The organism is Mycobacterium sp. NPDC050441, from assembly GCF_040655355.1.
Taxonomy (GTDB): Bacteria; Actinomycetota; Actinomycetes; order Mycobacteriales; family Mycobacteriaceae; genus Mycobacterium.
Map to the genome: position 1 here is coordinate 1 of NZ_JBFAJS010000009.1, position 55,432 is coordinate 55,432.

The 55,432-nt window shown below is 66.9% G+C and carries 56 protein-coding genes (1 of these 56 cut by a window edge); 25 read left to right on the plus strand and 31 right to left on the minus strand.

Features of this window, described 5'->3' with window-relative positions; all coding sequences use genetic code 11:
* The 3 genes from AB0I14_RS24875 to AB0I14_RS24885 all read right to left on the minus strand — a co-directional run.
* Nucleotides 1-297, minus strand: a 297-nt coding sequence (locus tag AB0I14_RS24875; protein WP_358027329.1) for a DUF732 domain-containing protein, incomplete at its 3' end; no start/stop codon positions are given.
* Nucleotides 297-3,215 (minus strand): MMPL family transporter, encoded by a 2,919-nt coding sequence (locus AB0I14_RS24880; protein WP_358027333.1) that lies wholly within the window; start codon nucleotides 3,213-3,215, stop codon nucleotides 297-299. The genes AB0I14_RS24880 and AB0I14_RS24875, both read right to left, overlap by 1 nt.
* A complete protein-coding gene (locus AB0I14_RS24885) occupies nucleotides 3,212-3,637 on the minus strand; it encodes an MmpS family transport accessory protein (protein ID WP_358027336.1) in 426 nt (141 codons plus the stop codon). The genes AB0I14_RS24880 and AB0I14_RS24885 overlap by 4 nt, the downstream gene beginning before the upstream one ends.
* 185 nt (nucleotides 3,638-3,822) lie before the next feature.
* On the opposite strand from AB0I14_RS24885, the gene AB0I14_RS24890 reads away from it, so the two are divergent.
* Together AB0I14_RS24890 and AB0I14_RS24895 are read left to right on the plus strand one after the other, a co-directional pair.
* Nucleotides 3,823-4,485 carry a helix-turn-helix domain-containing protein gene (locus AB0I14_RS24890; RefSeq protein WP_358027338.1) on the plus strand — a complete coding sequence of 221 codons (663 nt, stop codon included), beginning with the start codon at nucleotides 3,823-3,825 and terminating at the stop codon, nucleotides 4,483-4,485.
* A 79-nt stretch (nucleotides 4,486-4,564) separates the two neighbouring features.
* Nucleotides 4,565-5,395: a GNAT family N-acetyltransferase gene (locus tag AB0I14_RS24895; RefSeq protein WP_358027341.1), complete on the plus strand. Its 831-nt coding sequence runs from the start codon at nucleotides 4,565-4,567 to the stop codon at nucleotides 5,393-5,395.
* On the opposite strand, the gene AB0I14_RS24900 is transcribed toward AB0I14_RS24895, so the two are convergent.
* Genes AB0I14_RS24900 through AB0I14_RS24910 form a run of 3 tightly spaced genes read right to left on the minus strand, consistent with a single transcriptional unit; the run spans nucleotide 5,392 to nucleotide 7,568 of the window.
* Nucleotides 5,392-6,006 (minus strand): pyridoxamine 5'-phosphate oxidase family protein, encoded by a 615-nt coding sequence (locus tag AB0I14_RS24900; protein WP_358027343.1) that lies wholly within the window; start codon nucleotides 6,004-6,006, stop codon nucleotides 5,392-5,394. The two genes, AB0I14_RS24895 and AB0I14_RS24900, sit on opposite strands and share 4 nt — an antisense overlap.
* 30 nt (nucleotides 6,007-6,036) lie before the next feature.
* Nucleotides 6,037-7,164: an o-succinylbenzoate--CoA ligase gene (menE, locus tag AB0I14_RS24905; RefSeq protein ID WP_358027345.1), complete on the minus strand. Its 1,128-nt coding sequence runs from the start codon at nucleotides 7,162-7,164 to the stop codon at nucleotides 6,037-6,039.
* Nucleotides 7,165-7,205: 41 nt separating this feature from the next.
* Nucleotides 7,206-7,568: a DUF3349 domain-containing protein gene (locus tag AB0I14_RS24910; protein ID WP_358027348.1), complete on the minus strand. Its 363-nt coding sequence runs from the start codon at nucleotides 7,566-7,568 to the stop codon at nucleotides 7,206-7,208.
* A gap of 266 nt (nucleotides 7,569-7,834) precedes the next feature.
* Between AB0I14_RS24910 and AB0I14_RS24915 the strand changes: the two genes are divergently transcribed.
* From AB0I14_RS24915 to AB0I14_RS24925, 3 genes are read left to right on the plus strand one after another with little or no spacing between them, the layout of a single operon-like run.
* Nucleotides 7,835-9,082: an inorganic phosphate transporter gene (locus AB0I14_RS24915; protein ID WP_358027350.1), complete on the plus strand. Its 1,248-nt coding sequence runs from the start codon at nucleotides 7,835-7,837 to the stop codon at nucleotides 9,080-9,082.
* Between the two features lie 25 nt (nucleotides 9,083-9,107).
* Nucleotides 9,108-9,392, plus strand: a complete 285-nt coding sequence (locus AB0I14_RS24920; RefSeq protein WP_358027352.1) for a hypothetical protein — start codon at nucleotides 9,108-9,110, stop codon at nucleotides 9,390-9,392.
* 9 nt (nucleotides 9,393-9,401) lie between these two features.
* Nucleotides 9,402-9,710 carry a DUF3349 domain-containing protein gene (locus AB0I14_RS24925; RefSeq protein ID WP_358027355.1) on the plus strand — a complete coding sequence of 103 codons (309 nt, stop codon included), beginning with the start codon at nucleotides 9,402-9,404 and terminating at the stop codon, nucleotides 9,708-9,710.
* Nucleotides 9,711-9,756: 46 nt separating this feature from the next.
* Here the strand turns inward: AB0I14_RS24925 and AB0I14_RS24930 are convergent, their stop codons facing one another.
* Nucleotides 9,757-10,140 (minus strand): VOC family protein, encoded by a 384-nt coding sequence (locus AB0I14_RS24930; RefSeq protein ID WP_358027357.1) that lies wholly within the window; start codon nucleotides 10,138-10,140, stop codon nucleotides 9,757-9,759.
* A gap of 48 nt (nucleotides 10,141-10,188) precedes the next feature.
* Nucleotides 10,189-11,565, minus strand: a complete 1,377-nt coding sequence (locus tag AB0I14_RS24935) for a PucR family transcriptional regulator (RefSeq protein WP_358027359.1) — start codon at nucleotides 11,563-11,565, stop codon at nucleotides 10,189-10,191.
* 165 nt (nucleotides 11,566-11,730) lie between these two features.
* On the opposite strand from AB0I14_RS24935, the gene AB0I14_RS24940 reads away from it, so the two are divergent.
* The 5 genes from AB0I14_RS24940 to AB0I14_RS24960 are packed head-to-tail and all read left to right on the plus strand — an operon-like array spanning nucleotide 11,731 to nucleotide 16,505.
* A complete protein-coding gene (locus AB0I14_RS24940) occupies nucleotides 11,731-13,227 on the plus strand; it encodes an amino acid permease (protein ID WP_358027361.1) in 1,497 nt (498 codons plus the stop codon).
* Nucleotides 13,190-13,918 (plus strand): SDR family NAD(P)-dependent oxidoreductase, encoded by a 729-nt coding sequence (locus AB0I14_RS24945; RefSeq protein ID WP_358027364.1) that lies wholly within the window; start codon nucleotides 13,190-13,192, stop codon nucleotides 13,916-13,918. The genes AB0I14_RS24940 and AB0I14_RS24945 overlap by 38 nt, the downstream gene beginning before the upstream one ends.
* Entirely contained in the window at nucleotides 13,915-14,676 is a 762-nt protein-coding gene (locus AB0I14_RS24950) for an SDR family oxidoreductase (RefSeq protein ID WP_358027367.1), read from the plus strand. The genes AB0I14_RS24945 and AB0I14_RS24950 overlap by 4 nt, the downstream gene beginning before the upstream one ends.
* Nucleotides 14,677-14,698: 22 nt before the next feature.
* Complete coding sequence (gene speB, locus AB0I14_RS24955) at nucleotides 14,699-15,670, plus strand: agmatinase (protein ID WP_358027370.1); 972 nt, start codon at nucleotides 14,699-14,701, stop codon at nucleotides 15,668-15,670.
* The gene (locus AB0I14_RS24960; protein WP_358027373.1) at nucleotides 15,663-16,505 is read left to right on the plus strand and encodes a polysaccharide deacetylase; all 843 of its coding nucleotides are present in this window, start codon (nucleotides 15,663-15,665) and stop codon (nucleotides 16,503-16,505) included. The genes speB and AB0I14_RS24960 overlap by 8 nt, the downstream gene beginning before the upstream one ends.
* Here AB0I14_RS24960 and AB0I14_RS24965 read toward each other — a convergent pair whose 3' ends face one another.
* Nucleotides 16,506-17,375, minus strand: a complete 870-nt coding sequence (locus AB0I14_RS24965; RefSeq protein ID WP_358027375.1) for an SDR family oxidoreductase — start codon at nucleotides 17,373-17,375, stop codon at nucleotides 16,506-16,508.
* 65 nt (nucleotides 17,376-17,440) lie between these two features.
* Here AB0I14_RS24965 and AB0I14_RS24970 point away from each other — a divergent pair, with 65 nt between their 5' ends.
* Complete coding sequence (locus AB0I14_RS24970) at nucleotides 17,441-17,935, plus strand: pyridoxamine 5'-phosphate oxidase family protein (protein WP_358027378.1); 495 nt, start codon at nucleotides 17,441-17,443, stop codon at nucleotides 17,933-17,935.
* A gap of 57 nt (nucleotides 17,936-17,992) precedes the next feature.
* Here the strand turns inward: AB0I14_RS24970 and AB0I14_RS24975 are convergent, their stop codons facing one another.
* Entirely contained in the window at nucleotides 17,993-18,910 is a 918-nt protein-coding gene (locus AB0I14_RS24975; RefSeq protein ID WP_358027381.1) for a 1,4-dihydroxy-2-naphthoyl-CoA synthase, read from the minus strand.
* 120 nt (nucleotides 18,911-19,030) lie between these two features.
* Between AB0I14_RS24975 and AB0I14_RS24980 the strand changes: the two genes are divergently transcribed.
* Nucleotides 19,031-19,309, plus strand: coding sequence for a hypothetical protein (locus tag AB0I14_RS24980; RefSeq protein ID WP_358027884.1), 279 nt, complete (start codon nucleotides 19,031-19,033; stop codon nucleotides 19,307-19,309).
* A 17-nt stretch (nucleotides 19,310-19,326) separates the two neighbouring features.
* Here the strand turns inward: AB0I14_RS24980 and AB0I14_RS24985 are convergent, their stop codons facing one another.
* From AB0I14_RS24985 to AB0I14_RS25005, 5 genes are all read right to left on the minus strand, one after another.
* On the minus strand, nucleotides 19,327-19,776 hold the full coding sequence (locus AB0I14_RS24985) for a nitroreductase family deazaflavin-dependent oxidoreductase (RefSeq protein WP_358027383.1): 450 nt from the start codon (nucleotides 19,774-19,776) through the stop codon (nucleotides 19,327-19,329).
* A 9-nt stretch (nucleotides 19,777-19,785) separates the two neighbouring features.
* Entirely contained in the window at nucleotides 19,786-20,475 is a 690-nt protein-coding gene (locus AB0I14_RS24990) for an HAD-IA family hydrolase (RefSeq protein ID WP_358027386.1), read from the minus strand.
* A gap of 22 nt (nucleotides 20,476-20,497) precedes the next feature.
* Entirely contained in the window at nucleotides 20,498-21,754 is a 1,257-nt protein-coding gene (locus AB0I14_RS24995; protein WP_358027389.1) for an RNA polymerase sigma factor, read from the minus strand.
* A gap of 62 nt (nucleotides 21,755-21,816) precedes the next feature.
* The gene (fadD8, locus tag AB0I14_RS25000) at nucleotides 21,817-23,427 is read right to left on the minus strand and encodes a fatty-acid--CoA ligase FadD8 (RefSeq protein ID WP_358027391.1); all 1,611 of its coding nucleotides are present in this window, start codon (nucleotides 23,425-23,427) and stop codon (nucleotides 21,817-21,819) included.
* A gap of 195 nt (nucleotides 23,428-23,622) precedes the next feature.
* A complete protein-coding gene (locus AB0I14_RS25005; protein ID WP_358027394.1) occupies nucleotides 23,623-24,081 on the minus strand; it encodes a YciI family protein in 459 nt (152 codons plus the stop codon).
* 211 nt (nucleotides 24,082-24,292) lie between these two features.
* Between AB0I14_RS25005 and AB0I14_RS25010 the strand changes: the two genes are divergently transcribed.
* From AB0I14_RS25010 to AB0I14_RS25025, 4 genes are all read left to right on the plus strand, one after another.
* A complete protein-coding gene (locus tag AB0I14_RS25010) occupies nucleotides 24,293-25,900 on the plus strand; it encodes an amidohydrolase (protein WP_358027887.1) in 1,608 nt (535 codons plus the stop codon).
* Nucleotides 25,901-25,929: 29 nt separating this feature from the next.
* Entirely contained in the window at nucleotides 25,930-27,495 is a 1,566-nt protein-coding gene (locus AB0I14_RS25015; RefSeq protein ID WP_358027397.1) for a long-chain-fatty-acid--CoA ligase, read from the plus strand.
* A gap of 87 nt (nucleotides 27,496-27,582) precedes the next feature.
* Nucleotides 27,583-28,545 (plus strand): alpha/beta hydrolase family protein, encoded by a 963-nt coding sequence (locus AB0I14_RS25020; RefSeq protein ID WP_358027400.1) that lies wholly within the window; start codon nucleotides 27,583-27,585, stop codon nucleotides 28,543-28,545.
* A gap of 34 nt (nucleotides 28,546-28,579) precedes the next feature.
* On the plus strand, nucleotides 28,580-29,539 hold the full coding sequence (locus AB0I14_RS25025) for an o-succinylbenzoate synthase (RefSeq protein WP_358027888.1): 960 nt from the start codon (nucleotides 28,580-28,582) through the stop codon (nucleotides 29,537-29,539).
* Nucleotides 29,540-29,564: 25 nt separating this feature from the next.
* Here AB0I14_RS25025 and AB0I14_RS25030 read toward each other — a convergent pair whose 3' ends face one another.
* Entirely contained in the window at nucleotides 29,565-29,927 is a 363-nt protein-coding gene (locus AB0I14_RS25030) for a type II toxin-antitoxin system HicB family antitoxin (RefSeq protein WP_358027403.1), read from the minus strand.
* A 188-nt stretch (nucleotides 29,928-30,115) separates the two neighbouring features.
* On the opposite strand from AB0I14_RS25030, the gene AB0I14_RS25035 reads away from it, so the two are divergent.
* The 5 genes from AB0I14_RS25035 to AB0I14_RS25055 are packed head-to-tail and all read left to right on the plus strand — an operon-like array spanning nucleotide 30,116 to nucleotide 34,848.
* Complete coding sequence (locus AB0I14_RS25035) at nucleotides 30,116-31,084, plus strand: helix-turn-helix domain-containing protein (protein WP_358027405.1); 969 nt, start codon at nucleotides 30,116-30,118, stop codon at nucleotides 31,082-31,084.
* 11 nt (nucleotides 31,085-31,095) lie between these two features.
* Nucleotides 31,096-31,815: a DJ-1/PfpI family protein gene (locus AB0I14_RS25040; RefSeq protein ID WP_358027408.1), complete on the plus strand. Its 720-nt coding sequence runs from the start codon at nucleotides 31,096-31,098 to the stop codon at nucleotides 31,813-31,815.
* Nucleotides 31,816-31,848: 33 nt separating this feature from the next.
* The gene (locus AB0I14_RS25045; protein WP_358027411.1) at nucleotides 31,849-32,649 is read left to right on the plus strand and encodes an alpha/beta hydrolase; all 801 of its coding nucleotides are present in this window, start codon (nucleotides 31,849-31,851) and stop codon (nucleotides 32,647-32,649) included.
* A 16-nt stretch (nucleotides 32,650-32,665) separates the two neighbouring features.
* Complete coding sequence (menD, locus tag AB0I14_RS25050) at nucleotides 32,666-34,315, plus strand: 2-succinyl-5-enolpyruvyl-6-hydroxy-3-cyclohexene-1-carboxylic-acid synthase (protein WP_358027414.1); 1,650 nt, start codon at nucleotides 32,666-32,668, stop codon at nucleotides 34,313-34,315.
* A 32-nt stretch (nucleotides 34,316-34,347) separates the two neighbouring features.
* Nucleotides 34,348-34,848 (plus strand): DUF3592 domain-containing protein, encoded by a 501-nt coding sequence (locus tag AB0I14_RS25055; protein ID WP_358027889.1) that lies wholly within the window; start codon nucleotides 34,348-34,350, stop codon nucleotides 34,846-34,848.
* Here AB0I14_RS25055 and AB0I14_RS25060 read toward each other — a convergent pair.
* Entirely contained in the window at nucleotides 34,832-35,524 is a 693-nt protein-coding gene (locus tag AB0I14_RS25060) for a thioredoxin domain-containing protein (RefSeq protein WP_358027417.1), read from the minus strand. The genes AB0I14_RS25055 and AB0I14_RS25060 overlap by 17 nt on opposite strands.
* Before the next feature lie 89 nt (nucleotides 35,525-35,613).
* Between AB0I14_RS25060 and AB0I14_RS25065 the strand changes: the two genes are divergently transcribed.
* Nucleotides 35,614-36,741, plus strand: a complete 1,128-nt coding sequence (locus AB0I14_RS25065) for a glycosyltransferase family 1 protein (RefSeq protein WP_358027420.1) — start codon at nucleotides 35,614-35,616, stop codon at nucleotides 36,739-36,741.
* A 21-nt stretch (nucleotides 36,742-36,762) separates the two neighbouring features.
* Here the strand turns inward: AB0I14_RS25065 and AB0I14_RS25070 are convergent, their stop codons facing one another.
* The 3 genes from AB0I14_RS25070 to AB0I14_RS25080 are packed head-to-tail and all read right to left on the minus strand — an operon-like array spanning nucleotide 36,763 to nucleotide 40,466.
* Entirely contained in the window at nucleotides 36,763-37,599 is an 837-nt protein-coding gene (locus AB0I14_RS25070) for an alpha/beta hydrolase (RefSeq protein ID WP_358027423.1), read from the minus strand.
* Between the two features lie 47 nt (nucleotides 37,600-37,646).
* Nucleotides 37,647-39,602: an aconitate hydratase gene (locus tag AB0I14_RS25075; protein WP_358027426.1), complete on the minus strand. Its 1,956-nt coding sequence runs from the start codon at nucleotides 39,600-39,602 to the stop codon at nucleotides 37,647-37,649.
* Nucleotides 39,603-39,641: 39 nt separating this feature from the next.
* The gene (locus AB0I14_RS25080; protein ID WP_358027429.1) at nucleotides 39,642-40,466 is read right to left on the minus strand and encodes an SDR family oxidoreductase; all 825 of its coding nucleotides are present in this window, start codon (nucleotides 40,464-40,466) and stop codon (nucleotides 39,642-39,644) included.
* A 162-nt stretch (nucleotides 40,467-40,628) separates the two neighbouring features.
* On the opposite strand from AB0I14_RS25080, the gene AB0I14_RS25085 reads away from it, so the two are divergent.
* Nucleotides 40,629-41,321 carry a demethylmenaquinone methyltransferase gene (locus AB0I14_RS25085; protein ID WP_358027432.1) on the plus strand — a complete coding sequence of 231 codons (693 nt, stop codon included), beginning with the start codon at nucleotides 40,629-40,631 and terminating at the stop codon, nucleotides 41,319-41,321.
* Nucleotides 41,322-41,423: 102 nt separating this feature from the next.
* On the opposite strand, the gene AB0I14_RS25090 is transcribed toward AB0I14_RS25085, so the two are convergent.
* The 11 genes from AB0I14_RS25090 to AB0I14_RS25140 are packed head-to-tail and all read right to left on the minus strand — an operon-like array spanning nucleotide 41,424 to nucleotide 52,369.
* Nucleotides 41,424-42,131, minus strand: coding sequence for an oxygenase MpaB family protein (locus AB0I14_RS25090; RefSeq protein WP_358027891.1), 708 nt, complete (start codon nucleotides 42,129-42,131; stop codon nucleotides 41,424-41,426).
* Entirely contained in the window at nucleotides 42,128-43,033 is a 906-nt protein-coding gene (locus AB0I14_RS25095; RefSeq protein ID WP_358027435.1) for an oxygenase MpaB family protein, read from the minus strand. The genes AB0I14_RS25090 and AB0I14_RS25095 overlap by 4 nt, the downstream gene beginning before the upstream one ends.
* 39 nt (nucleotides 43,034-43,072) lie before the next feature.
* Nucleotides 43,073-43,690 carry a mce associated protein mas1a gene (locus AB0I14_RS25100; RefSeq protein WP_358027438.1) on the minus strand — a complete coding sequence of 206 codons (618 nt, stop codon included), beginning with the start codon at nucleotides 43,688-43,690 and terminating at the stop codon, nucleotides 43,073-43,075.
* On the minus strand, nucleotides 43,687-44,910 hold the full coding sequence (locus tag AB0I14_RS25105; protein ID WP_358027441.1) for an MlaD family protein: 1,224 nt from the start codon (nucleotides 44,908-44,910) through the stop codon (nucleotides 43,687-43,689). Before AB0I14_RS25105 ends, AB0I14_RS25100 begins: the two co-directional genes overlap by 4 nt.
* A complete protein-coding gene (locus tag AB0I14_RS25110) occupies nucleotides 44,907-45,977 on the minus strand; it encodes an MlaD family protein (protein ID WP_358027443.1) in 1,071 nt (356 codons plus the stop codon). The genes AB0I14_RS25105 and AB0I14_RS25110 overlap by 4 nt, the downstream gene beginning before the upstream one ends.
* A 6-nt stretch (nucleotides 45,978-45,983) precedes the next feature.
* The gene (locus AB0I14_RS25115) at nucleotides 45,984-47,087 is read right to left on the minus strand and encodes an MCE family protein (RefSeq protein WP_358027446.1); all 1,104 of its coding nucleotides are present in this window, start codon (nucleotides 47,085-47,087) and stop codon (nucleotides 45,984-45,986) included.
* Complete coding sequence (locus tag AB0I14_RS25120) at nucleotides 47,084-48,139, minus strand: MlaD family protein (protein WP_358027448.1); 1,056 nt, start codon at nucleotides 48,137-48,139, stop codon at nucleotides 47,084-47,086. The genes AB0I14_RS25115 and AB0I14_RS25120 overlap by 4 nt, the downstream gene beginning before the upstream one ends.
* On the minus strand, nucleotides 48,140-49,192 hold the full coding sequence (locus AB0I14_RS25125) for an MlaD family protein (RefSeq protein WP_358027451.1): 1,053 nt from the start codon (nucleotides 49,190-49,192) through the stop codon (nucleotides 48,140-48,142). It abuts the gene before it with no gap.
* On the minus strand, nucleotides 49,189-50,706 hold the full coding sequence (locus AB0I14_RS25130; RefSeq protein WP_358027453.1) for an MCE family protein: 1,518 nt from the start codon (nucleotides 50,704-50,706) through the stop codon (nucleotides 49,189-49,191). Before AB0I14_RS25130 ends, AB0I14_RS25125 begins: the two co-directional genes overlap by 4 nt.
* Nucleotides 50,703-51,560, minus strand: a complete 858-nt coding sequence (locus AB0I14_RS25135) for an ABC transporter permease (protein ID WP_358027456.1) — start codon at nucleotides 51,558-51,560, stop codon at nucleotides 50,703-50,705. Before AB0I14_RS25135 ends, AB0I14_RS25130 begins: the two co-directional genes overlap by 4 nt.
* Nucleotides 51,557-52,369 (minus strand): ABC transporter permease, encoded by an 813-nt coding sequence (locus AB0I14_RS25140; RefSeq protein WP_358027459.1) that lies wholly within the window; start codon nucleotides 52,367-52,369, stop codon nucleotides 51,557-51,559. Before AB0I14_RS25140 ends, AB0I14_RS25135 begins: the two co-directional genes overlap by 4 nt.
* A 315-nt stretch (nucleotides 52,370-52,684) precedes the next feature.
* Between AB0I14_RS25140 and AB0I14_RS25145 the strand changes: the two genes are divergently transcribed.
* Together AB0I14_RS25145 and AB0I14_RS25150 are read left to right on the plus strand one after the other, a co-directional pair.
* Nucleotides 52,685-54,469, plus strand: coding sequence for an FAD-dependent oxidoreductase (locus tag AB0I14_RS25145; protein ID WP_358027461.1), 1,785 nt, complete (start codon nucleotides 52,685-52,687; stop codon nucleotides 54,467-54,469).
* 43 nt (nucleotides 54,470-54,512) lie between these two features.
* Nucleotides 54,513-55,432 carry the 5' portion of a GTP-binding protein gene (locus AB0I14_RS25150; RefSeq protein ID WP_358027463.1) on the plus strand. 25 nt of this gene lie beyond the right edge of the window, so the window shows 920 of its 945 coding nt (coding positions 1-920); it begins with the start codon at nucleotides 54,513-54,515; the stop codon falls past the right edge of the window.

Consider the following 55,432-nt stretch of genomic DNA (forward strand, 5'->3'; position numbering starts at 1 on the left):
ATCGGGGCAGTAGTAGTTGATGGCGGTGCCGGTGAACTGCCAGGCCTGGGCGTCGGTGCTGTCCTTGGCCAGTTGCTTCTTCACGAAACCGACCGTGTCCTGGGCGGTGTGGTCGACGCCGTTGTGTAGGCGCTTGCACATGATCTTGGCGATCCAGGCGTTGTAGTCACGCTGCCCGTAGATACCGAATGTGTGCAGCTCATTGGCAAAATCGGTGTCTGGATCGGCATAGGCCGGTGCCGAGACGGCGAGACCGGTTGCCGCGCAGATCGACAGGGCAATGATCAGGCGTTTCATCAGGCCAGGGCCTCCTCGGGCTCGCGTTGGACGGGCTTCGGCCACGGTTGTGGCAGCGGACGCTGACGGACCCGCTGAGGCCACCAGAACCAGCGCCCGAGCAGCGTGGCAATGGACGGCGTCATCAGCGACCGGACCACAAGGGTGTCGAACAACAAGCCTAAGCCGATTGTCGTTCCGACCTGACCGATAACGATCAAACTGCTGACCGCCATCGACCCCATGGTGAAGGCGAAGACCAAGCCTGCGGAGGTGACCACGGCACCGGTGCCGACCATGGCCCGGATGATTCCGGTCTTCAGCCCGGCGTGGATCTCCTCCTTTATTCGTGAGACGAGTAGCAGGTTGTAGTCCGCGCCGACGGCCAACAGGACGATCACCGACATCGGCATCACCATCCAATGCAACGGGATTCCCACGATGTGTTGCCAGAGCAGTACCGACAGTCCGAAGGCTGAGGCAAGACTCAGCACCACCGTGCCGACGATGACCGCAGAGGCCACCACGGCACGGGTGAGCACCAACATGATGATGAAGATCAGGATCAGTGCCGCCGCCGCGACGATGATCAGGTCGTAGTCGGCACCCTTCTGCATGTCGTAGTACGTCGCCGAGCTGCCGCCGAGGTAGATCTTGGACCCCTCGAACGGTGTGCCCTTGATGGCGTCGGCCGCCGCGACCTTCAGAGGTTCGATGCGTGCGGTGCCTTCCGGGGTCAGCGGATCACCCTGGTGAATGATGGTGAACCGCACGGCATGTCCGTCAGGTGACATGAACAGCTTGATGCCCCGCTGGAAGTCGTCGGTCTCGAAGGCCTCCGGCGGCAGGTAGAACGAATCGTCGTTCTTGGCCGTATCGAACGCTTCGCTCATGGCGGTGGCGGTGTTCTGCATCGCCATCGTCTGATCCTGTTGGGCCTTCTGCACCTGGTACTGGTTCAGCAGCATCTGCTTCTGATGCTTCATCGACTGGATCTGCCGCGGCATGGTGGCGACCATCTTGGGCATCAGGTCGGCCATGCGCTGCATCTCGGGAACCAGGTCCTGGAAGTCGTCGGACATCGTGTTGATGCCGTCGAGCGCGTCGAAGATCGACCGGATCGACCAGCACATCGGGATGTCGAAGCAGTGCGGTTCCCAGTACAGGTAGTTGCGGAGCGGCCGGAACTGGTCGTCGAAGTCCGCCAGGTGATCCCGGACGTCGTTCATGTCGCCCGACGTCGTCTTCATCTTGTCGGCCATGCGCTGCGACACCGCTGCCAGATCCGTCTGGATGCTCATCATTTCGGTCATGGCATCGATGCTGGTCTGCAGATCTTCCGACTGGTCGAGCAGATTCTGCAGATTGGTCTGCGCGTAGTCGTTGTTCATCAGCTGGGTCGTGCCGCTCTGACCCAGCGTGTACGGGATCGTCGAGTGCTTGATCGGATCGCCATCGGGACGAGTGATGGTCTGCACCTGGGCGATGCCGTGAACGCTCTTGAGAGCCTTGGCGATCTTGTCGATGACCAGGAAGTCCGCGGGGTTCCGCAGATCGCGGTCGGACTCGATCATCATCAGGTCCGGGTTCATCTTGGCTTGCGAGAAGTGTCGGAACGCGGCGTCGTATCCGACATTCGTCCCGACGTCCTTGGGCAGGAAGATGCGGTCGTTGTAGGTGGTGTGGTAGCCGGGCAGGGCGAGCAGGCCGACCAACGCCGCGACGATGGCGCACACCAGGATTGCGCCCGGCCAACGGACGGTGGCGGTGCCGACCCGGTGCCATCCACGGGACTTCGAATGCCGCTTGGGCTCGAGGATCTTGCCGAATCGGGTGAACACCGAGATGACGGCCGGCCCGAGGGTCAGTGCCATGGCGACCACCATCGTCATGCCGACCGCCAGTGGGATTCCCATGGTCTGGAAGTACGGCAGGCGGGTGAAGTGAAGGCAGAACGTCGCGCCGGCGATGGTCAGACCCGACGCGAGCACGACATGGGCCGTGCCGTGGAACATGTCGTAGTAGGCCGCTTCTTTGTCCTCGCCGGCTCTTCGTGCTTCCTGATATCGGCCGATCAGGAAGATCGCGTAGTCGGTGGCCGCGGCGATGGCCAAGGTCACCAGCATGTTGGTCGCGAACGTCGTGAGGCCGAAGAAATTGTGGAAGCCCAGTAACGCGACCAGTCCACGGGCGCCGGACAATTCGAGTACGACCATTCCCAGCACGATCAGCGTGGTGATGATCGACCGGTAGACGCCCAACAGCATGACGGCGATGACGGCGAAGGTGACGAGCTCGATCATCTCCATGCTCTTGTCGCCGACGATGTTCTGATCGGTGCTCGACGCCGCGGACCCGGTCACATACGCCTTCACGCCGTCGGGTGCGGGGCTTTCGGTGGCGACGCGCCGTACCGCCTCGACGGACTCGTTGGCCAGCGTCTCGCCCTGGTCGCCGGCGATGTAGACCTGCACGTAGGCGGCCTTGCCGTCGCGGCTCTGGGCGCCCTTGGCGGTCAAGGTGTCGCCCCAGAAGTCCTGCACATGCTGAACGTGGGTGGTGTCGGCGCGCAGGTCACGGACCATCTGGTCGTAGAACATGTGCGCTTCGAGGCCCAGCGGCTTGTCGCCTTCTAGTACCACCATCACCGAGCTGCTGGTGTCGTACTCCTGGAACTTCTTGCCGACCTCTTTGATGGCGATCATCGACGGTGCGTCGGTGGGGCTCATCGACACCGCGCGCATCTTCCCGACGACCTCGAGTTGCGGGACGACAGTGTTGAGCAGTGCGACGATCACGATCCACGCCAGGATGATCGGCAGGGCGAACGTGCGGATGAGTCGCGGGAGTAGTGGGCGCGGAGGTGCCGCGTGGCGCCCCGTCGCGATGGCGTCGGTCGGGGTGTCGTCGGTCTGGGTTTCTTCCGTGTGGCTGCTCATGCTGCCTTCACAAAGCAGAAGGTTTGGGCGTTCAATCCGGTAGCCGTTCTCTCTTCTTTGACCGCGTCATCGACGGTGACTCGGCAACTGATGCTGTCTCCGTCGCCCTGGGCCAAGATGTTGGGCTGCACCGACGGCAACGTGGTTTGCAGCGTCAAAGTCCATGGCAGCGGCACAGTTCCGGTGCGCTGGGGTTTGCCTTCGAGGTCCATGTAGTTGATGACGGCAGCGGCGCCCGTGCCGAAGATCTCGTACTTCACGAACTTGGGGTTGAAGTCCTCGGCGTTATCCGACGTGGACTCGGTGACGATGACCGGATGTGCGCCGAAGACCTTGCGGACGTTCATCACGATCAGCACGCCGGCCGCCATGGCGATGATGATCAGTACGGGAAGCCATATTCGTCGGATTGCCTTCGTCATTGCGGCCGCCCGGGGAGGGCCGCGGCGGGCATATCGATGACGGCTGTCATTGTGGGCCTCCCGACGTTTCGATGCGTTCGCGACGACCTGGCTGTTAGGCGGCCTACGCAGTTCGAGCGTAAAGTTAGCCGAATAAGTGGATAGGATCAATCCACTTATGACCCCGATCACTTAAGCTGAGAGATATGACCGAGGAAACACGTCGCGTACTGCGCAGGGACGCAGAGCGCAACCGGCAGCGGGTGCTCGATGCCGCGCGGGAGCTGTTTGCCGAAAAAGGTCTTGAGGCGACGCTCAACGACGTGGCACATCACGCCAATGTCGGGGTCGGAACGGTGTATCGACGGTTCGCCACGAAAGAGGAGCTGCTCGAGGCCATCTTCGCCGACGGTATGGACCAGCTCACCGCACTGGCTGAAACTGCACTGCAACAAGAAGATTCATGGCAGGGGTTCTCGTGGTACGTCGAGAGCATGTGCGAGATCACGGCGACTGACCGAGGCTTGCGGGAAATCGCGTTCAGCAAATGCTATGGGGGCGACCGGGTCAAGGCCTGCCAGGAGCGGCTCGTCCCGGCGTTGACCAAACTTGTCGAGCGGGCGCAAGGCGACGGTTATCTGCGTCCGGAGGTGTCGTCCACCGACATGCCGCTCTTCGGGCTTCTGGCCGGCACCGTGAGTGAATTCGCCGGGCATGTCGACGCCAACTTGTGGCGTCGGTACGTGGCCATCCTCTTGGGCGGAATGCGCCAGCACGACGACCAGTCGCCGATTCCGGTGGAGGCGCTCGACCCGGATGCGCTCGACATCGCGATGCGAACCTGGGAGCCCGCCGGGCCTCCCCGCTGACCGACGCACGGCGGTGCGGACGTTTCGGAAATCCTTGTGTGGGCACAATATCCACGTGGGAATCAACGGTGAATCAGACGTGAGCTCGGATCCCTTGTTCTGCGGTGTCGATCTGGCCCGGCGTATCGAGAAGGCCGAGGCAGAGTTGATCGCGGCGGCGACACACGCTGCCGGGCACCGTGGCGCCGACGGATTGGTCCTGCCGGTGGCAGGCGGATTCGCCTGCTTCGCCGAAGCGGAATCGCCGATGAACAAGGTGGTCGGTCTCGGCTTGGACGGGGTGCCCGATGAGGCGGTGCTGGGCGAGATCGAGCGGGCCTTCGCGGCCCGGGGTGCCTCCACCAGGGTGGAACTTTCCGCCCTGGCCGATCACGAGATCACCGCATTGTTGTCGGGCCGCGGTTATCGCCTTGTCGAGTTCGAGAACGTGCTCGGCAAACCGGTGACCGACGAGCGCCCGCCGGTGACCGACGTGCAGGTGCGCCGGGCCGACGATCTCGCCGAATGGGTGAACGTTGTGGTGGAGGGCTTCGCCCATCCCGACGGTGAGGGTCTCGTCAGCCACGAGGAGTTTCCCGCCGACGTCATCGAGCGGGCCGAACGGGACATGGAAAAGGCCGGGGCCACAGCGTATATCGCGCTCGTTGACGGCGTGGTCGCCGGCGGCGGGATGATGCGGCTGGCCGGTGGGATCGCCCAGTTGGCGGGAGCCGCGACAGCACCGGCCTACCGGCGCCGCGGCGTGCAGGCCGCGTTGTTGGCGGCGCGGCTGGCCGAGGCCGCCGCAGCCGGATGCGAGATTGCCGTGGTGACGACGGCATCCGGCTCGAAGTCCCAGCGCAATGTGCAGCGCCGGGGTTTTCAGCTGCTCTACGCGCGGGCGATCCTGGTGAAACCGGCTGAGGCCTAGTAGAGCATCTTCCTCAGGTTGTCCTCGCTGTAGTACGCATCGAGTTCCTGTTGGGTCTGATCGGGTTTGAACGCCTTGGCCATCTGCGCCACCGAGGGCACCGCGGTCGGGTTCCAGCTCTCGGGCTTCCAGGCCGCCGAGCGCAGGAATGCCTTGGGGCAGTGGAAGAACACCTCGTCGATGGCGATTTCCAGGGCCAGGATCGGCCGCTTGCCGTCCACCACCATGGCATCGAAATAGTCGGCGTCCGAAAGGATCCGGGCGGTGCCGTTGATGCGCAGGGTGTCGCCGCGGCCGGGGATGACGAACACCGTGCCGACGTGCGGGCGCTGCAGGATGTTGAGGTATCCGTCGACGCGCCGGTTGCCGGGCCGTTCCGGGATGGCGATCGTGGTGTCGTCGATGATCTGGACGAAACCCGGTGGGTCACCCTTAGGGGAGACGTCGACGCGGCCGTCCGCATCGGTGGTCGCCACGAAGCCCAGCGGTGACTGCTTGAGCCAGCCCTGCTGCGCTTCCGACAGCCGGGCGGTCACTTTGTTGGCGACGGCCGCGGTGGGGTGGCCGACGATGTCGCGCAGGTCGTCCACGGAGGTCACTTCTCGGCGCATGTCTCCATCATGCCTGTGATGGCGAATGGTTTATCGGTCACCGAATCGCGCCATGAGTGCCCGGCGGTCCACCTTGCCGATGCCGCGACGCGGCAACTCGTCGACGATGTGCACCTCGCGCGGTGCCGCTGTCGCATCCAGCGTTTGGGACACCTGGGCCCGCAGTTCGGCCACGTCGGGGGCCGCCGAACCCGGGGCCAGCACCAGCGCGGCCACCACCCGCTGACCGAGCCGCTCGTCGGGGACCCCGAACACCGCGCAGTCGGCGATCGCCGGGTGGCCGGCGAGTGCGGACTCGACCAGTTGCGGCAGCACCGTCAGCCCGCCCGTGCTGACCGCGTCGTCCACCCGGCCCAAGACCCGAAGCACGCCCGAATCATCCACGGCACCAAGATCATCGGTGCGGAACCAGCCGGTCTCGGCGAACGGGTCAGGTGTGATCGGGTTGCGGTACCCCTTGGCCACGGTGGCGCCGCCGAGCAGGATGCGGGAGCTGTCGATGCCCGATGTCGCCGTCGGGGCGGCTCCGATCCGCACCGAGACGCCGTCGAGTGCCACACCGTCGTACACGCAGCCGCCCGCGGTCTCGCTCATCCCGTAGGTGCGCACCACGTTCACCCCCGCCGCCTGCGCACGTTCGGCCACACCGGCAGGCATCGGCCCGCCGCCGATCAGCACGGCATCGAGTTCGGCCAGCGCGTCCGCGGCGGCCGGGTCCTGCAAGGACTTGTCCAGCTGCACCGCCACCAGCGAGGCGTAGCGGCGTCCACTGCCCAAAGCGGCCACCGCAGAGGGCAACTCGCTCGGGTCGAAGGATGCCGGGAGAGCGACGGGTGTGGTGCCGGCCAGCGTGCTGCGCACCAGGACCTGCAGGCCTGCAATGTGATAGGCGGGAAGGGCGAGCAGCCACCGCCCCTCGCCACCCAACCGGGCGTGGGTGGACTCGGCGCTGGACCGCAACGCTGCCGCGGTCAGCAACGCGCCTTTGGGTTTGCCGGTGGTGCCCGAGGTCGAGATCACCAGGGCGACGTCGTCGTCGATTTCCTCGCCGACGCGCAAAGTGGTTGTCAGCAGGGACCTCTGACGGTCGTCGTCGGCGGGCACCGGCAGGATCGCCGGCCCGCGTCCGGTCAGGACGTCATCGAGAACCGCCAGCAACGCGTCCGTCTCGGATCCGACGGTGACGGCGCGCAGGACGGCTATGCCGTGCCCCCAGGCTCTTTCGGGTCGCCACCGTTGTTACGGCCCGTCTTATCGGTGTCGACGGAGTCCTCGGCATCGCGCGGATCGTCCAACGGCCAGCCCTTGGCGGCCAGCCGTGCCCGTACCCGCTCGACGTCTTCCACGCGGGGCAGCTCGTCGGTGATCTGGGTGATCAGCACACCGATGTCGATGTGGTCGAACTCACCGCGATCGATGAGATCCTGTGCGACGGCTTTGACTTCGTCGTTGGTCAGGCGCCGGGTCAGCAGCGCCAACAACGGCACCCGGTCCGGTCCGGGCACCCCCTCGGGGTAGCCGGCGTTCAGCCAGGCCGCGATCTTCGAGAGAAATTCGTTCACTGCGCCTACTCCTGATGGTGCACCCCGAGTCAGCTTTTCCGGTCATGAGTCATGAGCCGGAGACGGCATTGATGGTAGCGGGGTCAACCGACTCTGGCTCGCAGTGAATTTATCGGCTGCGTAGGGAACAGCAAACCCCCCCGGCTAACAAACCGGGTTGCCTAGATGAACACTCGGTGAACTCATCCGTAGCGTATCCGAATCCCCAGGTCAGCGCGGAGTTTCCGGCTGGTCAAAATCGCCAATGGTCCTACAGAATTACCGCCATGAGCGCTGAGCTGATCATTCTGGTGTTGCTGATAGCAACAGCATTGGCCTTCGATTTCACAAACGGCTTTCACGACACCGGAAACGCGATGGCGACGTCGATTGCCACCGGGGCGTTGAAGCCCAAGACCGCCGTGATCCTGGCGGGTGTCCTCAACCTGGTCGGTGCGTTCCTCTCGGTCGAGGTAGCCGTGACCGTGACCACGTCGGTGCTCAAGATCCAGGACAGCAAGACCGGGTCCCTGGTATCGGGTATCGACGCCTCGACCGGTCTCACCATCATCTTCGCCGGCCTCATCGGCGGCATCCTGTGGAACCTGCTGACCTGGCTCTTCGGCATCCCGTCCAGCTCGTCGCATGCGCTCTTCGGCGGGCTGATCGGCGCGGGCCTGGCAGCCATCGGCCTGTCCGGTGTCAACTGGGCCGGCGTCTTCCAGAAGGTGCTCATCCCCGCGATCGCTGCTCCGTTCATCGCCTGCCTCGTCGCCGCCGCTGGAACCTGGCTGGTCTACCGCATCACCCGCAATGTGCTGAAGAAGCGCCGCGAGCAGGGCTTCCGCTGGGGCCAGATCGCCACCGCGTCGCTGGTCGCGCTGTCGCACGGCACCAACGATGCGCAGAAGACCATGGGCGTCATCGCCCTCGCGCTCATCACCACCGGCCACCTGACCGGCAACGTGAAGGAAGACGGTCTGCCGTTCTGGATCATCGCGTCCTGCGCACTGGCCATCGGTCTGGGTACCTACATCGGCGGCTGGCGCGTCATCCGCACGCTGGGCAAGGGCCTGGTCGAGATCGAGTCCCCGCAGGGCCTTGCCGCCGAAGCATCTTCGGCCGCAATCATCCTCAGCTCCAGCGCGGCAGGCATGGCCCTGTCCACCACCCACGTCGCCACGGGCTCGATCCTCGGCAGTGGCGTCGGCAAGCCCGGCGCCGAGGTGCGCTGGGCGGTGGCCGGACGCATGGCGATGGCGTGGCTGATTACGCTGCCCGCTGCCGGTCTCGTCGGCGCACTGGCCTTCTGGCTGTCGCACGGGGTCGAGGCGCTCACCGGGGCGGCGCTGGCCGGCGACGGCCTGATCTTCCTGATCCTGGTCGGGCTGTCCGGCTACATGTGGTGGCGCGCCCAGCAGCAGAAGGTCGACCACAAGAACGTCAATGCCGATTGGGACGCCTCGACCAACTCGGTCGTGCCCGCAGAAGTTCGCGACGCCACCAAGCCCAGCGTCGACAAAGCCGCAGTCTGACCGGATCTAACTAAGGAATCAGCTGATGATTTATGTGGAATCCATCTTCAAGGTGCTGGTCATCGGGTTGATACTCGGAGCCGGGCTGCCTGCGGTGTTCGCCACTGGCCTGGTGGCCTACTCGAACGGCGCCGGCGGTACGCACGAGGACGGCACCGTCGTGGCGCCCAACCCCGCGATGAAGGCCCTCGGTCTGTTGCTTTTCACCATCGTCGCCGCGGTGATCCTGATCGCGATCCTCTGGATCACCAAGTCCACGATCATCCACCACTTCGGATTCAACCCCGTCCCCTTCATCCCGGGTAAGTGAGCTGACGACATGACCGAATCTGCCGGCTACATGGAGAACGTGCTCGGGTGGCTGCACAAGGGCTACCCGGAGGGCGTCCCTCCGAAGGACTACTTCGCGCTGTTGGCGCTGCTCAAGCGTTCACTGTCCGAAGACGAGGTGGTCAGGGCCGCCCAGTCGATCCTGCGCTCGAATGACGGCGACACCCCGGTGACCGATGACGAGCTCCACGACGCGGTGCGCTCGGTCATCGAGAAGGAGCCGAACCCCGAGGAGATCCAGCAGGTTGCCTCGCGCCTGGCCTCGGTCGGCTGGCCGCTGGCCACGCAGGCGCGCTGACTTCACCCGAGAAATCCCCGGCCCAGTTCGATCGGGCCGGGGATTTTCATTGCCGGGTGTCCCGGCGCAACGGATGCGTTTCGGGCACCTGGACGAAAATCAGCGTGATGCCGTCGGGGTCGGTCACGTGCATCTCGTGCAGACCCCACGGCTCTTGCGTCGCGGCCCGGGCGATCGCCACGCCCCGGCTTTCCAGTTCGGCCTGGGTGGCATAGACGTCGCGCACCTGCAGCCACAGCGCACCGGGGAACGTCCCGGACTCGGTCGGGCTGTGATGACCGGCCAACTCGATCAGTGACTGCCCCGCGTAAAAGACTGTGCCCGCACCGTATTCGCGGGCGATGGCCAGGCCGATCCCATCGCGGTAGAACTCCACGGACCCCGGGTAGTCGACCGGCCGGATCAGCATCCGGCTGGCCAGGATTTCCATGTCCCTTGTCTACCACCGCCAGGCGCCCGGGTGAATCCGCGACACGGGTCAGGCAGGGTGCCCAGGCATTCGGCGGGCGCGGTCGCTGGCGCGCAATCCGATGGCGAACGCGGCCTGGTCCTCGAAACTCATCGGGTTGCGTCCCGTGATCTCGTGGATGCGACTCAGCCGGTGGCGAACGGTGTTGGTGTGCAGGAACAGTTCGCGGGCAGTGTCGATGAGTGACCCGTTGGTGGCCAGGAAGGCCCGAAGAGTACGCACGTGCTGGGTGCCCCGGTCGTTGTCGAGGCGCTCGAGTGGGTCGATGAGTTGGTTCTTGAACGGGGCCAGCCTGCTCAGAGGCAAGCCCTCGAGCAGGCTGTCGAAGGTGCTCAGTTGATCGGGTCCGATGCTTCCGCCGTGCTGCTGGGCCAGGTCGAGGGCGATGCGGGCTTGAGTGATCGCCGCCCCCAGCTCGGCGAGCGGTACGGCTGCGGCGTGCCCCGAGGGCATCGAGAGTTCGGTGGAGGCCTGAGCACGGGCGCCGGCCTCAAGAACCAGACAAATCTCGGGTGCGTCGCCGACCAGGGCATCGGGAAACGCCATCGACAGCACGGCTCCTGCCCCGGCCGGCCAGGCCGAGCAGGTCAGTTCGGGTGAGCTCAGCCCCGCCCAGTCCAACAGCTGATTGAGGGCGTCGGGCAGCAGCATGCGTCGCTCGATCAACGACAGCAACTGTCCGACCCGTTCGCGGGTCAGCGCGGATTCGATGTCGCGATCACCCTGGGCGGCCTGGGCGAATCGCGCGATCAGCTGCAGCACAGCGGTTTCAGGTGGGTCGCCGCTGCCCACCCAGGCAAGGGCGCCAAACCCGTCGACCACGGTGGTGGTGCCGGCGTCCTCGGGCGCCCCATCAGGATCCAGCAGGAGGTAGCCGCCCAGCACCTCACCTGCGCGGTCCAGCAGCTGCCTCACCGACTCGCTCCGCCGTTGTGACGAAAGCAGTTCGGGCATCAGCGAATTGGTGGCCCGTGCGACGGATATCTCACCGCCGACCTGGAAGTCGGCAACATAGCGGCTCACCGACGAGAACGGCACATTGGGAGGGGCGATGAGGATCGGCAGGCCGTCGCGCGCGGCCGAGGTGATCAGCGCACCGGGGACGGCGTCGTGGACATCGCCGATGCCGAAGCACAGGCCGGCGGCCCCGGCCCGGGTCAACGACTCGACGAATGCCGCGCAGTCCTGTGCGGTCTGCAGGCTGATGCCCACTGTGCAGACCAGCTCGCCGCCGTGCAGATACCGCGACGGGTCCCGCAACTCGGTGGTGTGCACCCAGCTGATCCGGCGGTCCAGGTCGCCGGTGGATTCTTCGGGGGTGAGCAGCCCTCGGTGTGACTCGAGGAGATCGCGCAGTGTCGGTATGACGTCGCTGCGGTCCGACATGGGGTGAGCGTAACGCCGACGTCACACCCGTGTCGGCGGGCATTGTCGGATCCTCCAATGCCGCCGTGGGGCAACAGTGGGTTTGCAGCGTGTTAGCCGCGATTGCTTGGCGGTTGCACCACCGCGGCGTGATAGTTCCTGCAACCACGTCAGAGGGAGCACACGATGACTGCATCGCCGATCTCGGCGCCCGCGCACGACCCCGACGGGCCCCACGTTCTACGGCGCGAATTCTCGCTGTGGTCGGCGTTTGCCTTCGCTTTCGCGTTCATCTCGCCGATCGTCGCGCTCTACGGAATCTTCGGTCTGGCACTGGCCGCGGCCGGCCCGAGCTTCTGGTGGGGCTTCGCGCTGGTGTTCGGCGGCCAGCTGCTGGTGGCCCTGGTCTTCGCGATGCTGGTGTCCCGCTGGCCGTTGGAGGGTTCCATATATCAGTGGTCGCGGCGGCTGCTGGGCACGTCGTACGGCTGGTTCGCCGGCTGGGTGTACATGTGGACCCTGGTGATCGCGATGGCGACGGTGGCGCTGGGCGCGGCCGGGTTCGTGGCCAACATCGCCGGGGTGGAATCTCCGTCCGGGGGCCTGCGGGCCGTCATCGCGCTGATGATCCTGCTCGGCGGGACAGCGATCAATCTGATCGGCCGCGGCGCGCTCAAGGTGTTCATGACCGCCAGCATCGTGGCCGAAGTGATCGGTTCCATCGGGCTGGGCACCTGGCTGCTGGTGTTCCACCGCAACAACTCGTTGTCGGTGCTGTTCGACGGAGGCGGTCCCGGGGTGGATACCTGGAGCTACCTGAGCGGGCCGTTCCTGATCGCGGTGGCCTTCATCGGGTTCTCGTTCGTCGGGTTCGAAAGTGCGGGCGCGATCGCCGAGGAGGTGCATGAGCCGCGGCGGGATCTGCCCAAGGCGGTGATCTTCTCGCTGGTGTTCATCGCGTTGGTGGTGGCCTACTCGAGCTTGGCGATCATCCTGGCGATCCCGGATCTCGATGCGGTGGTATCGGGTTCGGTGGCCGACCCGGTGTACGAAACTCTCACGGCGGCACTGGGACACGGCATCGCCAAACCGGTCGAGGTGCTCTTCGTGATCGGCTTCCTGGCCAGCTTCCTGGCCCTGCAGACTTCGGCCTCACGCGTGATCTGGGCCTACGCCCGGGACGGCGCACTGCCGGCCTCGGCCGCGCTGGCCCGGCTGCGCGGCAGGGCCCGGATCCCGGTGGTGGCGATCCTGGTCACCACGGTCGTCGGCGGGGCACTGTTCCTGCTCAGCATCGTGGCCGGCGACATCTATTCGCTCATGGTCAATTTCACCGCGGGCGGCTTCTATCTGGCCTTCCTGTTCCCCTTGATCGGGTTCGTGGTGGTCCTGGCCCGCCGCGGCTGGACCGACGGTGCGTTCAGCCTGGGGCGGGCCACGGTTCCCGTCGCCGCCGTGGCCGCGGTGTGGGCGATCCTGCAGACCCTCAACATCGCCTGGCCGAGGCCGGTTTTCGAGCAGCGCTACCTGGACTGGTCGGTGTGGATCGGGCTCGCGGTGCTGGGTGTGATCGGCCTGGGGATCCTGCTCAGCGTGCGCAGGCGGATCGTGAGCGCCGCCGTGATCGACGGGGCCGAGATCCTCGATGAGCGCGCCGACGTCCAGGCGGTGGCCGGTGACTGAGGCTCCTGTCGCCGTCGTCACGGGTGGGGCCAGTGGAATCGGCGCCGCCGTTGTCACCGCGCTGCGCGACCGCGGCTACGCCATCGGAACGATCGATCTGTCCGGTGGAACCCGGGCGGACCACGCTGTCGCGGCTGATGTTTCCGACGGCGCCGCGGTTGTCGGCGCGGTCGCCGAGATCCGCGCGGAGCTCGGTCCGATCGCCGCGCTGGTGACCTCGGCCGGGTACTACGAGATGGCCCCGGTGAGCCAGATCAGCGCCCAGGCCTGGCAGCGCATGCTGCGGGTGCACGTGGGCGGGCTGTTCCACGCCTCCCGGGCCTGCCTGCCCGACATGCTCGACCGGGGCTCGGGTGCGGTCGTCGCGGTGGCCAGTGAACTGGCGGTCGGTGGCGGTGACGGTGACGCCCACTACGCCGCGGCCAAGGGCGCCATCCTCGGTCTGGTGCGCAGCCTGGCCGCCGAGGTCGCCGATCGCGGTGTGCGGGTGAATGCGGTGGCTCCCGGACCGACTGACACACCACTTCTTGCCGATGATTCCCCTTGGCGCGCAGCAGATTATCTGGCCACTCTGCCCTTGCGGCGACTGGTCACCCCGGCCGAGGTGGCGCGTTGTGTGCAGTACCTGGTGTGTGATGCCACCTTCAGCACCGGTGATGTCGTCAACGTCAACGCGGGAGCGGTGATATGAGTTCGTCAGAGGGTCGAGTCGTGCTGGTCACGGGGGCCGCTCAGGGCATGGGTGCCGCCCATGCGCGTCGGCTGGCCTCCGCGGGAGCGACGGTCGCGGTCAACGACATTCGTGCCGGCGCCACGCTGGATGCGCTGGCTGCCGAGATCGGCGGCCTGGCTGTGCCGGGCGACGTCAGTGACCCGGTCACCTGTGTCGAGATCGCAGATGCGGTGGTGGCCGCGGCGGGCAGGCTCGACGTGCTGGTCGCCAATCATGCCTACATGACCATGGCCCCTCTGCTGGATCACGACGAGGCGGACTGGTGGCGGGTCGTCGACACGAATCTGGGCGGGACGTTCCATCTGGTGCAGGCGGTGCTGCCGCACATGCGTCGGCTCGGCGCCGGGCGCATCGTCGTGATCTCCAGCGAGTGGGGTGTCACGGGCTGGCCCGAGGCCACGGCCTACGCGGCGTCCAAGGCCGGGCTGATCTCGTTGGTCAAGACGCTGGGGCGGGAGTTGGCGCCGGAGGGGATCATCGTCAATGCGGTGGCGCCCGGGGTGACCGATACTCCGCAGCTGCAGGTCGACGCCGACGCCGCCGGGATCCCGCTGACGGTTATGCATCAGCGTTACTCCGAGTCGATTCCGTTGGGGCGCATCGGTTCCGTCGATGAGATCGCGGCCGCGGTGCAGTTCCTGGCCGACTTCGAGATGTCGGCGGTCGTCGGGCAGGTGATCGCCTGTAACGGCGGGGCGACTCGGGCGAGGGCATGACGTGGTGAACGAAGGGAATCAGGTGGCAAGCCAGCCGTATGTGCGGTCGGAGACCGGAAATGTCGGTCAGGTCGATGCGATGGCGGTGCCGCGATATGCGGGCATCGCCACCTTTGCCCGGCTGCCGCAACGCCACGAGGTCTCCGACTACGACATCGCGGTGGTCGGGGTGCCGTTCGACACCGGCGTCACCTACCGGCCGGGTGCCCGGTTCGGCCCGGCCGCGATCCGGCAGGCCTCGCGTCTGCTCAAGCCCTACCACCCGGCGCTGGACGTGAGCCCGTTCGCGCAGGCACAGGTGGTCGACGCCGGCGATATCGCGGCCAATCCGTTCGATATCGAAGCGGCGGTGGAGCAGGTGCGCGAGGGCATCGCCGAGCTGCTGACCACACCGCGACAGCGGGTGGTGGTCCTCGGCGGGGACCACACCATCGCGCTGCCGGCACTGCAGGCGATGCATGCGGTCCACGGCCCGGTGGCGCTGGTGCACTTCGACGCTCACCTCGACACCTGGGATACCTACTTCGGTGCGCCCTGCACGCACGGCACACCGTTCCGCCGGGCTTCCGAACAGGGCCTGATCGTCAAGGGCCACTCGGCGCACGTGGGGATCCGCGGCTCGCTCTACGACCGCGCCGACCTGCTCGACGACGAGTCATTGGGCTTCACGGTGGTCCACTGCCGCGATATCGACCGCATCGGTGTCGACGGGGTCATCGAGCGGATCCGCGACCGGGTGGGGGACCACCCGGTGTACGTGTCGATCGACATCGACGTGCTGGACCCGGCATTCGCGCCGGGCACGGGAACACCCGAGATCGGTGGAATGACGAGTCGGGAGTTGGTGGCGGTGCTGCGTGCCATGCGCGGGTTGCAGATCGTCGGTGCCGACGTGGTGGAGGTCGCTCCGGCCTATGACAGCGGTGACGTCACCGCCGTGGCGGGGGCCAATCTGGCCTACGAGCTGGTTACGCTGATGGCTGACAATGCCTGAGTTCTCGTGGCCGGAAGGCAAAACCGCGGCGGCGGCGTTCACCTTCGATGTGGATGCCGAGTCGGCGGTGCTGTGGGGCAACGACGGCGTCGCGGCGCGGATGAGCGTGATGTCCCACCAGGCCTACGGGCCGCTGGTGGGAATTCCCCGGATCCTGGAACTGTTGGAGCACCACCAGATTCCGTCGACATTCTTCGTCCCCGGTCACACCGCACACCGGTACCCCGAGGCGGTGCGCGCGATCGTCGCAGCCGGACACGAGATCGCCCACCACGGTTACCTGCACGAGCAACCGACTGCACTGACGCTGCAAGAGGAGATCGACGCGCTGGACCGCGGCCTGGAGGCGCTGGCCGAGGTGGCCGGCGTACGGCCGGTCGGCTACCGCGCGCCCATGTGGGACCTGTCCTGGCACACCCCGGCGCTGCTGGCCGAACGTGGATTTCTGTACGACTCCAGCCTGATGGACGCCGACTGCCCCTATGAGCTGGCCGTCGGTGACCGCTCCCTGGTCGAGATCCCGATCCAGTGGGCGCTCGACGACTGGGAGCAGTACTGCTATCTGCCCGACATCTCCGGATCCGGTCTGATCGAAAGCCCGCGCAAGGCAAGGGAACTGTGGCAACTGGAGTTCGACGCGCTGCGCCGCGTGGGGGCCTGCTGGGTACTCACCAATCACCCGTTCCTGACCGGACGGGCTTCGCGGGCAGCTGAACTCGACGACCTCATGCGGTACGTGCTTGAGCACACCGATGTGTGGACCACGAGCCTCGGGGCCATCGCCGAGCATGTGCGCTCACTCGGGCTCCGGCCGCGGAGCATCACCAAGCCGTGATCAGACCGGCTGGACCCGTTGCCGTTTCATCACGGCGTCGACCAGTCCGGGGGCCACGGTGTTGAGCGCCTTTGCCGTCACGGCCATCCGTGGCGCGATCTGCACCGGGCGGGTGCGCGCCGCGGTCAGCATCCAGTCGGCGGCCTCGTCAGCCGACAACCCGGGCAGCCCGTCGTAGGCGCGGGTCGGGGCGATCATCGGGGTCTTCACCAACGGGTAGTACAGCGTCGTGGAATGCACGCCGACGGAGGCCCATTCGGTCTCGATGACCCGGCTGACCGCGGCCAGGGCGGCCTTGGAGGCGTTGTAGACGGCGAACAGCGGCGAGGATTCGTTCATCACGCCCCAGGTGGCGACGTTGATGATGTGCCCGTCGCGGCGTTCGCGCATGCCCGGGGCCAGGCCGCGGATGAGCCGCAGCGGCGAGTAGTAGTTCAGCGTCATGGTGCGCTCGACGTCGTGCCAGCGGTCCAGCGATTCGGCCAGTGGACGCCGGATCGATCGGCCGGCGTTGTTGATCAGGATGTCGACGCCGCCGAGGTCGCGTTCGATGGTGGCGACCAGTTCGTCGATGGCGTCCAGGTCGGACAGGTCCACTGCATGGGCGCGGGCGTCGCCGCCCTTGGCGGTGATCCGCCCGACCAGGTCGTCGAGCAGTTCCTGGCGGCGGGCCACGGCGACGACGGTGGCTCCCTTCGCGGCGAACTTCTCGGCCGCGACCTCACCGATGCCCGAGGAGGCGCCGGTCAACAGGATCCGTTTGCCGGCGATGTCGATGTCGCCACGGGCCTGCAGCCGTTCGGTCAGTGGCGGACGCATGCTGGTCAGCAGCAGCTGTTCGGACAGCCGGCGCAGCGGGCTCTTGCTCATGTGCCGAGTTTAGGTCGCCTAGCTTTCCGCGATGAATTGTGGGCGCCTGCCGAGTCGGTATCGCTATGACAATCACCGGCAAGCTCGACCAGCGCTTCAGTGAGGCGACCGAACCGACCACGTGGCCGGCCGCCGCGGCTGTACTCGACGCCGCCGGGCTGTACTGGCTCACCACCGTGCGCGGGGACGGGCGGCCGCACGTCACGCCGTTGGTGGGGGTGTGGACCGACGACGCATTCGTGTTCTGCACCGGGTCCACCGAACAGAAGGCCCGCAATCTCCAGACCGGTGACGCCGTCGTCGTCACCACCGGAACCAACACGTGGAATGCGGGCCTGGACGTGGTGGTCGAGGGCACGGCTGCGCGGGTGACCGGCCGTGACCGGCTGACCGCCCTGGCCGACGCCTACCGGGCCAAGTACGGCGAGGACTGGGATTTCGATTGCGATGACGAGGTTTTCGACCCGAGCGGCGAGGCTGCCATCGTCTTCCGGGTCACCCCGGCCAAGGTGATCGCTTTCGCGAAGTCACCGCATGGCCAGACCGGCTTCCGGTTCTAACCCAGCGATTTGTGCACGATTACCGGCGGTCAGCGCGGGTAATCGTGCACAAATCGCTCAGAAGTAGCGCGGGAAGCTGCTCCAGTCGGGATCGCGCTTCTCCAGGAAGGCATCCCGGCCCTCGACGGCCTCGTCGGTCATGTAGGCCAAGCGGGTGGCCTCCCCGGCGAACACCTGCTGGCCGACCAGGCCGTCGTCGATCAGGTTGAACGAGAACTTCAGCATCCGGATGGCCTGGGGTGACTTGCCGTTGATCTCGGCTGCCCACTGCAAGCCGACGGCCTCGAGCTCGGCGTGGTCGACGACGTCGTTCACTGCGCCCATCTGGTACATGGTCTCGGCGTCGTAGGCGCGGCCCAGGAAGAAGATCTCGCGGGCGAACTTCTGCCCGGTCTGGCGGGCCAGATACGCGCTGCCGAACCCGCCGTCGAAGCTGCCGACGTCGGCATCGGTCTGCTTGAACCGGGCGTGCTGGCGGCTGGCAAGGGTCAGATCACAGGTGACGTGCAAGCTGTGCCCGCCGCCGGCCGCCCAACCGTTGACCAGGCAGATCACCACCTTCGGCATGAACCGGATGAGCCGCTGCACCTCGAGGATGTGCAACCGCCCGGCCCGTGCCGGGTCGACGGTCTCCGCGGTTTCGCCATCCGCGTACTGGTAGCCGGACCGGCCGCGGATGCGCTGATCGCCGCCGGAGCAGAAGGCCCAGCCGCCGTCCTTTTGCGACGGGCCGTTGCCGGTCAACAACACCACGCCGACGTCGGGGGACATCCGGGCGTGGTCGAGGACGCGGTACAGCTCGTCGACGGTGTGCGGGCGGAACGCGTTGCGCACCTCGGGCCGGTCGAACGCGACCCGCACCGTGGGCTGCCGGGTGCCGGCAGCGACATGGCGGTGGTAGGTGATGTCGGTCAGATCATCGAAGCCGGGCACCGGCTCCCAGGCTGTCGGGTCGAACGGGTTGTCTGCACTCACGTGCTCGACTGTAGAGCGAGGGCGGTGCGATGTTTCACAGGTACCGTCGCGGGGTATCAAACCTGGCGCGATGATGCGTACGGCGCATCACCAGATCAGAAAGAGGCCACGTTGACCACAATGAAGAAGTCGGCAGGTGTGTTGTTCTCGGCGTTGGCTGTCGGCCTCGCACTCGTCGGATGTTCACCCGCGATCACCGGTGGCGACACCAAGTGCAAGGACTTCATAGGGCAGGACGAGAAGACGCAGAACGAAGCGGTGAGCAAGATGCTCAAGGATGAGAAGGGCAGCGATGCAGCCCAACTCGAGATCACCGGCACCCGGCTGGCGGTGCAGGCCTTCTGCCAGACGGTGGGCAAGCAGGACTCCAAGATCAAGGAAGCCCCGCACCTGAGCTGACGCGCGCGGGGCGGGCGCTAGATCGGGTCCAGCCGGAACACCGGGCAGCGCCCGGCCAGGGCCTCGAACTCATCGGGATTGGGCCCGGTCACCAGTCCGGCATTGCGCATGAAACCCACCCCGGTCGGCACCAGGACCGGGAACTGACGCAACAGCGGCCGGGCCTGCTCGGCGGGGATCTCCACCACACGGACCCGCTGGTCATTGCGGCCCTGGTGCACGGTGGCCTCACCGGCAGCCCGGGCGTTGGCCGCCCAGTCGCCCTTCGGCAGACCGCCGACGATGTAGCGGTGGCCGTCGACGGTCATCGGGGTGACCGGCGTCGAGCGGGGTTTACCGGATTTGCGCCCCGTTACCGTCAGCACCACGGGTCCCTTGTCGCCGCCGACGCCGAGCTTGTTCAGCCCGATCATCACCTTGTTGACGTACTTCAGCCACCACGGTGGTCGGATGCGGTCGTCAGCCATCACTCCACACTAGGCGCGGATACCGACACCCTGTAGGGCCGTGATCAATCCGTCCGGCCGCTCGGCGGTGGGCAGCGGGTCGACCAGCGCGAACTGGCACCCCACCGCGCGGGCGCCGCCGTCGGCCTCCTCGCTGTCGCCGACCATCAGCGCGTCCTGAGCCGGCGCGGCGAGGCGCTGCAGTGCGGTGGTGAAAATCGCCGGGTCGGGTTTGACCACACCCACTTCGAAGGACAGCACGAACTCGTCGACATGCTCGGCGGCGCCGATCGCCGCGAAGGCCGGACGGACATCGAATGCGATATTGGAGACGACGGCCGTCCGGAGTCCTTGTGCCTTCAGGTTTTTGAAGACCCGCGCGGTGTCGGGGTAGGCCGTCCAGCTGGCCGGGTCGATGACCCGGTTGTACAGCGCTTCGGCGTGGTGGTCGGCCAATCCGGATTCCCGCAGCACATGCAGATAGGCCTCGCGGTGCAGGTGCGGCGCGAGGTCGCGGTTGGCCCAGGCCCGGTACTGCTCGTCGGTCATCGTCACGGACCGCCCGGTCGGGGCGGTGAGCCGGCGCATCAGTTCGGCCTGTACATGGCCGTCGACCTCGCGTTCGTCGACGGCCATCCCGGCGAACCAGCTGTCCTGTTCCTCGAGGCGGAACAGGGTCCCGGAGAAGTCGAACAACACTGCCGACACCATGTCCGCCATCGTGCCACGACAGCGACCGGTATCAGCCGCGTTCGCGGATTGCCTTGTCCACCAGTACCTGTCGCTCGCGTTCGTTGTCGGTCAGGGCGGCGGCCAAGTCGAACTGTTCGGCGGCGTCGATATGGCTACCCAGCCGGGACAGCAGTTCGCCGCGCACGCTGGGCAGCAGGTAGGAGCCGTCGAGTCCCTCGATACCGTCGACGATCGCCAGTGCCTCCTGCGGGCCGGAGTGCATGGCGACGGCCACCGCCCGGTTGAGCTGCACGACGGGGGACGGGGTGATCTGCAGCAGCGCGTCGTACAGGGCGACGATGCGCGCCCAGTCGGTGTCGGCCGCGGTCGGGGCCACCGCGTGGCATTCGGCGAGCGCAGCCTGCAGGGCATACGGACCCCAACCGCGTTGCTGCCGTGCGGTACTGGAGCGCTCAAGGGCTGCGGTGCCGCGTTGGATCTGTGCCCGGTCCCAGCGGGTCCGGTTCTGGTCCTCCAAGAGGATGGGCCGGCCCTCGGCATCGGTGCGTGCCGCAAAGCGTGAGGACTGGAACTCCATCAATGCCAGCAGGCCGTGGGCCTCGGGTTCGTCGGGCACCAGGGCGGCCAGCACCCGGCCCAATCGCAGCGCTTCGGTGCACAATTCGTCGCGGATCCAGCGTTGTCCGGCTGACGCCGAGTAGCCCTCGTTGTAGACCAGATAGATGACCGACAGCACCGCTGACAGGCGTTGCGGGTACTCGTCGCGCGGCGGCACTTCGAAGGGCGGGTTGGCTTGTGTCAGGGTCTTTTTGGCCCGGGTGATGCGCGCGGCCGCGGTGGCGGTCGAGATGAGGAACGCCCGGGCGATCTCATCGGTGCCCAATCCGCCGACCATGCGCAATGTCAGCGCGACCTGGGCCTCACGCGACAACACCGGGTGCGCGGCGATGAAGATGAGCCGCAGGACGTCGTCGTCGATCCGGTCGGGGTCCCAGGCCTCGTCGACATGCTCGGCCAGATCGTGGGCCAGCACGGCGTATTTGGCGTCGAGGTTTTCCGCACGGCGCCAGTGGTCGATGGCCTTGCGTTTGGCCACTGTGGTCAGCCAGGCGCCGGGGTTGCGGGGCACGCCGGCCTGCGGCCATTGGGTTAGTGCGTCGAGCAGGGCTTCCTGCGCCAGATCCTCGGCGAGGGCGACATCGCCGACCGTTCGCGTCAGGGTGGCCACGATCTTGGCGGCCTCCATCCGCCAGATCGCGTCGAGCGTGGCGCGCATGTCGGTGGAGGTGGTGGGCACCTGACCCATTCTGCCGAGCAGACGCAAATGTCCCGCGTCCAGCGGACATTTGCGTCTGCTCGGCAGGAGACTCAGCCGATCGCGCGGGCAGCGCCCTCCCAGAACTGGGCCCGCACGGCCTTCTTGTCGGGCTTGCCGAGTGCGGTCACCGGCACGGAGTCGACGACGATCACCTGCTTGGGTGATTGCACGGAGCCCTTGCGGTCCTTGACCGCGGCCTGGATCTCGGCGGTCACCGTGGCGACGGCCGCGTCGTCGGAGGCAGCGTCGGGCCGCAGCACGATCACCGCGGTCACGGCCTCACCCCACTTCTCGTCGGGGGTGCCGATCACGCACACCTGCGCCACCGAAGGATGTTCGGCGACAACGTCTTCCACTTCACGCGGGAACACGTTGAAGCCGCCGGTGACGATCATGTCCTTGACCCGGTCGACGATGAACCAGTAGCCGTCCTCGTCCTCGCGGGCCATGTCGCCGGTGTGCAGCCAGCCGTCCTTGAAGGTGTCGGCGGTGGCCTCCGGCAGCTTCCAGTAGCCGCCGGCCAGCAGCGGTCCGGACACGCAGATCTCGCCGACCTCGCCCTGGGGCACCGGGTTTCCGGAGGCATCCAGCAGCGCGGTGCGCGCGAACAGGGTGGGCCGGCCGCAGGAGGTCAGCCGCTTCTCGTCGTGGTCCTTCTTGCCCAGGTACGAGATCACCATCGGCGCTTCGGACTGGCCGTAGTACTGCGCGAAGATCGGCCCGAAGCGCTTGAGTGCCTCGGCCAGCCGCACCGGGTTCATCGCCGAGGCGCCGTAGTACACGGTCTCCAGTGACGACAGATCGCGCGTGTGTGAATCCGGGTGGTCCATCAGCGCGTAGATCATCGATGGCACCAGCATGGTCGCGGTGATGCGACGCTCCTCGATGACGCGCAGCACCTCGGCCGGGTCGAACTTGGGCAGCACGATCATCTCGCCGCCCTTGACGATGGTCGGCACGAAGAACGCGGCGCCGGCATGCGAGAGCGGTGTGCACATCAGGAAGCGCGGGTTCTCCGGCCACTCCCACTCGGCGAGCTGGATGCTGGTCATGGTGTTGATCGAGCGCACCGTGCCCATCACGCCCTTGGGCTTACCGGTGGTGCCGCCGGTGTAGGTGAGCCCGCCGACATGTTCGGGATCGAGTTCGGCGGCGACGAGGGGGGCCGGGGCGTACTTGGCGGCCTCGGCCACCAGGTCGCTGACCGACGCGTTGGCGGCGGCCAGTGCCTCGGGCACCGGGCCGATGGTCAGCACCTGGCGCAGTGACGGCACCTTCTCCAGCAACCCGACGGCCCGCTCCACGAACGCGGGAGTGGGGTCGATGATCAGGGTCGTCACCTCGGCGTCGGCCAGCACGTAGGCGTGGTCGTCCAGCGAACCGAGAGGGTGTAGTGCGGTGCGGCGGTAGCCCTGGGTCTGGCCTGCGCCGATGATCATCAGCACTTCGGGCCGGTTCAGCGACAGCAGGCCCACGCCTTCACCGGCGCCCGCGCCGAGCGCTTCGAAGGCCTGAATGTACTGGCTGATGCGTTCCGCGAGCTCGCCACCGGTCAGTGTGGTGTCGCCGAGGAACAGCACCGGCTTGTCTTTGTTGCGCTTGAGCGCGCCGACCGTGAGGTGGCCGGAATGGATGGGATGGTGCAGCAGCGCATCACTCATGGGGTCCAGATTAGAACGTGTTCCAGAAATTGTTGAGCCGATCCCCCGATGTGGGCGTAACACGAGGTCGTCGCGGAGCGAGATACAGGTAGCGCGCTACTCGTGTCCACGCAGTTCGCGCTGCTTAATGTCACAGATGTGGGGGGCGGGAGCCGGGCCCCGGCGGGTTAGGGACCGCCGGGGCTTGTGCTCTGATCAGCGGTTGGCGGCCTCACGGGCCTGTTGAGCCAGCTTCTCGGCCAGGTCGGCCTTCCACTGGATCTCTTTCTGAACCCACTCGTTGTCCTGCGGGAACTCGTCTGTTTCGCTGACCCGGCGGACCTCGAGTTTCACGCCGCAGCCCAGCGGGCACTTCCGCGCCCACTGCTTGGCCTCCTCCTTCGAGGACACATCGAGGATCCAGAACCCGTTGAACAGTTCCTTGGCCTCGGTGTACGGCCCGTCGGTGACCACCGGGGGATCGGCGTTGAAATCGACGACGAAGCCTTCCTCCGGGTCGGTCAGGCCCTCGCCGGCCAGCAGCACACCGGCCTTGATGAGCTCCTCGTTGTAGCGGCCCATCGACGCGATGATCTCGTTGAAGTCGATGTCCTGCTCGGCCATCGCGGTCTCGGCCTCGGGGGTGGACCGCATGATCAGCATGTAGCGCGACATTGTGTGTCTCCTTCTGATGTCGGGAAGGGGCTCGCCTATCGTGCCCTCGTAACTACGTCGAACGGCACCCCACAAAATCGACATGGCCTGAAAAACTTTTTGAAATCTTCTCAATCCGCAGGCCAGACGCCTCTCAGGCGCGGCCGATAGATGTGGATTGCACCCGGGCAAACGTCGCCACGCTTTAGCATCGGCGAGCATGACCAGTCCGATCGAGCCCGCTGATCTCGTCCTCTACGGAACCATCCTCACGGTCGACGACACGCAACCCACTGCCGAGGCGCTCGCGGTGTCTGGCGGACGCATCGTCGCCGTCGGCTCCCGGGCCGAGGTGGCCGGCTGGGTGGGGGAGCACACCGACGTTCGTGAGGTCGACGGCTGCGTCATGCCGGGTTTCGTTGAGGCGCACGGTCATCCGTTGATGGAGGCGGTGGCGCTGTCCGGGCGCATCGTCGACATTCGCCCGGTCACCCTGCCCAGTGCCGATGCGGTGGTTGACGCCGTCGGTGCCGAGGTGGCCAGGCGCGGAGCCGACGGGGCATTTCTGAACGGCTGGGATCCGTTGCTGCAGCGGGGATTGCCCGACCCGACCCTGGCCTGGCTGGACGGCATCGCGCCCGAGACGCCGTTGGTGATCGTGCACAACTCGGGCCACAAGGCCTTCTTCAACAGCGCGGCCGCCCGCCGCGCCGGGCTCACCGGAGATACCCCGGACCCCAAGGGGGCTAAGTATGGCCGCACGGCCGACGGCGAGCTCGACGGTACGGCCGAGGAAACCGCGGCGGTGTTCCCGCTGCTCGGCGATGCCATCTCGGCCAGTGACTATCCGGCGATGCTGGCCGCCGAGTGCGCGCGGCTGAACCGCGCGGGGCTGACCACGTGCTCGGAGATGGCGTTCGACCCGATGTTCCGGCCGCTGCTCGCCCAGTTGCACGATCAGCTGACGGTGCGCCTGCGCACCTATGAGATGTCCACGGCCGCACTGCACACCGACGCCGACCCGTCCGACGGTGACGACATCGTGCGCCAGGTCGGCATCAAGATCTGGGTCGACGGGTCGCCGTGGATCGGCAATATCGACCTGACATTCCCGTACCTGGACACCGAGGCCACCCGAACCATCGGGGTGCTGCCCGGTTCCTGCGGGCACGCCAACTACACGAAAGAACAACTCGCCGAGATCGTCGGCACGTTCTTTCCTCAGGGTTGGCAGCTGGCCTGTCACGTGCACGGCGACGCCGGGGTGGACACCATCCTCGACGTCTACGAAGAGGCCTTGCGCGCCCATCCTCGCGACGATCACCGCCTGCGGCTGGAACACGTCGGCGCCATCACGCCCGAGCAGTTACAGCGTGCGCACGGCCTCGGGGTCACGTGCAGCCTGTTCGTCGACCATCTGCACTACTGGGGCGACATCCTCGTCGACGGCCTGTTCGGCCCCGAGCACGGTGGGCGCTGGATGCCTGCAGGCTCGGCCGTGGCGACGGGCATGCGGATCTCCCTGCACAACGATCCGCCGGTCACCCCGGAAGAACCGCTGCGCAACATCAGCGTGGCCGTCACGCGGACGGCGCCGAGCGGCCGCGTGCTGGCCCCCGAGGAGCGGCTGACCGTCGAGCAGGGGATCCGGGCGCAGACCATCGATGCGGCGTGGCAGTTGTTCGCCGACAACGTGATCGGCTCGCTCGAGGTGGGCAAGTACGCCGACCTGGTGATCGTGTCGGCCGACCCCCGCGTGACGGCCCCCGAACGCATCGCCGACCTGGAAATACAGGCCACGTTCCTGGCCGGGCGGCAGGTTTTTCCGAAAGCCGGTTGACGGCTCGCGCGCCGTGGCACGCTCGGGGAATGTCAGATTTGCCGGCTCCGAAGTTTCTCGACGAACGCGTTGCCCGCTGGGCGGCCGCCAAACCTGACGAGGAGGCGGTCACCTATCTGGGCCGCACCTGGACCTGGTCGCAGTGGTACGACCGGGTCCAGCGGTTGGCCGGTGCGTTGAGTGCGTGGGGTGTCGGGCGTGGTGATGTCGTGGCATTCCTCGACAAGAACCATCCGGCCTGCGTGGAGATGACGCTCGCGGCCGGGATGCTCGGTGCGGGCAACGCGATCATCAACTTCCGGCTCGCCGCCGACGAGTTGGATTACGTCCTCAACGACTGCGGGGCCAAGGTGCTGGTGGTCGGCGAGGACCTGCGGGGGGGCGTTGACGCGATCGCCGACCGGCTCACCTCCGTCGAACACATCGTCACGGTCACCCCCGAAGGCGGTGACGGGGACGAGTACGAGGCGCTGCTCGCCGGAGCGTCGCCGGTGGACCGTTCGCCGGACGTGCAGCCCGACGACACGGCCATCGTCATGTATTCGTCGGGCACCACGGGCCGGCCCAAAGGCATTGCGCTGACCCACACCAACATCATCGCCCACACCATCAACGCCTTTGAGGGCTGGACGCTCAGCGACGGGGACAAGAGTCTGGTGGCGATGCCGCTGTTCCATGTCGGCGGCTCGTCCTACATGCAGTGGGGGTTGCACCACGGGGCGCCTTCGTACATGACGCGTGATGTTGACGGCATGGCGTTGGCCGGCGGAATCCTGGCCGGGGCGAACCGGACGTTCCTCGTGCCTGCGGTGCTGGCCAAGGTGTTCGACACCGGCGAGGATGCGGTGAAGCTGTTCGGGGCGCTGAAGACCTTCGCCTACGGCGCATCGCCGATGCCGTTGCCGCTGTTGCGTTCTGCGCTGCAGGCCTGGCCGGAGACGGAGTTCATCCAGGTGTACGGGTTGACGGAGGTGTCCGGGGCGATCAGCCGGCTGGGTCCGGATGATCACCGCGAGGCCAGTGAAGCGCGGCTCATGAGTGCGGGCACCGTGGTTCCCGGCGCCGAGGTCAGGGTGGTCGACCCCGACACCGGCGTTGAGGTTCCCGTCGGTGAGCAGGGCGAATTATGGTTCCGCTCACCACAATTGATGAAGGGCTATCTGAACCGGCCGGAGGCCACGTCGGAGACGATCACGTCCGAGGGCTGGTTCCGTACCGGTGACATCGGCCGCGTCGACGACGGCGGGTACATCTTCGTCGAGGACCGGCTCAAGGACATGATCATCTCCGGCGGGGAGAACATCTACTCGATCGAGGTCGAGCGTGTGCTGGCCGAACACCCGGCCGTCGTCGACGTCGCGGTGATCGGGGTGCCCGACGAAAAATGGGGTGAGTCGGTGAAAGCCGTTGTGACACTGGACGGCGACGTTTCCGAGCCGGACCTGATCGCGTTCGCCCGCGAACATCTTGCGGCCTACAAGTGTCCGAAGTCGATCGACATCGTCGACGAGCTGCCGCGCAATCCCACCGGCAAGATCCTCAAGAAGGACCTGCGCAAGCCCTATTGGGAGGGGCGCGACCGCGCCACGGTGTAGGAATCGGCCGCCGGCTGCCCTTCTTTTCCCGTTCCGAGCGGAGTATTTTCGGCTCCATACGTGTGCGTGGAGATGTGGGGTGCGGACATGGCACATGCGCATAGATCGCTGAAATTCTCCCGTGGGTTCGGGACCCTGACTGCCCTGGTCGTGGCGGTGGCCGGTGGACTGCTCGGACCACCGCCGACGGCAAGTGCCTGGTCAAGGACGGGTCTGCCGGTTGAGACGGTGTCGGTGCCGTCGGGGGCCATGGGCCGAGACGTCAAGGTCCAGTTCCAGGGCGGCGGCCCTCACGCGGTCTATCTGTTGGACGGCCTGCGGGCCCGCGACGATTTCAACGGATGGGACATCGAGACCCCGGCGTTCGAGTGGTTCTACCAATCCGGGTTGTCGGTGGTCATGCCCGTCGGCGGCATGTCGAGCTTCTACACCGACTGGTACCAGCCCGCGGCGGGCAACGGCGGGGTCTCGACATACAAGTGGGAGACATTCCTGACCAGTGAGTTACCGCAGTGGCTGGCCGCCAACCGGCATGTGTCCTCGTCGGGCAACGCGGTGGTCGGGCTGTCGATGTCGGGCAGCTCGGCGCTGATCCTGGCCGCCTACTACCCGCAGCAGTTCCGCTACGCGGGATCGTTGTCGGCGTTCCTGAATCCGTCGGCCGGGCCGTGGCCCGGACTGATCGGGTTGGCGATGAACGACTCCGGTGGCTTCTCGTCGGCCGCCATGTGGGGTCCGCCGGGTGATCCGGCGTGGGCGCGCAACGATCCGACGCTGCAGGTGGGGCGGCTGGTGGCGAACCACACCCGCATCTGGGTGTACTGCGGTTCGGGAACCCCGGGGGAGCTGGGCGGCGGCGACGTCGCCTCGACCTTCCTCGAAAATACGGCCCTGCAGAGCAACTTCAATTTCCGCGACCAGTACGTGGCTGCGGGCGGAAACAACGCGGTGTTCAATTTCCCGCCCACCGGCACCCACACCTGGGGCTACTGGGGTGCGCAGTTGAACCAGATGAAACCCGAGATCCAGCGGACCTTGGGCGCGGCCTGACCGTTTGGGCATCATTGACGGCGTGACTGACGCGATGGCGGCGCTTGATGACATTCTCGAGCGCCTCCACGTCGTGGCCCTGCCGATGCGGGTTCGCTTCCGCGGCATCACGGTTCGTGAGGTGGCGCTGATCGACGGTCCTTCCGGATGGGGTGAGTTCGGGGCGTTTCTCGAATACGAGCCGCCGGAGGCCGCGGCCTGGCTGGCAGCCGGGATCGAGGCCGCGTACCGGCCGGCGCCGGCGGTGCACCGCGGTCGTGTCCCCATCAACGCCACAGTGCCCGCGGTCCCGGCCGCCCAGGTCCCCGAGGTCCTCGCGCGATTCCCCGGTGCGCGCACGGCCAAGGTCAAGGTCGCCGAGCCGGGGCAGACACTGGCTGAGGACGTCGCACGGGTCAACGCCGTGCGCGCGCAGGTTCCGGTGGTGCGGGTGGATGCCAATGGCGGCTGGACGTTGCGGCAGGCCGTGGCCGCCGCGGCGGCACTGACCGCCGACGGACCGCTGGAGTATCTGGAGCAGCCGTGTGCGACGGTCGAAGAGTTGGCTGAGTTGCGTCGGCAGGTGGCGGTCCCGATCGCCGCTGACGAGTCGATCCGCAAGGCGTCTGATCCGCTGCGGGTGGTGCGGGCCCGCGCCGCCGACGTCGCGGTGCTCAAGGTGGCGCCGCTGGGCGGGGTGTCACGGATGCTCGACATCGCCGCTCAGATCGATATCCCGATCGTGGTGTCCAGCGCACTGGATTCCGCGGTGGGTATCGCACGCGGACTACTGGCCGCCGCCGCACTGCCCTCGCTGCACCATGCCTGCGGATTGGGGACGGGCGGGTTCTTCGTCGAGGACGTCGCCGAGGTTCCTGCTCCGGTCGACGGCTATCTGCCCGTCGGGACCGTGGTGCCGGACCCGGCCCGGCTGTCCGCGTTGGCTGCTCCGCCGGAGCGTCGGCAATGGTGGATCGACCGGGTGCGGGCCTGCTACCCACTGACCTTCGAGTAGGAACCGAGCCCGCGCGCCTCATGTGTCACATCAGCACCGCGGGACCGTAAATGGTGTGGTCTGGAAATGTAGTACCGCCAGTAGTACTAGGTTTCGATTCGACCATGCCTTCGAAAGCGGAAATCGATCGGTACAGATCACCCAGCGAGACGTGAGGCCGACCGACAAGTTTCTGAACCACCCACTGGTTCAACGACACTCCCTGTTCAGTGGCCTCCACAACGAGTCTGGCGTGCAGGGACGGCGAGACCCGCACCACGAACTTGCCGCTGTACCTGGGCCGGTAAGGGAGGCCGGTGGAACGTCGTCGGCCGCCAGGATGATCGCCACCTCTTCGGTGACCATCTTCTCTCGACAGCAGCGATCGCCTCGTGCGCGGTGAGCCCATTCGCCGACAGTTTCGGGAACTCGAGACACTGCCCCCGGTACCAGCGATCCTCGTAAGACCATTGGGCACGGTAGGTGTACTCCGTCACGCCGCCGATCATCGCGGCGCCGTCCGACAAACCGGGCCATGTCCTGATTTGTGGGGTACGTGACGTAGACGCCATCGGCGAGGTCGCGAACACTGAAGACGTGACGCGATCGGTGGTGATGCTGGGCTACGCCGGGGTACAGGCCCTGGACCTGGCCGGGCCGTTCGACGTGTTCGCCACCGCCACGCTGGCCCTGGCCGGCCTGGGCAGGGCCGACGACGGCTACGCCGTCACGGTGGCCTCGGTGGACGGGCAACCCGTCACCACGCTCACCGGGTTGGAGTTCGTCGCCGCGCCGCTGCCCGACCCTCATGGTCCGATCGACACCATCGTCATCCCCGGCGGAATCGGTGCCGACGCCGCCCGGGCCAACCCGGCGGTCATCGACTGGATCAGCACCGCCGCGCACAAAGCCCGCCGCATCGTGAGCGTCTGCACCGGAGCGTTCCTGGCCGCCCAGGCCGGGCTGCTCGACGGTTGCGCCGCCACCACCCACTGGTCCTCGGCCCGCCGGATGGCTGCCGAATTCCCCTCGGTGGTAGTCGATCCCGAACCCATCTTCGTCAGAAGCTCCGAGCAGGTATGGACGGCGGCCGGGGTGACCGCAGGCATCGATCTGGCGTTGTCGCTCGTCGAAGACGACTACGGCACCGAAGTCGCCCAGACCGTCGCGCGGTATCTGGTGCTGTATCTGCGCCGGCCCGGCGGTCAGACCCAGTTCGCCGCGCCGGTGTGGATGCCCCGCGCCAAACGCGCCCCGATCCGCGAGGTGCAGGAATCCATCGAGGTCGAACCCGGTGGGGCACACAGTATTTCCGAACTGGCCCGCCGCGCGGCGATGAGCCCCCGGCATTTCACCAGGGTGTTCACCGACGAGGTCGGCGAGGCGCCCGGCGCCTATGTGGAACGCATCCGCACCGATGCCGCGCGGCGCCAGCTGGAGGAGTCCGACGACACCGTCACCGTCATCGCTGTCCGCTGTGGGTTCGGCACGTCCGAGACCATGCGTCGCAATTTCGTTCGTCGCCTTGGTATTTCCCCTGACCAGTACCGCAAGACTTTCGCCTGAAAGGAACAAACATGCAGATCGCCATCGTGTTGTACCCCGGATTCACCGCGCTCGACTTCATCGGGCCCTACGAGATCCTGCATCGCCTGCCCGACGCCGAGGTCAGGTTCGTCTGGCATGAGCCGGGCCCGATTACCGCGGATTCCGGTGTGCTGGTCATCGGCGCCACGCACTCGTTCGCCGAAACCCCGTCGCCTGACCTCATCCTCGTTCCCGGGGGCCCGGGAACCGTCGAGCATGCGCGCGACGAGACCGTGCTGGCCTGGCTGCGCCAGGCCCACAAGACAGCGACCTGGACGACGTCGGTGTGCTCGGGATCGTTGCTGTTGGCCGCCGCGGGCATCCTCGACGGACGCCGGGCCACCTCGCACTGGCTGGTGCTGCCGGTACTCAAGACCTTCGGCGTGCAGGCGGTGGGCGACCAGCGCATCGTCGACGCGGGGGATCAGATCGTGACCGCGGCGGGCGTGTCCGCGGGCATCGATCTGGCGATGTGGCTGGCGGGGCAGATCGCCGGTGAAGCGAAGGCCAAAGCCATCCAGCTCGGCATCGAATACGACCCGCAGCCGCCGTTTGATTCCGGTCACGTCTCCAAGGCGTCGGCGTCGACCAAGGCCGCCGCGACCGCCCTGCTGTCGAAGGACGTGATCAAGCCGACCGCGCTCAAGGCCGGGGTGTTGCTGGCCTGGGATCAGGCGATCCGGAAGGTGCGGGGGCGTCGCAGCGCGTGAGCGCTCAGACAGCCATCAAGTAGCGTCGGCCGGGTGAATCTGGCATATGACGAGCGAGGCAAGGGCGATCCGGTGCTGTTCATCGCCGGTCGCGGAGGCGCCGGCCGCACCTGGCATCTGCACCAGGTCCCGGCGCTGCAGCGGGCCGGCTACCGCGCCATCACCTTCGACAACCGCGGGGTCGGCGCGACGGAGAACGCCCAGGGGTTCGGCACCGAGCAGATGGTGGCCGACACCGCCGAGCTGATCGAGAAGCTCGGGGCTGCTCCGGCGCACATCGTGGGTGTGTCGATGGGTTCGTTCATCGCGCAGGAACTGATGTTGGCCCGTCCGGATCTGGTGCGATCGGCGGTGTTGATGGCCACCCGCGGCCGCCACGACCGGGCGCGCGAGTTCTTCCGCACCGCCGAGCGTGACCTTGCGGCCTCGGGCGTACAGCTGCCGCCGACGTTCGACGCCAAGCTCCGGATGATGGAGAGTTTCTCGCCCAAGACGCTCAACAACGACGTGCTGGTGCGCGACTGGAGCGAGATGTTCACCATGTGGCCGACCAAGCAGACCCCCGGTCTCGTCGCCCAGTCCGACGCCGCTCCGGTGGACAACCGGCTGCCGGCCTACCAGGCCATCACCGCTCCGGTGCTGGTCATCGGGTTCGCCGATGATGTGGTGCTGCCCCCGCATCTGGGCCGTGAGGTGGCCGACGCGATTCCCACCGCCCGTTACCTGGAGATCCCCGACACGGGTCACCTCGGCTTCATCGAGAAGCCCGACGCCGTCAACGCCGCACTGCTCGAGTTCCTGGCCGGGCAGACCGGCAAGACCGGCCAGTACTGACGAATAAGGTGGAGTGGTGAACCCATCGACGGCACAGGCGCGCGTAGTCGTCGACGAACTCATCCGCGGCGGTGTCCGCGATGTCGTGCTGTGCCCGGGCTCGCGTAACGCCCCGTTGGCGTTCGCGCTGTCCGATGCCGACCGTGCCGGCCGGATCCGCCTGCACGTCCGCATCGACGAGCGCACGGCCGGTTACCTGGCGATCGGCTTGGCGGTGGCCGAACGCGCTCCCGTCTGCATCGCGATGACCTCGGGCACCGCGGTGGCCAATCTCGGCCCCGCGGTCGTGGAGGCCAACTACGCCCGGGTGCCGCTGATCGTGCTGAGCGCCAACCGGCCCTATGAAATGTTGGGCACCGGCGCCAATCAGACCTTCGAGCAGTTGGGTTACTTCGGTACCCAGGTGCGGGCCAACGTCAGTCTCGGCCTGGCCGAAGACCACCCCGAACAGCTCGACTCCCTCAACGCCCAGTGGCGTTCGGCGACGTGCCGGGTGCTGGCGGCGGCCACCGGATCACGCACCGCCAACGCGGGCCCGGTGCAGTTCGACATCCCGTTGCGCGAACCGTTGGTTCCCGACAGTGCGCACGGGGACGCGTCGTTCCCGGCGGGCCGCCCGGACGGCAAGCCGTGGACGTACACCCCGGCGGTGACCTTCGATCAGCCGCTGGAGATCGATCTCACCCCGGACACCGTGGTGATCGCCGGCCACGGCGCCGGTGCGCACCCCAACCTGGCCGGGCTGCCGACGGTGGCCGAGCCCACCGCACCGCTGCCCCAGAACCCGCTGCACCCGCTGGCGCTGCGCCTCGTGCATCCCAAACAGGTCATCATGCTGGGGCGGCCCACCCTGCACCGGCCGGTCTCAGCGCTGCTGGCCGATCCGGCGGTCCCGGTGTACGCGCTGACCACGGGTCCGCGCTGGCCCGATGTCTCCGGCAACTCGATGGCCACCGGTACCCGGGCGGTCACCAGCGGAACCCCGGACCCGGCCTGGCTGAACCGCTGCGCCGAGGTCAACCGGCACGCCGTGGCGGCGGTGCGTCAACAACTCGCGGCGCACCCGCTGACCACCGGTCTGCACGTGGCCGCGGTGGTCGCCGATGCGCTGCGCCCGGGGGATCAGCTGGTGCTCGGGGCATCCAACCCGGTGCGCGACGCCGCACTGGTCGGGCTGAACACCGAGGGCGTCAAGGTGCGTTCCAACCGCGGTGTTGCTGGTATCGACGGCACCGTGTCGACGGCGATCGGCGCGGCGCTGGCGCACGATCGGGCGGGTGGTGGGAACGGGCCACGCCGGACCATCGCGCTGATCGGGGATCTGACCTTCGTGCACGACAGCTCGGGTCTGCTGATCGGGCCCACCGAGCCGACACCGCGCAACCTGACGATCGTGGTGTCCAACGACAACGGCGGCGGCATCTTCGAGCTGCTGGAACAGGGCGATCCGCGGTTCTCCGACGTATCGTCGCGGATCTTCGGCACCCCGCACGATGTGGACATCGCGGCGTTGTGCCGGGCCTATCACGTCGAGTGCGGGCAAGTTGAGGCCGACGCGCTCGGCGCGGCGCTGGCCGAACCCTTCGACGGTATGCGGGTGCTGGAGGTGAAGGCCGACCGGTCGTCGCTGCGTGCCCTGCACGCGTCGATCAAGGCGGCCCTGTGAGGCCCTCGCAGATCGCGGCGCGACTCCGGGCGATGGTGCAGCCACTGATCCCGCACCTGTACGGCGAACCGGGGGAGACGCGCTCGCAGCGGATCATCCGGCGGGTGCGGATCGGCGTGGTGATCGCCGCCTGCCTGGTGACGTTGCAGTCTGCGCTGCTGGTGATGGGCGCCTGGCGCAACGACCAGCAGATCGAGCGGAACATGGGGGTGGCTGCGGCCGAGGTGCTCAACGCCGGGCCGCGGCGCTCGACCATCGAGTTCGTCACGCCGGACCGGGTGACCTACCGCCCCGAGCTGGGGGTGCTGTATCCCTCCGAACTCGACGCCGGGATGCGGATCTATGTCGAGTACGACAAGAACAATCCCGACCTGGTCCGGGTGCGCGACCGCAACGCGTCACTGTCCATCATCCCGGCCGGATCGATCGCGGTGGTGGGCTGGCTGGTGGCGGCCGCGGCGCTGACGCTGCTGGCCTTCCTGGAGCGACGGCCCGGCTCAACCAACGCCCGAACCGTCAACTCCTCGGCGTAGCAAGCAGTTTGGCCAGCCAGTCAGGGTCGCTGGTGTCGACGACCTCTTCGCCGACGAGGTCGTAGATCGTCGGGGTGGACACCGAGTCCTGCGTTTCGCTGAGCAGTTCGGCGTTGGCCTCGTTGAGTTGCTCGGAGTCGACGGCCTGCGCGCCGGCTGCGATCTTGTCGGTCTGCTCGCCGCCGACCCCGCTCTCGGTGGCCATCGCGGCGATCGCGTCGTCGGTCGGGCCGGGCGAGCCCTCGGGCTCCTGGTGGCCCCAGAGATCCTGCACGAAGGCCTGGAACGCCGTCCCGGTGGTGCCGGGGCCGGCGGCCAGGAACAGGGCGTTGGCCACGTGGGCCGAGTACTCGGTGATCGACCTGTCCAGGAAGGTCAGCGGCCGGTAGGTCACGGCCAGCTGGCGCTGGCCGACGGCGGCGGCGATGGCGTCGCCGGACTCGTGTTGCAGGTGTGCGCATGCCGGGCACTGCGGTTCGGTGAAAAACTCGATCCGGGCAGGCGCATCCGGAAAGCCGATCCGGACACCCCAGCCGTCATCGGTGATCTCGGCGCCGGGCTTGTTCCCGTTGGCCTGCGCGGTGCCGTCGACCAACCGAGTGCAACCGGCGGTGGCCCCGGCAACGGACAAGGCCACCACGGCCAGCATCGCTGCAGCAACGCGCGGTAATCGCATTTGCCAACCCTAGACCCGGGCATCAGGTTTTAGCGTGTCGTATCCCCGGACGCTACCTACGGGACAGGTGCTGCTGGGAGCATCCAGGTGTGCGCGTTGCGATCGTTGCAGAGTCCTTCCTCCCGAATGTCAACGGCGTCACCAACTCGGTGCTTCGGGTGATCGAGCATCTCCGCCGCACCGGCCATGAGGTACTCGTCATCGCCCCGGACACCCCGCGGGGCCAGCCGCCGGCCGAACGTGTGCATGACGGTGTGCGTGTGCACCGGGTGCCTTCGCGAATGTTTCCCAAGGTGACCTCGCTGCCGCTGGGCGTGCCGCGGCCCCGGATGGTGAATGTGCTGCGCGGTTTCGACCCCGATGTCGTGCACCTCGCCTCACCCGCCCTGCTCGGGTGGGGTGGCGTGCACGCCGCCCGCTACCTGGGGGTGCCGACGGTGGCTGTGTTCCAGACCGATGTCGCCGGTTTCGCCGAGAGCTACGGGGTCGGCGTCCTGTCGCGGGCGTCGTGGGCCTGGACCCGTCGCCTGCACAGCAAGGCCGACCGCACCCTGGCCCCGTCCACCTCGGCGATGGAAAACCTGGAATCCCACCGGATTCCCCGCGTGTTCAAGTGGGGACGCGGCGTGGACATCACCGGCTTCGCCCCGTCGGCCCGCGATGAGCAACTGCGCGCGACGTGGTCTCCCGAGGGCAAACCGATCGTCGGGTTCGTCGGACGGCTGGCGCCGGAGAAGCATGTGGAGCGGCTGGCCGCGCTGGCCGGGCGCGACGACCTGCAGCTGGTGGTGGTCGGTGACGGGGTGGACCGGGCCAAACTCCGAACAGCCTTGCCCACAGCGGTTTTCACCGGTGAGCTGCACGGCTCCGAGCTGGCCGCGGCCTACGCCAGCATGGACGTGTTCGTCCATCCCGGCGAGCATGAGACGTTCTGTCAGGCCGTGCAGGAGGCGATGGCTTCCGGCCTGCCGGTGATCGCTCCTGACGCCGGCGGCCCCCGGGATCTGGTGGCGCCGTACCGCACCGGGCTGTTGCTCCCCGTCGACGAATTCGAGTCCGCCCTGCCCGCGTCCGTCGAGCATCTGATCGCCGAGCGGTCGCGGTACTCGTTGGCCGCGCGTCGCAGCGTGCTGAGCCGCACCTGGCCGGCCATCTGCGATGAGCTGATCGGCCACTACGAGGCTGTGCAGGGCCTGCGTCAGTTGCGCGCTGCCTGAATATCCTTCGGGCGCAGGTCTTCAGGAACGGATGAACTCCAGTAGATCCGCGTTGATCACATCGGACTGAGTGGTCGGCATGCCGTGCGGGAAGCCCGCGTACGTCTTGAGTGACGAGTTCGGCAGGAGCTTGGCCGACAATGGACCGGAGTTTGCGTACGGCACGATCTGGTCGTCGTCACCGTGCATCACCAGTGACGGCAGGGTGATTTTCTTGAGGTCCGCGGTGAAATCCGTCTGCGAGAACGCCACGATGCCGTCGTAGTGCGCCTTGGCGCCGCCCATCATGCCCTGGCGCCACCAGTTGGCGATGATCGTCTCCCGGTCAGGCTGCGGGGTCTTGTCGTGTTCCCGGTTGAACCCGTAGAAGGGGCCGGACGGCAGCGCGCGGTAGAACACCGATCGGTTGGCCGCCAACTGGGCCTGCAGATCGTCGAACACCGACTTGGGCAGGCCACCCGGATTGGCGTCGGTCTCGACCATCAGCGGTGGTACGGAACTGATCAGCACGGCCTTGGCGGCGCGGTCCAGGCCGTGCCGGGCGAGGTAATGCACGAGTTCGCCGCCGCCGGTCGAATGCCCCACGTGGATCGCGTCGTGCAGGTCGAGATGCTCGACCACCGCGGCGAGATCGTCGGCGTAGTGGTCCATGTCGTGACCGTCGGCCACCTGGGCCGAGCGTCCGTGCCCACGCCGATCGTGGGCGACGACCCGATAACCGTGCTGCAGGAAGAACAGCATCTGGGTATCCCAGTCGTCGGCGGACAACGGCCAGCCATGACTGAACACGATCGGCTGGCCCGAGCCCCAATCTTTGTAGAAGATCTCGACATTGTCGGAGGTCGTGATCGTCGGCATGGGCTCAACGGTACGCTCGGCAGCTCTGTTGCCGACCGGATCGCGGCCTACTTCTTGTCCTGGGCGGCCAGCCACGGGATCAACCCGCCGGCCAGCACATGTCGGATCTGCCGGGGTGAAAGACCGTGGCGCACCTCGAATGACGTGTCCCGCGTGGTGTTGGTGACCGTGATCGGAAGGCCGTCGGCCACTGCCTGGCGGAGGTTGGTGAGGCTGAGTACATCGCCCTGCGCCACCGTGTCATAGTCGGCGGGATCGACGAATTCCAGTGGCAGCACACCGAAATTGGCGAGGTTCTGCCAGTGGATGCGGGCGAAGGACTTGGCGATCACCGCCTGTAGCCCGAGATAGCGGGGCGCGATCGCGGCGTGCTCGCGCGACGAGCCCTGGCCGTAGTTCTCCCCGCCGACGACGATGTGACCGTTTTCAGCGGACTGTGCCCGTTCCGGGTAGGTTTCGTCGATCTGGGTGAAGCTGAACAGGGCCAGCTTGGGAATGTTGGACCGGAACGGCAGGGCGCGCGCACCCGCCGGTGAGATCTCGTCGGTGGAGATGTTGTCGCCGACCTTGAGCAGGACTGGCGCCTCGATCTCATCGGGCAGCGGTGTCAGCTCGGGCAGGCTGGAGATGTTGGGGCCCTTGATGACCTCGACGGCCAGTGCCTGCTCGGGTGTGGACGGCGCGACCAGCATGGCAGTGTTGACGCTGGAGTGCGTGGGCAGATTCAGCGTCGGGTACTCGATGCCGTTGTCTGCGGCCCATTGCCGCGGATCGGTGATGACACCCGTGATCGCCGATGCCGCAGCAGTTTCCGGTGAACACAACCACACCGAATCTTCCTTGGTGCCGGACCGGCCGGGGAAGTTGCGGGGCATGGTGCGCAGTGAGTTGCGGCCGGTGGCCGGGGCCTGGCCCATGCCGATGCAGCCCATACAGCCGGCCTGGTGGATGCGGGCACCGTTGATGACGAGCTCGGTCGTGGCGCCCATGCGCGTCAGATCGGTGAGGATCTCGCGCGAGGTCGGGTTGACGTCGAAGCTGACATCGGGTGAGGTCTGGCGCCCGTGCACCATGGCCGCCGCGATCGCGAAGTCCCGCAGGCCGGGGTTGGCGCTGGAGCCGATCACCACCTGCGCCACCGGCTCGCCGGCGACCTCGGAGACGGGGACCACGTTGCCTGGTGACGACGGCTTGGCGATCAGCGGTTCGAGTTGTGAGAGGTCGATGACCTCATCGATGTCATATTCGGCGCCGTCGTCGGCGACGAGTTCGATCCAGTCGTCGCCGCGATCCTCGGCGCGCAGGAATTCGCGCACCGCTTCGTCGCTGGGGAAGACGGTTGTGGTGGCGCCGAGCTCGGCGCCCATGTTGGCGATGACGTGCCGATCCATCGCGGTCAGGCCCGCCAGTCCCGGGCCGTGGTACTCCATGATGCGGTTGACGCCGCCCTTGACGTCATGGCGCCGGAGCATCTCCAGGATGACGTCTTTGGCCGAACACCATTGCGGGAGCTCACCTTCCAGCCGGATGCCCCACACTTCGGGCGCCCGCAGGTGCAGCGGTTCACCGGCGATGGCCAGCGCCACCTCGAGTCCGCCGACACCGATCGCCAGCATGCCCAACGAGCCGGCCGCCGGAGTATGAGAGTCCGAACCCACCATCGTCTTGCCCGGGATGCCGAACCGCTGCATGTGCGTCGGGTGCGAGACGCCGTTGCCGGGCTTGGAGAACCACAGCCCGAAATGCTGCGCCGCGGTGCGCAGATACTCGTGGTCTTCGGCGTTCTTCTCGTCGGTCTGCAGGAGGTTGTGATCGACATATTGCACGCTGACCTCGGTGCGGGCCCGGTCGAGCCCGAGTGCCTCGAGCTCCTGCATCACCAACGTTCCGGTCGCGTCCTGGGTCAGCGTCTGGTCGATACGGATCGCGATCTCATCTCCGGGTGTCATCGACCCGGAGATGAGATGTGAACCGATCAACTTCTGTGTGACGCTCTCCGGCATCTACACAGGCTTCCCCGGCAATTGCCGGATGAAACGCTGCTAGCCCTGCGCGAGCACCGACACCGGCTGCCACTGCTCCCACGTCGCCAGCCGGCTCTCGTAATCGGCCTTGGCCAACTGCAGGGGCAGCTCACCGAAGAAGACCCGCAGCGGCGGGTTTTCGGCGTCGACGATCTTGAGCACCGCCTCGGCCGAGGCATGGGGGTCACCGGGTTTGGCGCTGCGCTGCTGGCGGGCGCGCTGTGCGGCGGCGCGGGCCTCGTCGTAATCGGCAAGTGGGGCAGTGTGTCTGGACGAGGATCCGGCCCAGTCGGTGGAGAACCCGCCGGGCTCGATCAGCGTCACGTGCACGCCGAACGGTGCGACCTCCTGGGCCAGTGACTGTGAGAACCCTTCCAGTGCCCACTTGGACGCGTGGTACATCCCGACCAGCGGGAATGCGGTGATACCGCCGATCGAGGACACCTGGATGATGTGCCCGCTGCCCTGGGCGCGAAGGTAGGGCAGCGCGGCCTGGGTGACCCACAGTGCACCGAAGACGTTCGTCTCGATCTGATCGCGCGCGTCGGCTTCCGAGAGCTCCTCGATGAACCCGAACTGGCCGTAGCCGGCGTTGTTGACGACGATGTCCAGCCGGCCGAAGTGGTCGTGGGCCTGGGCGACCGCGGCGAAGTCCGCCTCGCGGTCGGTGACGTCCAACCGGAGCGGCAGGAGTGCGTCGCCGTATTTGTCGGACAGGTCGGCCAGCGTCGCGGTGTCGCGCGCCGTGGCGGCCACCTTGTCACCGCGGTCAAGGGCCGCGGTCGCCCACTCCCGGCCGAAGCCCCTCGATGCACCGGTGATGAACCACACTTTTTCGCTCATGATCAACCCTTCGACGTTTCGTCCCGTGCGGTTCAAGCCGTCGGATACCGCCGCCCATTCCCGCACCGCCCGACTTGCAGTAAGTCCACAGGGAGTGGCGACCGGGTGCCACGGTTTCGGTCACTGTCAATGTATTGACCGGCGCCCGGTAGCGTCAGCACTGTGAGTCGAGCGAGCCTGGAGAAGAACCCCCACGAAGTGGCATCGATGTTCGATGCCGTGGCGCGGCGCTACGACCTGACCAACACGGTGCTCTCGCTCGGGCAGGATCGGTTCTGGCGCCGGCAGACGCGTGCGGCGCTGGGAATCGGGCCCGGCGACAAGGTGCTGGACCTGGCAGCGGGCACCGCGGTGTCGACGGTCGAGCTGGCGTCATCGGGCGCGTGGTGCGTGGCCGCGGACTTCTCGGTGGGCATGCTCGCCGCGGGGGCGGGACGTCCCGTGCCGAAGGTGGGCGCCGACGCCACCCGGCTGCCGTTCGCCGACGGGGTGTTCGACGCGGTCACCATCAGCTTCGGACTGCGTAACGTCGTCGACCATGTGGCAGGGCTGCGCGAGATGGCCCGGGTGACCCGGCCCGGCGGCCGGTTGGTGGTGTGCGAATTCTCGACGCCGACCAACCGTGCCTTCGCAACGCTCTACAAGGAATACCTGATGCAGGCGCTGCCGCGGATCGCCACCGCGGTGTCGAGCAACCCGGACGCCTATGTGTACCTGGCCGAGTCGATCCGGGCCTGGCCGGATCAGGATGAGCTGGCACGTCGCATCGGCGCGGCCGGGTGGTCACAGGTCAAGTGGCGCAACCTGACCGGCGGCATCGTGGCGTTGCACGCGGCGACCAAGCCGTCCCCCTAAGAACCGCGAGCGACCGTGTCTGTACACCGACACGCCGCAATTTGCGTACCGCAGTGGTCGCTCGTCCGAACAAGAATCGGCCCGAGTGCGGCCCGCCAATCCTTACGACAGGACCCGGCTGGTCCGCACGAACCGCCACAGCGATCGCCGATCGCGAGGGCTGACCACCGTGCCCGTCAAATCGGCCGCTCGCGGATGCTGCATGGCCCGGATCGCCCGGTGCGGCACTACCCGTGGCCACCAGTCCGTCGGCGCGAACATCTGCCGGCGAAACGGCTCGAAGTGCTCGCCCGCCGACAACAGGGTGCGGCACGCGTCCTCGAAGTACGCGCAGAACTCCGGCCAGCTCGCCGGCATCGGCCGGGTTGAGATGCCGTAGCGCCGGTACCACGCACAGCACTCCTGGTAGAGCTGCTCGTGTTCGTCGTCGTCCAGCTTCCGGATGAAGGTATTCACCATCATCACAAGGCTTTCCACGTAGGTGGCGTGCTGGAAGTGGAACACCTCGGGGTTCAGTGCGTGGTATTTGTGGCCGGACGGGTCGCGGCCCTTGACGTCTTCGTGCGCGAACCGGATGTACGGCCGCATGTCGACGTCGGTGTGGGCGATCCTGATCGCTTGCGTCACAGTGCGTTTGTGGTGCAGCCAGACTCGCCGGTGCAGCAGTGCGTGCTGTGAGATCCCGGTGGCGATCGTGGGGTGCAGTGACTGCAGGCAGACCGCCCTCGGCAGGACTAACAGGAACCGTCGGTCGCGGAGATACTGCGACAGCAGCGTATCCGGGCCGAGATCGGCGGCCGTGATGCTCAGATCAGCGCCTTCTTGCGGCGGATCCGGCGGCGCAGGTCCTTCATCAGGACCGCATAGTTGCCGTTACGCAGCGACTTCGGCAGGAACCGGTTGACGAACGCCACGAACAGAAAGAGATGTTCGAAGCGGCGCCGGTCGGTGTCGGTCCACTCCAGTTCCATCGCGTCGCGGAACACCGGCGCAAGGAATCCGATGGTCAAGAACCGCAGCAGCGGCCCCAGCATCTTCCGCATGGGCCAGTTGATCATCCGCAGTTCCACCAGAACCATGAGGTAATCCCGGACGAACGGGGTCATCTCGACCCGTTCGCATGCGGTGTTCCAGTACGCATCGAAGTCCGCCCTGGTAGCCGGCCACATCTCCTCGAGGACCTGCAGCGTGGTGCCGATGGTCATCGCACTCTGGTAGAAGGTTTCGGCCTGTTCCTCGGTCATCGTGCCGTACAGCAGCTGATGGGTGTCCTCGTAGAAGATGAAAAGGCATGCCGCCACCCACAACTGCAGTTCGCGGTTGAACGCGTTGTACTTGACCGGGCTGTCCTCGGTGGACCGAACCTGCCGATGCGCAACGTTGACCGCCTCGCGGTAGGCGTTCTTCTCCTCATCGGTGCCGAGGATCGCCACGGTCAGGTATTGCGCGGTGGTGCGCAGTCGCTTCCACGGGTGATGCACCAAACTTCCTGATTCCACCCGGCTTTCGGCGACACCGTACCCGACCTCAGGCCAGCTCATCTGCATGATGACGTTGGCCGCCGCGCCGGCGGCGGACCAGAAGTCCAGCGCGTCGGAGAGGTCGACGTTCTTCTTCCGGATCCACCGCGGCACCCGTTGCGTGACGGTGATGCGGGTCTCGGCGGTGGTCAGCCGCGGCTCGGCTGCCAAGTCCACGTACGTCGCTGGCATGGGGACTCCTCTCGGGGGGCGAACAGGGCGAACGGTGCGTTACACGGTCTGCACGTCGTCGACGATCCAGCGGTCACCGCTGCGCACCAGCTTGACCACCATCCGGTACTTCTGATTACTGCCTTGTGGTGCAGTCACATTGGTGACGTGCTGATCGACGAAGGCGACGACGGTCGCGGTGTCGCCGTCAAGGGTGTCGACGACTACGTGGTCGGCGGTGGCGGTCGCGACGCCCTTGCTGGTCACCACGATGTCGCGCAGCGCCTTGACCATCTCGTCGTACTTGGCCGCGAAACCCGGGGTGGAATCGGCGACGATGTGTTCACGGTTGGCGTCCATCTTCTGGTAGTCGAATGCGGCCATCGCGACCAGATAGTCCCGCGACATCGTTACGGCCTCGGTGCGCAGCGCGTCGTCGCGGCGGTGGTGATACTCGCCGATCGACAACATCACCAGCGCGGCTGTGGCGGCAAGGAGCACCAGCGCGACCAGGCCTGCTGCGATCCGGCGTTTGAACGGGCCGGACGGGGTGGGATCGGAGTCCTCGGACCCGCTCTCGTCGACGTCAGGGTCCTCAGAATCCTCGGCGGGTTTCTCCAACGTCAGCACCGATTCGCTGCGGTCGTCGTCGACGGAGTCATCGTCGGATTTGCTCATTGCGGGCCACCTTTCAGGATGCTGCGCCATTTGTAGGCCAGCTGGGCCAGGGTCGGGATCTTTACCGGGTCGTTGACCACCTCGGGTCCGATCGGATACCCAGGGGTCTGTGAGTTCCGCAGGCCGAGATCGTTCGGTCGGGGTGCGTTGACCGCGCCCCGCATCAGCATGTCGGGTGCGGGCGGGCAGTACATCACGAGGTTGGGTTCGGTTGGGCTGATGTCACCGATGGCTCGGCGGTCCACGTCGTAGTTACAGACTGGCCCCTGCGTGGCGATCAACGAGAAATCGGCCCGGGTCTGGCCGGTGGCGTCGACCTTGACGATGGACGTCAGATCCTGCAGGCCCTTGGGGATGGTCGACAGCCCGGTCTGCAGCGAATCGGTGCGGTCGCCGATGATCGGGGTGACGGTCGCCAGGTTGGCCAGGGTGGCGCCGAACGTGCCCTGATAGGTGTCGAGGACGCGTTGCAGCGAATTCAGCGCGGCCGGTGAGCGATCCGTCAGATACAGGAACGCGGGCCCGCTGCCGTCGAGCTGATTGGCCAGCCGCGAACTGGCGGCCATGCCGCGGATGAACGGGTCGCCCTGACCGGCCATGGTGGTGACCAATGCCGCGGTGCCCTCGATCAGTGGCTGCAGTTGGCCGGTCTGGTTGCGGATGCGGGTGGACATGTCCGACGCGTTGTCGATCAGCATGGCCAGGTCGGGGCCCAGCCCGTCGAAGGCGTTCGACAATTCGGTTCCCACATCTCGAACTGCCCGGGTGTCAATACCTTTCACCAGTTGTGCGGTGTCGCCCATGATCCGGTCCATCTGGATCGGCTGACGGTCGGCCGGTGCGGCGATGGTGTCCCCGGAGGCCAGGTACGGGCCTGCGTCGGATTGCGGCATGATGTCCACGCTCTGGATGCCGGCGGCCGTGCCCATCCCGACGGTCAGGATCGCGTCGCGCGGGATCCGGGTGTCGGGGTCGATTGCCAGACGCACCATGGCGGCGCCGTCGGGGGTGAGCCAGACGTCATCGACGGTGCCGACCTGTACCCCGCGCACGGTGACACTGGTCCCCGCGGTCAGGCCGAACGCGTCGGTCATCGTCGCGGTCAGGGTCATCGGTGTCCGGAACCCTTGCGGCCCCGCCACATAGCGGATGCCGAACGGGATGACGATCACGGCGATCACCGCGAAGATCGCCAGCTGAACCACTACCAGGCGCCTCAATTCAGACCTCCCGACAAGAACCCCTCCAGAGCGACATCCCCGGTGATCGGGGTGCCGTTGACGATCAACCCTCCGGTGAGGAGTTTGTCGATGGTGCCCGGAATATCCAGGGCGCCATCGAACATCAGGTAGTCGCCGTGTACCGAATTGCCGAACTTCTCCAGGAAGTCGTTCATCGCGGCGAGCATCCCGCCGAGCCGGTCGTTGAAGGCGCCCATCGTCTGGACGACGGTGCCGGCGTCGTGCACCATGGCGTTGAGGTCTGTGGAGGACAGCACGCTGTTGGCGGTGGCGGCCAGCGCGGTGGTCGAGGAGAACAGGGTCTGCAGTTTGGCGCGCTGGACGTCGAGCATTGCCACCACCTTGGGTACCGCGTCGAGGTAGCCGGCAACGGTCTTCTGCTCGTGGCCGAACTGGCCGGTGATGTTGGCGGCCAGGCTCATTGCCTGGTCGAACTCGCCTTGGTGTTCGGAGGCCTTGGCGGCCAACAGCGACATCGAGTCGATCAGCCCGCGCACCTTGTCGGCGCGGCCGCCGAACGCCTTGTCCAGTTCGGTGACGATGGTGGCCAGCTGGTCGACGCCGCTGCGGGACAGCAGTGCGCCGAAGGTGGCCAGCGCACTTTCGATCTGCGGCCCCAGCTCGGTGTGGCTGGGTGGGATCACGTCGCCGTCGCGCAATGCACGCTGGGGGACCGGCTCTGCACTACTGAGCCTGACGAACGGATTACCGAGCGCTGAGGGCAATTCCACGCTGGCCACGGTGCCGGAGTCCAGTCCGTCGGCGTCGGCCAGGCTCAGCTGCACCGAGGCGCCCGAGGCGGCCAGGCTCATCCCGCTGACCCGGCCCACCACCTTCTGCCCGTTGCGGACGTCGGCGCCGATGGTGATGCCGTCGGCAGTCGGCAGCACCACGGTGACGGCCATGGTGTCGGTGGGCGAGGTGCGGCCCAGCGGAAGGTCCTGAATACCCATATCGCTCAACGCCCATACCGCGGCGACGGCCACCACGACGGCGCAGCCGGTGGCCGCGCCGGTCAGGGTCGGGCGGGGCAGGGATCTACGCATGACCGTTCACCTCGGGTACTTCGGGTTCGGCTGTGGGGCATTGCCGGTGACGGCGGACACGATGCCCAGCGGGTCCGAGCGGCTGATCGGGTAGGAGATCGGGTTGGTGATCCCGGCCCCCACGCACATCGGCAGCATGTTGCGGTCGCAGAAGTTCTGGGCCGCGGCGAACTGGGTGAGCACCGTGGACACGTTCAGCCGGATCCGGCCGCGCCGGTCCTGGCCGATGGTGTTGGACAGGTTCTGCATCATCAGCGGAACCAGGTCCATGAATTCGGCCAACTGCGGCTGTTTGGCGGTCAGCGTGTCGCCGACGGCGTTGAGGTTGGCCGCGATGGTGCCCAGGTCGTCACCGTGCTGGGCGACGAAGGTGTCGACCTGATCGAGCACCACCTTGAGATCGGCCATGGGCTGGGCGATGTCGACGTTGGCGTCGGCCCAACTGCCGCCGACCTGGCCGAGTTCGTCGACCATCTGGTTCAACGACACCTGGCGCTGGTTGAACGCGGCCATCAGCGTGCTGAGGTTGTCCACCACCGCGCCGATGTCCTCGGCCCGGGCGCCGAGCACCCCGCTGGCCGCACTCAGGTTGCGCATCGCGGAGTTGAACAGCTTGCCCTGGTCGCGCCACTGATCGGCGCCGCGGGTGAGCACCGCGCCGATGTCACCCTGCTGGGGGCCGATCGCCGAGGTCAGTGTGCTCAGGCTGCCCAGCATGGTGTCGAAGGTGATCGGGGAGTGGCTGTGGTCGGCTCCGATGACGTGCCCGTCGGCCAGCGTGGGGCCCGAACCACCGTAGGCGGGGCCGAGTTCGATACTGCGGTCGCTGATCAGCGCCGGGCTCACCACATAGGCATCCGGGTCGGAGGGCAGTGTGACATCGTCGGGCAGGGTCATGGTGACGCGCACCGTGGTGCCCTGCGGCGTCACCGCGGTGACCCGCCCCACCGGCACCCCGAGCACGGTGACCTTGCTGCCCGGGTAGATGCCGTTGATGTAGCCGAAATCGGCGTGCACGGTCCGGGCCCGGTCGGTGCGGCCGAATACATACCAGCCACCGGCCCCCAGGCACAGGACGATGACAAGCGCGAATCCCAAGTGTCGTTTCATCGGCACTCCCGCTGAACGTTGAGGAAGCACAACAGGTTGTCGGGCATCACCACGGACGGCGAATTCACGTCGGCCCAGTTGCCGTTGCCGGTGGCGTTGGTGACCGCGCGGATCGCCGGGGGCATCTTCTGCAGCGTCTGATCGATCTTGTCCACATTGGCTTTCAAGGTTCCGGTGACTGCGGTGAGGCCGGCGATCAGGCTGCCGAAATCCGCCTGCTTCTCGGTGTAGATCGCGGCCAGGTGCCGCATGATCGCGGTCAGGTTGTGCACGATGTCGGTGAGCGCCTGACGTCGTGCGGCCAATGAGGACACGATGTACTGCGCGTTGGCCGCGGTGTCGGCCAGTGAATCCGTCTGATGCGACAGCATTTCGGCCATTGACCGGCTGATCCGCAGGATCTCGTCGATCTTGTCGCCGTTGTCGGCGAAGGCCGAGCTGGCGGCGCTGATCCCGGCCAGCGCCTGGCCGAGCTCGGTGCTGTTACCGGGCATGGTCTCGGCCAGGGTGTTCATCATCGCGGTCAGAGGCTGTTGGTCGACGTGTTCGGCGGTGTCGGCGGCCTTGCGCCCGACTTCGTCGAGACTGTAGGGAACCGTGGTCCGCGACAACGGGATCACGTTGGAGTCCAAGCCATTTACGGTTCCTGCGGGCATCACGTCGAGAAACCGCTTGCCCAGCACGGTCCGCAGCCGCACCGTGACCGTGGTGCGGTTGCCGAGGGCCTGTGCCTTGTCCAGCCGGAATCCGACGCGGACCCGGTCACCGGCCAGGGCCACGTCTTCCACCCGCCCGGCCGGCACCCCGGCGACGTACACCGGGTCGCCGCCGGACAGCCCGCTGGCGTTGGCCAGCTCGGCAACGTAGGCGTTGGTTCGCACGTGGTAGACCGCGCGGGGAATCCCGATCGAGACGACCATGATGGCGACCAGGGTGATGGTACCGATCATGCCCAGCGCCAAGGGAATTGACGGGTTGTGTTTGCGCTGATCTTTGACGAAGAGGAAGATCACCGCGCCGACGAAGAGGTCGATCAGTTTGACGAGAAACATCTACTGACACACCTCGGAATGCGTGTAGCCGAAGATGTTGGCTTCGTGGCTGCGGATCTTGAGGGTGAAGTTGCACAGGTACAGGCTGACGAACCCGCCGTAGCTGGAGGTCCGGTTGATCGCGTCGCCGAACTCCGGCAGGCGGGTCAGCAGCGTGGTGAATTCCTCGGTGTTGGGCTGCCAGGTCTGCAGCATGGCGTTGAGGTTGGTGATGGTGTCTCCGTAGGCGGCACTCGAGTTGTTGACCGTGTTGGCCAGGGTTGCGAGCACGGCGTTGCCCTGGTCGATGAGCGTCTCGAACTGCCGGTCACCGGAGGTCACCGCGGCGCTGAGCCGGTTGAGCCCGGTGAGCATCTGTTCGAGTTGGGGCTGGCGGGTGTTCATGGTGCGCATCAGGGTCGACATGTTGTCGATCAGCTGGGCGAATATCCCCGCGTTGTTGCTCAAAGATGAAGTCATGGCGGCGATCTGGGTGAGAAGCGTTGTCAAGGTCTGGGCCTGGCCGCTGAAGGTCTCGACGAATCCCCGGGTCAGGGTGTTGACCTGCTCGGGGGCCAGCGCGTCGAACAGCGGCTTGAACCCGTTGAGCAGTGCGGTCAGATCCACGGCCGGCGAGGTCTGGGCCAGTGGTATGACGCCGCCGGCGGCCAAACGCGCCGGTGGTTCGTCGGTGGAGACGTCCATGATGGCGCCACCCGGATCGGACAGCGCGACATAGCGGGCGCCGAGCATGTCGCCGTAGCGCACCGCCGCGGTGACGTTGCTGGTGAGGGTGAAGTCGGAGTTGACCTCGATGTCGACGTCGGCGCGGCTGGTGCCGTCGGCGTTCGGGGCGAACCGGATCGTATCCACCCGTCCGATCCGAATACCGTTCATGGTCACCGGATTTCCGACGTTGAGTCCCTCGACGCTGCTGAACTGCGCCTGGTAGGTGACGGTGCTACCGCGCACCGGCACCGACAGGGTGTTGATCACCAGCACCGCACTGAGCACCCCGGCCGTGCTGAAGCCGCCGAGCTTGGCCCACGACTGCCACCGTCCGTTCCGGTTCATGAGACCTGCACTTCCGTGCCGCGTACCAGGGGGCCCAGCATGAGCACCGTGGCAATGTTCGGTTGGGTCGAGGGGGCGCCGGCCGGGGGCACCAGTTCGTCCTGCAGCACCGCCAGGGCGTGGGCCTGGCGGTCGGCGTCGACGACGGCCGACGCGGGCGCAGCCTCGGGAATAGTTGACGCGGGCGCAGCCTCGGGAATAGTTGACGCGGGCGCAGCCTCGGGAATAGTTGAGGTAGGGGCCGCGACTCCAGGGGCGCTCGGGATCGATTCGGCAGGAAGAGGTTCGGTGGGTGTCGGCGCGGACTGCGGCAGCCCGGGCCCCGGCGGCAGGAACGAGTGCGTCGGCATGTGCGGTGCCGGTGCGGTGAATGGCGTGACCGGCAGGTCGGCGGCCGGGCGAGACAGGATGTCCTCCGGTTGCGTCGACACCACACCCGACGGTGCGGATTCGGCGCAGCGGGCGCCCTGGGTGTTGCCGTACACCGGACAGTCCTGCAGCGAGTACGGCATGGGCCCGGCGAAGGTCGCGACGGCCGTGATGTTGAACTTGCCCGTCGCGAACACCTTCGCGCCGGCCTCACCGAACGACTGCGCGCCGGCCAGGGTGTCGACCAACCCCAGCGGCTGGGCGGCAGTGGTCGCCATGATCTTGCCTGCCGAATCGACCACGGTGATCAGCTGTTCGCGGTGATCGGACATGAATGAGGTGAGCACAGAAGAGAACCGGGCGAAACCGTCGATGGCCGAGGCGAACTTCTTCTGGTCGTCGACCATCCGGTTGGACACCGACGTCGCGGCCGACAGCGTGGAGAGGATGTCGGGCGTGGCGGAGTTCAGCGAGGCCATCACATCCCGGAATTGCGGTGTGGTGTCGAGGAAGCGCACCAGTGACGGGGTCAGCACCTCGGCGCTGGCGCTCAGGTTGTCGATCGTGGTGCCCAGTTCGGTGCCCCGGTTGCGCAGGGACTGGCTGATCGCGGTGAGGGCGGTCTGCATCCGCTCAGGTTTGATCTGCGAGAACAGGTCGACGATCTTGGTGAACACGTCGTAGAGCGCCATCGCATCGGGGCTGTCGTCGATCCCCACGGTGTCACCTGGCTTCAGCCCCGTTGTCGACCGGTTACGTTGCGGGTCAACGAGTTGCAGGTAGATGTCGCCGAAGAAGGTGCGGGGCACGATCCGCGCAACGGCCGAGGACGGAATGATGCCGAGGCTGTCGGGTTCGATCGCCAGCCGAACCCGGGACGTGCGGGTGCCCGACTCGATGTCGGCGATCCGTCCGACGTTGACGCCGTGGTAGCGCACCGGAGAACCGCCGGTGATCAGCCCCGCCGACACCGGAACCCCCACGAACACATCGGCACTGCGTTCCAGATGTCCCGACGCCCGGGCCACCAGTACGGAGGCCACGGCCACCGCCACAGTGGCGGCGGCCAGCCCGCGCAGCGCCAGTTTCGCCCGGCTGGGTTCCGGAGACCTGCGGCGCCTGCCGAATTGCCCGAGGCGCTTCACATTCCCATCCCGGGGATCTCGGGGACCAGGCCCCACAGTGCGAAGGTGAGGAGCACGTCGAGGATGCCGACCGCCAGGATCGCGGTGCGCAGCGCCCGACCGGCCGCCTGTCCCACCCCGGCGGGCCCGCCCGAGGCGAAGTAGCCGTACGTGCAGTGCACCAGGGCCACCACGATCGCGAAGACGACGGCCTTGATCCCGGAATAGAGCAGGTCTCGCGGGCCGAGGGCCAGGTGGAAGAAATAGTCATACGTGCCGGGGGAGGCGCCGTTGAAGATCACCACCACGGTCCGGGTGGACAGATAGCTGGCCAGCAGGCCGATCATGTAGATCGGGATGACGCAGACCACCGAGGCCAGCACGCGCGTACCGACCAGGTAGGGGATGGAGCGCAGCGCCATGGCGTCGAGCGCGTCGATCTCGTCGGAGATCCGCATGGCCCCGATCTGGGCGGTGAAACCCGTTCCGACCTTGGCGGCCAAGGCGATTGCCACCACCACCGGCGCCAGTTCGCGGGTGTTGGCGATCGCCGCCAGCATGCCCGACAGCGTGTTCATCCCGACGAGGTCAAGGCCGCGCTGGGTCTCGACGCCCAGCATCATGGCCGCGGCCAGCGACATCGCGAACACGATGCCGATGGTCCCGCCGCCCGACAGCAGGGAGCTGCTGCCGAAGGTGACCTCGCCGATCTGGCCGAGGGTGTGCTTGCGGTAGCGCACCAGCGCGTACGGCAGTGAACCGAGGACCTTGGCGTAGAACGTGACGTGCTGGCCGGCCACCGTGAGTGCGTCGTACCCGGCGACCGCGGGTCGCGAAATCCGGTGCAGAGCAGCACTGCTGGCAAATGCGGTCATCGGTAGCTGCCCACGGCCGGAACCACCACGGTGTACAGCGCCGACATGGTGGTGTTGAGGATGAAGACCAGGGCGAAGGCCAGCACCACGGCCTCGTTCACCGCGTTGGCCACCCCGCCCGCGCCGCCCTTGGTGTGCAGGCCCTTGAAGGTGGCGACCAGCGTCGCGGTGAGTCCGAACACCGCCGATTTGATCAGTGCCATAACGAAATCCGACACCTGGCCGTACTGGCTGAACGTGGCCAGGAACGTTCCGGCGGGCAGGTGCTGCACGCTGATGTGGTACAGGTAGCACGCCATCACGCCGCCGAAGGTGACGATCGAGCACAGGGCCAGGGCCACGATGACGGCGGCGACCAGTCGCGGTGCGACGAGGCGCTCGATCACATCCAGGCCCATGACCTCCAGCGCGTCGATCTCCTCGCGGATGGTGCGCGATCCGAGGTCGGTGCAGATCGCCGAACCGGCCACGCCGGCCATCATCAGCGCGCACACCAGGGCTGCGGCCTGGCCGACGATGATGAATGCCACCACCGCGCCCGAATAGCCCCCGGCGCCGATGCGCCCGGCCAGCTCACCGACCGACACGGCGATGAACACCCCGATGGGCATCATCAGCAGCAGGGCCGGGCCGGTGCACACCCGGCCGATGAACAGGGTCTGGTTGACGACTTCGTCGAGCACCAGGCGCCGGCGTACCACCGCGGTGACGACGCTGACCAGCGCCTGCACGGAGAAGCCGAGCACGTAGCCGCCCTGGACCAGGACGTCCCGAACGGGGCCCTTGGACGCTGGTAGCTCGTAGGTCATCGAGTTCCTTCCGCGCTTGTCGTGGCATGCGCGGGGCCGGCCGGTGACCACCGGCAGTGCTGAGCACCGTTTCGACCCCCCGGTCGCCTGTGGAGCATGTCACATTTTGTGACACCACCGCAAGAATTAAGTGAATGGTTATTCTCGAGTCGTCCAGACATGTCTTGTGAGGTCTTGAACGGTTGGTTGCCCGAGTTTGTGAGTACCGGATCGCGTTAAAGAGGCCTGATTTCGACTCGGCGTGTCGGCCGAGTGCGAAAGAGAATCAACGTTAACTTAGCGCCACAGGGGTTACCGGACTGAGGCGGTGTCGGTATGTCGGGTGGGGTTGGGGAGCGTCATATCTCGCGGAGGTCGTTTCTGGCCGGAACGGCGACGGCGGGGGTGGCCGCGGCGGCGCTGAGCGGGTCGGCAGGCGCGCGCGCCGCGCCGGGTTCCACCGTCGCGATATTCGGTGCCGGGGTGGCCGGCCTGACCGCTGCGCACGAATTGGCCGAGCGCGGGTACCGGGTCACGGTGTTCGAGCGAAAAGCCCTGGGTGGCAAGGCGCGGTCGATGGCGGCGCCGTCCCCGTCGGGCAGCCCACTGCCGGCCGAACACGGCTTCCGGTTCTTCCCGGGCTTTTACCGCAATGTCACCGACACCATGCGGCGCATTCCTTTTGCCGGCAACACCTTCGGCGTCTGGCAGAACCTGACCCGGGCCACGTCGTACCTGCACTCGGGGTTGGGGCGCGCGGATCTGACCATTCCGCTGCCCTTTCCGATCCCGACGCTGCCCAATCCGATCACCCCGAAGGCGTTCACCGAGTCGGTGGCCGCGGTGTTCCAGACGTTGTTCCGGTTGCCCCCGTTGGAGGCGGTGTACGCCGCGCAGAAGCTCGCGGTCTACGTCACCAGCTGCGACGAGCGCAAGCTCGGCCAGTGGGACAACATGACCTGGGAGAAATACATCGGGGCGGACCACAAGAGCAAGGAGTACAACCGCTACCTGGCCGACGGCATCATCCGCAACCTCGCCGCCTCCAAATCCAAAGACGCCAGCGCGCATTCGATCGGGCTGGTCGGCGAGGCCTCGGTGTGGTCGATCCTGCTGCTGGGCAACGACATCGACAACAAGGGGTTCGACCGGGTGCTCAACGGGCCCACCAGCCTGCAGTGGATCGATCCCTGGGTGGCGCATCTGCAGTCGCTGGGGGTGACGTTCCGGCTCGGGCAGGCACTGGCACGACTGACCCCCAACGGCCGGCACATCGCCTCGGCCACCGTGGTGGACGGCAACGGGATGGCCCAACCGGTGGTCGCCGATTGGTACATCTCGGCGGTGCCGTGCGAGAAGCTCGCCGCGGTGCTCACCCCTGACGTGATCGCCGCCGATCCCAAGCTGGCCTCGGTGGCGGCGCTGCGCACCGAGTGGATGAACGGGTTGATGTTCTTCCTGCGCGAACGCGTCGACGTCACCAAGGGACACGTCAACTACGTCGACTCCGGGTGGGGGCTCACCTCCATCAGCGAGGCCCAGTTCTGGAAGCGGCCGCTGACGTCTTACGGGGACGGCACCGTCAAGGACTGCCTGTCGGCGATCATCTCCGACTGGAGCACGCAGGGGAATTTCAACCGGCTCAGTGCCCGGCAGTGCACCCCACCGCAGATCGCCGCCGAGGCCTGGGCGCAGATCAAGGCCCACCTCAACGACACCAGCATCGTGCTGACCGACGCGATGCTGCACTCATGGTTCCTCGACCCGTCGATCATCGATTCGGGCACGCCCAACGTCCGCAACGACGAACCGCTGTTCATCCAGGACCCGGGGTCGTGGGCGCGCCGGCCGGAGGCTGTCACCGGGATCGACAATCTGTTCCTGGCCGGCGAGTGGATCAAGACCGACCAGAACGTCACCACAATGGAGGGCGCCAACGAAGGCGGCCGCTACGCCGCCAACGGCGTCCTGCTGGCGTCGGGCTACTCAGGGCCGAAGGCCAACGTCCTCGGGTTGTTCCAGGCGCCGTGGTGGGCACCCTTCAAGGCTGCCGACAAGGCGCGGTACCGGGCCAGGCTGCCCCACGCGCTGGACATCGTCGACACCCGCTGGCCGACCTGACCCGCTTAGTGAAAACAATTCCCAATAACCCTACGATGGCCGGGTGACGTCGACCGGATCGGTACCCGTGCTCGCGGTCGCCGGGCATCTCGGCTCCGGCAAGACCACGCTGCTCAACCATCTGCTGCGCAACAGCCGAGGCGTCCGGATCGGTGCGCTGGTCAACGACTTCGGCGCGGTCAACATCGACGCCATGCTGGTGGCCGGTCAGGTGGACGCGATGGCATCACTGTCCAACGGGTGTATCTGTTGTGCGGTCGACGGCGATGAAGTCGGTGAGATGCTGGGCAAGCTCGCGGCCGTCAAACCCCGCCTGGATCTCATCGTGGTGGAGGCCAGTGGCGTGGCCGAGCCGGCCGCCCTGGCCCGCACCATTGTCACCGTCGACGATCCCCGTTTCCATTACGCCGGCCTGGTTCTGGTCGTCGACGGCCTGCAACCCGACCTGAGTCACGGGCTGCCGGTCGCCGATCTGGTGGTGCTCAACAAGGCGTCCGCGTGTGCCGACGTCGACGGTCTGCTCGCGCGGATCCGTGAGTTCAGTCCCCGGGTTCCGGTGCTGCCCACCGACTTTGCCCGCGTCGACCCGGAGCTGTTGATCGACCCGCCGCGGTCACGGGCTCCGCAGGCCCAGCTGTCTTTCGACGAACTGCTGCGCGAGGAACACGATCACGACCACCCCGAGTATCAGAGCGTGGAGTTCCGCACCGACGTTGCGGTCAACCCACGCTTGTTCATGGAGTTTCTGCGGGACCGCCCCGTTGGGCTGTACCGCGCCAAGGGTTTCGTCGACTTCGGCGCTCAGCGCTTCCTGTTGCAGCTGGTCGGCAGCTCGCTGCGGTTCGAGAAGCGGCGTGCGGGGACCACCGAGTTGGTGCTGATCGGCACCGGGATGGACCCGTCGTCGGTGCTGGCCGGGCTGCAGCGGTGCACCGGTGAGCCGGCCGACGAGAACGCGATGCT

Bases quoted from the DNA above. Each gene is read 5' to 3' on its own strand.
- AB0I14_RS24960 (WP_358027373.1), top strand. From the start codon at position 15,663: ATGCCTGAGTTCTCGTGGCCGGAAGGCAAAACCGCGGCGGCGGCGTTC.
- AB0I14_RS25145 (WP_358027461.1), top strand. From the start codon at position 52,685: ATGTCGGGTGGGGTTGGGGAGCGTCATATCTCGCGGAGGTCGTTTCTG.
- AB0I14_RS25110 (WP_358027443.1), bottom strand. From the start codon at position 45,977: ATGCGTAGATCCCTGCCCCGCCCGACCCTGACCGGCGCGGCCACCGGC.
- AB0I14_RS24950 (WP_358027367.1), top strand. From the start codon at position 13,915: ATGAGTTCGTCAGAGGGTCGAGTCGTGCTGGTCACGGGGGCCGCTCAG.
- AB0I14_RS25020 (WP_358027400.1), top strand. From the start codon at position 27,583: ATGGCACATGCGCATAGATCGCTGAAATTCTCCCGTGGGTTCGGGACC.
- AB0I14_RS24920 (WP_358027352.1), top strand. From the start codon at position 9,108: ATGATTTATGTGGAATCCATCTTCAAGGTGCTGGTCATCGGGTTGATA.
- AB0I14_RS24915 (WP_358027350.1), top strand. From the start codon at position 7,835: ATGAGCGCTGAGCTGATCATTCTGGTGTTGCTGATAGCAACAGCATTG.
- AB0I14_RS24880 (WP_358027333.1), bottom strand. From the start codon at position 3,215: ATGAGCAGCCACACGGAAGAAACCCAGACCGACGACACCCCGACCGAC.
- AB0I14_RS24925 (WP_358027355.1), top strand. From the start codon at position 9,402: ATGACCGAATCTGCCGGCTACATGGAGAACGTGCTCGGGTGGCTGCAC.
- fadD8 (WP_358027391.1), bottom strand. From the start codon at position 23,427: ATGAGTGATGCGCTGCTGCACCATCCCATCCATTCCGGCCACCTCACG.
- AB0I14_RS25055 (WP_358027889.1), top strand. From the start codon at position 34,348: ATGGTGCAGCCACTGATCCCGCACCTGTACGGCGAACCGGGGGAGACG.
- AB0I14_RS24900 (WP_358027343.1), bottom strand. From the start codon at position 6,006: ATGCGCCGAGAAGTGACCTCCGTGGACGACCTGCGCGACATCGTCGGC.
- AB0I14_RS25070 (WP_358027423.1), bottom strand. From the start codon at position 37,599: ATGCCGACGATCACGACCTCCGACAATGTCGAGATCTTCTACAAAGAT.
- AB0I14_RS25095 (WP_358027435.1), bottom strand. From the start codon at position 43,033: ATGCCAGCGACGTACGTGGACTTGGCAGCCGAGCCGCGGCTGACCACC.
- AB0I14_RS25100 (WP_358027438.1), bottom strand. From the start codon at position 43,690: ATGAGCAAATCCGACGATGACTCCGTCGACGACGACCGCAGCGAATCG.
- AB0I14_RS25030 (WP_358027403.1), bottom strand. From the start codon at position 29,927: ATGGGCTCACCGCGCACGAGGCGATCGCTGCTGTCGAGAGAAGATGGT.
- AB0I14_RS25125 (WP_358027451.1), bottom strand. From the start codon at position 49,192: ATGAACCGGAACGGACGGTGGCAGTCGTGGGCCAAGCTCGGCGGCTTC.
- AB0I14_RS25080 (WP_358027429.1), bottom strand. From the start codon at position 40,466: ATGAGCGAAAAAGTGTGGTTCATCACCGGTGCATCGAGGGGCTTCGGC.
- AB0I14_RS24885 (WP_358027336.1), bottom strand. From the start codon at position 3,637: ATGACGAAGGCAATCCGACGAATATGGCTTCCCGTACTGATCATCATC.
- AB0I14_RS25135 (WP_358027456.1), bottom strand. From the start codon at position 51,560: ATGACCGCATTTGCCAGCAGTGCTGCTCTGCACCGGATTTCGCGACCC.
- AB0I14_RS24945 (WP_358027364.1), top strand. From the start codon at position 13,190: ATGAGCGCGCCGACGTCCAGGCGGTGGCCGGTGACTGAGGCTCCTGTC.
- AB0I14_RS25025 (WP_358027888.1), top strand. From the start codon at position 28,580: ATGGCGGCGCTTGATGACATTCTCGAGCGCCTCCACGTCGTGGCCCTG.
- AB0I14_RS24935 (WP_358027359.1), bottom strand. From the start codon at position 11,565: ATGTCGGACCGCAGCGACGTCATACCGACACTGCGCGATCTCCTCGAG.
- AB0I14_RS24970 (WP_358027378.1), top strand. From the start codon at position 17,441: ATGACAATCACCGGCAAGCTCGACCAGCGCTTCAGTGAGGCGACCGAA.
- AB0I14_RS25015 (WP_358027397.1), top strand. From the start codon at position 25,930: ATGTCAGATTTGCCGGCTCCGAAGTTTCTCGACGAACGCGTTGCCCGC.
- AB0I14_RS25005 (WP_358027394.1), bottom strand. From the start codon at position 24,081: ATGTCGCGCTACATGCTGATCATGCGGTCCACCCCCGAGGCCGAGACC.
- AB0I14_RS24930 (WP_358027357.1), bottom strand. From the start codon at position 10,140: ATGGAAATCCTGGCCAGCCGGATGCTGATCCGGCCGGTCGACTACCCG.
- AB0I14_RS24965 (WP_358027375.1), bottom strand. From the start codon at position 17,375: ATGAGCAAGAGCCCGCTGCGCCGGCTGTCCGAACAGCTGCTGCTGACC.
- AB0I14_RS24980 (WP_358027884.1), top strand. From the start codon at position 19,031: ATGAAGAAGTCGGCAGGTGTGTTGTTCTCGGCGTTGGCTGTCGGCCTC.
- AB0I14_RS25075 (WP_358027426.1), bottom strand. From the start codon at position 39,602: ATGCCGGAGAGCGTCACACAGAAGTTGATCGGTTCACATCTCATCTCC.
- AB0I14_RS24990 (WP_358027386.1), bottom strand. From the start codon at position 20,475: ATGGCGGACATGGTGTCGGCAGTGTTGTTCGACTTCTCCGGGACCCTG.
- AB0I14_RS25040 (WP_358027408.1), top strand. From the start codon at position 31,096: ATGCAGATCGCCATCGTGTTGTACCCCGGATTCACCGCGCTCGACTTC.
- AB0I14_RS25060 (WP_358027417.1), bottom strand. From the start codon at position 35,524: ATGCGATTACCGCGCGTTGCTGCAGCGATGCTGGCCGTGGTGGCCTTG.
- AB0I14_RS24890 (WP_358027338.1), top strand. From the start codon at position 3,823: ATGACCGAGGAAACACGTCGCGTACTGCGCAGGGACGCAGAGCGCAAC.
- AB0I14_RS25140 (WP_358027459.1), bottom strand. From the start codon at position 52,369: ATGACCTACGAGCTACCAGCGTCCAAGGGCCCCGTTCGGGACGTCCTG.
- AB0I14_RS24985 (WP_358027383.1), bottom strand. From the start codon at position 19,776: ATGGCTGACGACCGCATCCGACCACCGTGGTGGCTGAAGTACGTCAAC.
- AB0I14_RS24940 (WP_358027361.1), top strand. From the start codon at position 11,731: ATGACTGCATCGCCGATCTCGGCGCCCGCGCACGACCCCGACGGGCCC.
- AB0I14_RS25115 (WP_358027446.1), bottom strand. From the start codon at position 47,087: ATGAAACGACACTTGGGATTCGCGCTTGTCATCGTCCTGTGCCTGGGG.
- AB0I14_RS25120 (WP_358027448.1), bottom strand. From the start codon at position 48,139: ATGTTTCTCGTCAAACTGATCGACCTCTTCGTCGGCGCGGTGATCTTC.
- AB0I14_RS24995 (WP_358027389.1), bottom strand. From the start codon at position 21,754: ATGGGTCAGGTGCCCACCACCTCCACCGACATGCGCGCCACGCTCGAC.